The following is a 57,671-nucleotide window of genomic DNA, read 5'->3' as shown; positions in this document are numbered from 1 at the left end:
CTAAACTACAGTCACTACAGCAAGGGATATACCACTATTCAAATACACCGCTTAATGAAATGATTCCCATCCTTATCTATCTATGCTTTTGCCAACTAATAACCTGCATTGATTCGAATAAACTGCTTTCATCTACTAAAGTAAAATTAACGCAAACAAGAATAAAAATACATGAACCCTGTTTTTTATATATTAGTTACCCTATTTTTAACCAGTGTTATTTGGTCTGTCATATTTTTAATGTCGTGGTTTACGTTAGGTAAAAAGCAATATGCCATGCTTTGGACAATCGCATTCGCACTCTCTGCATGCCAATGGGCAACAATATTAGCAGAACCATTATTTGACTCTCATACACTATATTGGATGTTAGGAAGCAGCTTCTCAGTAGGCTCTGTGCTACTTGGTACATGGGGGCATTGCATTAGGGTAAATTCGAGTATAAAAATTCGCTATTTAATCATCTCGGCAATAGTAACTCTTGCTGCTGTTTATTATTTTACAGCCATAAATGTGCATGTTGGCTTATTTATGTCGTTGTATGTGTATTACGATGTGATCTTACTGATACTAAGTGCGGTTATTATTTTCAGGCATAAGCAAAAATCACTCCCTGCTGAAATAGGCGCTAGTATTACTTATACGCTATGTGGATTACTTTTATTTGTTGCAGCAAGCATAGCGTTACTACAAGGTAGCCAAGTAAATGAAGAATATATAGCGCTGTATACGTTAATTAATTTTATGACAGTCCCTGCTGCTCATGTAGGCATGGCCGTATTTATAATATTCATAATGGCGTCTGATTTAGCCGAAAAAATGAACCATCTTGCAATGACTGATGTACTTACGGGCTGCTTAAATAGGCGTGGGTTTTATAATAAAAGCCAAGAGCAACTAAAAGATAAACTTAATAATTATAAGTACGTAAGCTTAATTTATTGGGATATAGATAAATTTAAAAAAATAAACGATGAGTTTGGACATGCAGGAGGTGATGTGGTGTTAGTAGAAGCGGCGAAAATAATGCAAGACTGCATAAATCCAGATGATTTGTTTGGCCGAATTGGTGGCGAAGAATTTACCTTATTAATAGCACGTAACGACGAGCCTACAGCTAAAGCATTCCCCGAAAAACTAAGAAACGCACTCGCCAGTAATCCGATTCATTTTAATGATAAAGTAATTAATGTTACGGCAAGTTTTGGCGTAATAAATATTAAATGTAATAAAACCGCAATTGAAAGCGCAATAAATGAGGCAGATAAAGCACTCTATCATGCTAAAAGTGGAGGGCGTAATCAGGTAGTTCATATAAGCGAATTAAGTCAATAAAAGTTCATTATTACTAAGGCCTACCTATCTTTTTAGGTTGAATTTTCGGCAGCATCTTTAGGCAAATAGCATTAAAAAAACGAGGCGTATTGCTCCGTTTTAAGTTATTTTCATATGAATGTAAGCTAATAGAATAACACAAAAGAAGTTACCGCTCGCAGCGAGCAAGAAACACACGGCACGCTTAAATCGAACCTAGATAAAACAAACTTTGAGTCTAAAAAGTCAGCGTTCTAACTAATAAGTTTAAGCGCATCGGCAAATCTAACTGGTTTACTGAATATAAAGCCTTGGTATTTATCAATTTGTAAACTTTGTAATAACGTTAACTGAGCTGTGTTTTCTACGCCCTCCGCTATTACTTGGCAACCAATCATGTGCGACATGTTAGTTACCGCAGATACAATACTTTTATCTTTTGAGCATTCACAAATATTATCAATGTAAGATTTATCTATTTTAATATAATCAACTGATAGCTCTTTTAAAACTGATATAGAAGAAAAACCAGTACCAAAATCATCAATAGAGATACGTACACCGGTATTTTTTATGGCCGTAATCACTTTTGACAAATACGGTAAATTTTTAATCATCACTGTTTCTGTTATTTCTAAATGGACATTGTATGGTTTAACTGCGTATCTATTTAAAAGCCCAACCAAAAATTCTAAAAAGTTATGGTTTTCTAGTTGCAACACCGACACATTAATAGACAGTCCAATATTACTATTTACCGCATTTAACTTACTTAGGCTCGCAATAGCTTGCTCAAGTACAAACTCACCTAATATATTAATTTTTCCATATCGCTCAGCAATATCTATAAATTCTGAAGGCGGAATAAATTCATCATTAAATTGCCAACGAAGTAGTACTTCAAACGTTGTTATTTCATTTGTAGTTATATCAACAATAGGTTGATAACACAGATGAAAGTCACCTTTATCTACGCATTCTTTAATAGAGCTACGAAGTACTTCTTCTCTTTTAAGCGATTCGTGCATCCGCTCGTCAAATACCGATATTTCGTTACGGCTTTTCTTACCTTCATACATAGCCACATCAGCATATTTAATCGCGTCTTCAAGAACAAAATTTTCGCGCGTAAAATACAGCCCAACCTTAAAAGAGGGATTTACTTGATAGCTATCCATACTCACTGTTTTCGTTAAAGTTTTAACTAATCTAAAAACACAGTCAAAAAGCTCGTCTTCGGTGTTACTACGAGAATAAAAAATAAACTCATCCCCTCCCCACCTACACGCAATAAAGTCGCCTTGGGTTTGTGTTTCAACTAATCGTTTACCTGTTTGGGCTAATACAAAGTCACCAAAATCGTGACCGTATTTATCGTTGATGATTTTAAAGTCATCCATATCTAAAAATAAAACAGCTTTAATATCATCACTTTGATTGGCTAAATCAAGTTCAACATTAGAAACAAAACTTCCCCTGTTAAACAATTTAGTTAGATTGTCTTTTTGCTCTAAAAGGATTATTTGTTCAGTACGAACTTGCACTTCATTTTCTAAGTTTTCAATGAATTGATCTAACTTAAGTTCGTTATTAATAGATGACTTTACATCTTTTGCACTGCGTATAGCCGTTACAAAACACAATATAAACCATAAAACGAGTCCTAAAACACCTAATACATTTTCATCTTCTATTGGCTGTAAAAGTAATAAAATACTAAATGGAACCAACAAGCAGGTTATGTACGACAGTGATGAGCGAATATCAGAGGCTAAAACATTAACACCGCCACCAGCTAGGGAGCTAAAAACAACCAGAGAGACAAATTTCTCCTGTATTCCCATGTTTTCATAAAACAAAATCGGGAAAGCAGCCCACGTTAAAGCTGTTAATAATAAACCAATAAAATACAACTGATATTTAAAAGGGTGTGTTTTGTTAACAAATACATGACTAACTATTCGAAGTAACGAAATAAGCGTTAGCGTAAAAAACCAGTAAAGTTTTTCTTGAGAGGCACTGTGATTAATACTGCTAAAAATAAGAAAACAAGAAACAACCGTATTTATAGCGATTGCAGAAATAAAATAAGAGCTAACAAATGCTAACCGCTTATTGGCAAAATTATTTATGTGAGAAGTCATTAATGTTACTTGAATAGGCTGTTGCACAGTGTAAACAGTTTACTTAAGTTCAATAATAAACAACAGTGAACATTCATAAAAAAGTATTGTTTAAGCCTCTTAAGCGGTTTTATAAGCCATTAAACGAAAAAGGGTTAGCAATTTGCCAACCCTTTTTGTTAATACTGATTATATATTATACCAACTCGCTTAATTAAGAGATCTATTTTGAGAGAAGAAAATCGTGTCGATAACAAAGCAAAAATTTCGTTATTTAGTTGTTCAAAATCAGAAATTTTTAACGTAGTTAGTGTCAGTTAACCCCTCAAATTGATCAAGTATTATTGCGAATTGGTATTACTCACCATCAACAATAATGCGTAGCATACGACGAAGTGGCTCTGCCGCTCCCCATAAAAGCTGATCGCCTACTGTAAATGCACTAATGTACTTTGGCCCCATCGCTAATTTACGAATACGGCCAACAGGAATGCTTAAAGTGCCTGTTACTTTAACGGGTGTTAAATCAGTCGCACTAATATCGCGCTCGTTCGGAATAACTTTAACCCACTCGTTGTGAGACGCTAAAATTTCTTCAATTTTTTCTACGCTTATATCTTCACGTAATTTAATGGTCATTGCTTGAGAGTGACAACGCATAGCGCCAATACGCACACATAAACCGTCAATTGGCACTGGTTGCTTTGAAGAACCTAAAATTTTATTGGCTTCTACTTGCGCTTTCCATTCTTCTTTAGATTGACCACTTGGTATAGGCACGTCAATCCACGGGATCAAGCTACCGGCAAGTGGCACACCAAATTGGTCTTGTGGTAAATCTTTTGATGCCATTGTTTCGCTTACTATTTTATCAATTTCTAAAATAGCAGAGCTTGGGTTATCTAGTTTATCTGCAACACTTGCATGAATAGCACCCATTTGTGCAATAAGCTCTTTCATATTACGCGCACCGGCGCCCGATGCTGCTTGGTAAGTCATTGGGCTTACCCATTCAATTAGGTCTTGCTCAAATAAACCGCCTAATGCAAGTAGCATTAGCGATACTGTACAGTTACCGCCCACAAATGTTTTAACGCCTTGCGCTAAGCCTTGTTCAATTACATCTTTGTTTACAGGATCAAGCACTATTATGCTGTCCTCACTCATACGCAGTGCTGAAGCTGCATCAATCCAGTAACCATCCCAACCCGACTCTCGAAGTTTTGGATATACCGCATTGGTGTAGTCACCGCCTTGGCAAGTAACAATAATATCCATTTTAGCAAGTTCGCTAATGTCACTTGCATCTAGTAATGGTTTTGCGTCGCCTGCTATATCTGGGCCTAGTTGACCCGCTTGTGAGGTGGTGAAAAAGGTGGTGTCGATATGGGCAAAATCACTTTGCTGCTGCATACGTTCTAATAACACTGAGCCAACCATGCCTCGCCAACCGACTAATCCTACTTTTTTCATTGTTTGTTCCACTGTTTGATTCATAAAAGATGCCTTAATACATTAAAAATTAAAATTCATTGCGTGAGATTTAATTTTTATTAACGTCAAAATAACACCACCAGCGCGCTAAAACTAGTGAATAAAGTAGAACTCAAATTTTTTTCATAGTCATAAAAAAACCCTGTATTAAATACAGGGTTAGCGGTGGATTTATTCACCCCCTTACGAGGGGGATAACAATAAAATAAACGCTTAAAACTCGTAGCTGTAACTTAAGTCAAAGGTAATGCCCTGCTCTTTAGAGCGAACAATAATATCTGATTGGGTTACTTCTTGATCTTCATCGAGTAAGTTTTTAACTTTAAATTTAACTTTAGAATTAAAATCAGGGTAGTACGTGTAAACTAAATCAAGTGAATGAAATGGTTGCTCGTAAGCATCGTCACGATTAGCCACACCTGCTGCTAAAATACGCTCACCAAACACGTTATAAACAAGTGAGCTACTGTGCATACCATCAAGTGAATCGTAATTAAGTTGTAAGTTAACTACATATTGAGAGTGACCTGTCATACGCTTTTTAGGGTTAGTTAACGTACCAGCAAGTGCAGGATCGATAGACGCCTCAGAATCACTTATCGTAATGTTACCACTGGTAAATAAACCTTCTGCAGCAAACGTTAGGTCCTGAAGCCATTCAGCCTCAATACCGTAAACCTCGGCAGTTTCACCATTAATAAATGACGCAGAGTAATCTTCATCACCAATATTTAGCACAGTTTCGATAGGCGCAGTTATGTCTTTATAAAAGGCAGCTAAACTAAATGAATTACCTGCTTGCCCGTAATATTCATAACGCAGGTCATAGTTTTTAATGGGACTACTTTTTATACCTGTACGGCCAAATGTTCTGATATCAGTTAACGGGTCATAATAAGTTACCGGTACAACTTCACGAAAGTCAGGTCGAACAACCGTTTCGCCATAACCTAAACGAATTTGATAATCGTCACTGCCTACGTAAGTAACTGACAATGCAGGATACCAATCATCTGTGACGATAGAGCCCGCTTCAATTTTTTCAGGATCGTAAAAAGTATTTAAGTCTTGCTGATCAAAAATAAGGCTAGATGTACCAATGGATGTTTGCTTAAACTCTTCATAACGAATACCACCACTGACTCTTATCCATTGATCGTAAAAAACATCAAACGACGCATAGCCGGCATCAACTTTTTGAGCGGCAATGTAATCGTCGGCGTCAGGCGCTGTAGGCTCATTAAAATCAACTAAAATGGCGTTATTATTAATGAAGTCGTCAGTTAAAAAGCCACTGTTATTAAGTGGATCAGCACTTCCATCATTAATTGAAATACCCGAGCCACCACTGTTATTAATAGCAAAACTTGAGGTATTAAATAGTCGTGCCCTATCAGAGAAATCGTAACCAAACTTAAACTCAACTTCCATCGCGTCAAAAGACAGTGGTAATGTAAGGTTACCGCCGTAGGACTTAACGCGCTCTTGCATATTTGTGTACGACATAATTACGCGGTTATCATCGCCGGTTATAGTAGAACCCGCATAGCTGCCATCGTTATTATAACTATCACGAAATTCAAAATCCGCACTGGTAGGAATATCTGTCGTTGCTTTAGCTTCAGTGTATTGCCAATCAGCGCCTATTCCCATGTAATCTAAAAAGGTATGTTGACCAATAAATTGAGTAATATTTAACTGGCGCTCTTCGTAATTAAACGCATGGTTACGATTTGCAACGCCATCGCCTGCAATACTAAACGTAGAGCTACCTGCAGGGCTTTGCGAAATAGCAATTTCTGATTCGTCTTCATTATCGATAATATAAAGCTGTTGAGCTGAAATACTATGTGTACCAAGCCTATAAGAAAGGCTAAGCGATCCGTTATAACTTTGCGTCTCAGTGGTTACCTGTGAATTTTTGACTGTGTTGTAGCACGAGTTAGATACATCATCTGCTGTGGCAAGCGATGTTGTACAATCAATTGAACCATCCTGGTTTTTAAGATCTTGAGTGATTACAGAGCTAAAACGCTCTTCAAAATCCCACTCATTTTTATATGCACCAGCCAGTAAAAAGCCAAATTTCCCGCCAAAGTAAGACTCTTCAAAGCTATCGCCATAATGCGCTTTAACATTATAACGAGGGTCTAACGACTCATCTTTTAGCTCATACCCACGTGGCAGTGACTTTAACAATGTATTGTTAATCGCTGTCGCTTGCTCAGCGCGGGTTTGCTCAGCATCAACAAAACCTTCACGACTTACTATATTACCAATACCAAAGTTACCACGGTATTGTGAAATCGCATTGTTTAAAGCCTCTGGGATACCCTCTTCATTACGATTATACGTAAATCCATCGCCTGATGCCGTATCGTATCCTACGCCTACTTCAAATCCTGCTGTAAATTCACTAGGCGCTGTTTTAGTTCTTATATCAATATTACCGCCACCAAACGCAGCGGGCATATCTGGCGAATACGCTTTTTGAACAGCCATACTCTCAATAATACTGGCAGGAAATATATCTAATGGAATTACATTACGTGTTAAATCAGGGCTTGGAATATAAGCCCCATTTAATCGAGCACTTGAATAACGCTCGCCTAAACCGCGTACGTAAATAAACTTACCATCTACTAACGTCAAGCCTGTTACTCGCCTAAGTGCAGATGCAGCATCGCTATCGCCTGTACGTGCTAATTGTTCAGAACCTAAAATATCGGCAACAAACGCTTGGTTTTTACGCTCTTCAACAACAGCGGCTGCGCTGCCTTGTAAGCGCGTACCTACAGCAACAACTTCTTCTATTTCTTGTGAATTAGTAAACTGTTCATCCGATTGGGCGGCAATAAGACTTGTAGACTGTGCAGCTAAGCCTAAGCCAATTGCCCAAGTAATTTGATTGAGTCTATGTTTTTTAGACATGAGATAATCCTAATCAGGTTATACAAAAGAGGCGCCTTACGCTTAATATACAAGCCACAAAGCGCCTTTAATTAGAGGTTATAAATGCAATACTTAGTTAGTCAGCATTGGCTGCTGTAACAGCCGCTTGAACCCATTTATACCAGCTAGAATCTGTATCCTGATCCGATACTGCACCAATATAGTTAACGTTTTCAAAGAATGAATCTGTTGCACTTAAATCAGTGGCCGTAACCGTTACTTCGCTAGCTGCTGTGTTAGTTGCAAAACCATTATCAGCAAGAAGCACTACGTCATCAGTTAGAATTTGATTAGCAGCGCCATTTTCAAACCATGCTGTTTTGGTTTGACCTTCTAATGGTCCACTTGCAAAGGTATCTGTATCAGTAAAGTTTGCAGAGCACGCCATTACAGAACTTGTAAATGAAATTTTGTCAGCTTGCTTTTCGCCGTCACCAGAGAATTGAATACACTGTGTATTTGTCGCGTTTTTCTTAATAATAACGGCGTTGTAAATACTTGAATTGAACTGATCATCAAACTTGTATGCTTGTGAAGGGTCATCATCGCGCACAGAGTTGCCATCAGTCGTAATTACAGTAACGTTTGCAACCGTCGGGTTAGAGGGAGATACTTGCTCAGAAGATGCACCTTTAACGCCATCAGATTCAAAGCCATTGTTACCCATGTTTACAACTGTGCCGTCGTTTAACGTTACAGTACCGTGCTGGATAAATAAGTATTGAGCTTTACCCTGCCAACCAGCATCAAAGTCAAATGAATCATCTTGTGTATCTGTTACTGCAACATGTTTAAGCGTTGTAGCACCACCAAAAATTTCGATACCATCATCAAAACCTTGGTGAATATGTAAATAATCAAACTCAGAACCAGAACCTACAGCATTAAGTGTTAAAGAGTTTAAATCGTCGCCTTCACCACCAACACGTGGACCCGAACCCGCATACCAAATTTTAGCCCATTTAATATTGCCACTAGAATCTGCATTATTGTTACCACCAAAGTAACTTGTAATACCTTCTGAAGCGACGTTACATGTAGCGCCACCGCGTTCTGCATCGGTACATTGGTCAGTAATGCCGTTACCATTAATAATAATACCGCCCCAGTCAGCGTAACGTGCACCTTCGCCAGCGGTATCAAAGCGGTCAAACGCATTCGCTGATGTAAATACAACAGGCTTGTCTTGCGTACCTACAGCTTGAATTTTTGCACCGCGTGCAACGCGTAAAATAGCTTCACCTGAACCAAAAGCTAACACCGCACCAGGCTCAACGGTCATCGTTGGACCATTCGCTGGAATTTCAAAACCATCAACCGTGCTGCCGTCTTCGCCAATTTGTAGGGCATCATCAAAAACGTGAACACCGCCGCCTGGCAATTCTTTAAACGTAATGTTATTTGTAATCGAAATTGTTTTGCTAGCAAATGAGTCGTTATATAAACAGTCAATTCCGCTAACGACACCCGTTACCGTACCGGCATCTGATTCATAGCTTGCACATTCAGCGTCTTCATCAGCCGTTGAACCCGCTGTATTATTTGAATTATTAACACTGTTATCTGTTGTAGAGCTGTTATCGTTTACAGTTGGTGTAATTTCGATATCGCCGCCACAGCCAGCTAGAGTCATTGCAGTTGCTACTAGGCTGACCTTGAATAAATCAGATAATTTCATTGTTCACTCCGTTAAAGTATTTAATTATTTTGTTAGCGTATTAAGTAAAAACTTAAGTCACTTTAAAGCACGATACTCATGCATTAAGGTGACTTGAGTTATCGAATGCAGGTAAGATACTGTAGTGATATGACAAAGTAGTTACAGTTTGATAACCGTAAGATGACAATGTTAACTTTCATAAAATCAATTGGTTACTTTTTATAGCAACAAAAAAACCGCCATGAGGCGGTTTGGTATTGCGATTATGAAATGGCTTTATAATTCCTACTTATACGTGCGCAGGAATTATTGAAATTTACAGTAAGGCTGTTCTAAGTGTTTCTGCATGCACTTTCTCGCGCTTTACATATTTAATCCATTGTTGTGCTAAACGCTGTGATTTTTTATGTTTTTCGGCTTGTTCGAACGCTAAAATAGAGGCATCAAAATTTTGTAAGTTGTACTGAGCCATACCCAAGGCTACAAATGCATTTGATTCAAAATCAAGTGAGCCTTTATCAAGTGCTTTACGCGCTGCGTCGGCCGCTTCTTCATATTGCTCAGTATTAACATAGACTTCAGCTAAGCGTTGATCATACTTACCACTGGGTGATAAATCGGCTGCTTTTACAAAGTATTTTATTGATTTTTCGTCTTCTTTTGCTTGGATCATCGCCTCAGCTACAAAGGCATAGTTTTTAGCGTTTTGCTCTGCGATACCTTTTTCAATCGCATCGCTCATAACGTCTGCGGCTTTAAATGCTAAGCCGTTATATAAATACACTTGCGCTAATTGGCGCAAATCAGACTTTGAGGTTAAAAAACCTTGCTGATAAGCCGCTTCAATTACGGCTAACTGTTGCTTTTCTTGCCCTGTTTCACCATACATACCCGATAACTGCACCCAATACTCAGGCTTGTTATAAAGTTTTACTAAGCGCTCAAGTACAGCAACTACTTTACCTGTTTGATTAAGTGAGTAGTACATGGCACGTTGTAGCACTAACCAATTCTCTTTAGGCGCTTTACCTTCATTATCGCTCAGTGCAATAACCTGAGATATATACTCAAGCCCTTTCTCATAATCTTTTAACTGATAATAAGTTTGGGCTCTTAACAAATAATAAGCTTCTGTTTTAGGCTTAGTGTTAATAGTGTCCCAGTCATCTAAAAATGCGATAACTTTAGTGTAATCACTATTAGCCATAGCTAGTTGCGCTAAACTAAAGGTAGTACTTAAACGAAGCGACTCAGGAATGGCTTCCTCTGCTACGACCTTTTCAAACGAAGCTATCGCTTTTGGTAAATCGTTTTCGTTGTAATAAATAAACCCATAAAAATTATGCATCATCGCAATTTCGTACGAGTTCATGCTTGAAGCTCGCTCTTGAATGCTATCAAGCGCTTCAAGGCCTGTTTTAACATCGCCATCATCAGCGAGTTTTTGTGCACGTGCGAGTTGGCTGTAGACCTTTTCGCGAAGCGCTGGTACACGTTTTGTTTTTTGCTCTTGTTCTGCATATGCCGTAGCTACATTTAGCCCTGGTATCAGGCTTAGAGCACTTGGTGTAACAATACTTGTACTGATCGCAGCGGTACAAAATAGTGTTAATTTTAAAAATTTAGCTGTAGGGCTTAATTTCATAACAGATTTAATAAATAGTTTCATAATCGCCTCGCATTACTGTCCGTATACTCGTGGTTAATTACTAAATTAACCGCTGATTTGGAAAGATATTTTGTTCTGAACACCCGCCACTTCAACGGCTTCACCGTTTACTACGCGGGGTTTATATTTAAATTTAAGGGCTGCATCCATCGCGGCTCTATCAAAGAGTGACTCAGGCTCTGCTTTTATTACTTGTGGGTCGCGTACAGTGCCTTGTTTAGTTACTATAAATTCAACAATAACGTAGCCTTCGATACCTCGCGATAATGCGCGACGAGGATAAACAGGCGCCACTTTAACAATGGGTAAATACTCACCATCACTTGTTTCAAGTGCTAACCCGCCGGCTAAATTTACATCCGCATCAACGTTTGCACCAAAGTCAAAGTTGTTAGCATTAGCTGTAGCATCACTATTTTGCATTTGCGGTGATTCCATTGGTGGTGGCGGCTCTTTTGGTGTTGGTGGCTTTTGTGGCTTACGCTCTTTTTTTTGTACGGTTTCTTCTTTTTTCAAGCGAACAAAATCAAGTACGTTACCCTTTACCGGATCCGTCATAGCGCCTTCACCGCCAGTGATCAGTGCCTGCATGCCTAAAAACAACATAAAGGTCACTACACCGGCTATCACTAATGCAACTAAATATCGCAACATAACTAGCCCTTAAGACGCATCTTGTGCGGCAATTGATACATCAAATGCGCCCGCCGCGCGCGAGGCATCCATCACCTTTATTAACATTTCGGTAGTGGCTTTTTTATCCGCTTGAATCACAACGCTACCTTGTGGATTTTCTGCTTTTAAACGCTCGATATTGGCTTGTACTGCGCGTACATCAATTTGACGTTTATTAATCCAAATTTCACCTGTACCTGAAATCGCGACAAGGATATTTGCACGCTCTTTTTTCACAGCAGTTGCGGCTTCTGGGCGGTTAACATCAATACCGGCTTCTTTAACAAAAGAGGCAGTTACAATAAAGAAAATAAGCATGATAAATACAACGTCTAGCATTGGGGTCATGTTTATTTCTTCAGCTTCATCTTCTTGAAATAGGTTTCCTAACGGGGCTCTCATTTTTATTCTCCTAGAATGAGCGACTTTATAGAAGCCGCTTATCAAAATTTTGCTTAATGGTCTAAAACCATGCTGTCTTGTAGTAGTTCTACTTCGCGCTTAGCTTTTCGTTGTAAATACGTTGAGGCAAATACCCCAGATAACGCACCTACCATGCCTGCCATTGTCGGGATAGTTGCTTTAGATACCCCTGATGCCATTGAACGGGCACTCCCTGTGCCGGTAATTGCCATTACATCAAACACTTCTATCATGCCCGTTACAGTGCCTAACAAACCAAGTAGTGGGCACAAGGCAACCATCACATTAATCAAAGAAAGATTGGTGTTTAAGCGCATACCTGCTCGCGATATCATCGCTTCGCGTATTTGCTCTGCGTTCCAACTATTACGTTCTGCACGGTTAATCCAATCGGTTTTCACACCCTGTTTATAGCTTCGAAAACCGTTGAAAAAGTAAATAAATCGCTCGAGTATCAATAACCACATCGCGAAGATTAACACCCCGATGACCAAGAGAACCTGGCCACCAGTGTCGAGAAAATCACGGATAGCATTGATTGAGTCAATCAATAGCACCATGGTTTATGCTCCCTTCTCGCTACGCTCTGCGATAATACCGGCGCTCTGCTCTTGAATAGTTAGCAAGATATTTTTAGCGCGCGTATTAAGTAAGGTGTATAAAAATACCGTCGGAATTGCCACAACTAAGCCAAGTACCGTTGTTACGAGTGCTTGAGAAATACCACCCGCCATAAGCTTAGGATCCCCAGTACCAAACAAGGTGATTGCTTGAAATGTATTGATCATGCCTGTTACCGTACCTAATAAACCTAACAGCGGTGCAACAACAGAGATAATTTTGATAAGTGTTAGGTTACGTGTCACTTTTGGCATTTCACGTAAAATAGCTTCACTTAATTTAAGCTCAAGTGTGTCGTGTGAAACACTCGGAAATTGATCTTTTACTTTCATTACACGTCCAAGCGGATTGTCATCACGTGCAACAGTATCTTTAAGTTGACGGCGAATTTTACCGCCCATAATCAATAATGAGAAAAAACGCTCTAGTGATATAAGTAGTGCAATAACACCCACACCTAAAATCACATAACCAACAGTGCCACCTTGATGAACACGCTCTTGGGTATCGGGTGCTTGTACTAATAAACCAAGAATAGAGCCGCCTGTTGGGTCAAGTGCGAATTGCACCACACCGCTTTTAGTACTTTGAAGATCGTCTGCCGTTGCGGTAAAGCGCGATACGGGTTGGCGAGTTAATTCACTCAATGAATTAGTCGAGGAATTAAACTCTAAGTACTTACCGTTTGATATAAGGTTAAATGCACCCACTCGCACAACTTCTTGCTGTGCTTTAGTACCGCCTTCAACAATGACACTTGCGTTAAAACGACTTACTTTGCCTTGCTCGGTCATTTCGCGCTGTAGTTCAAACCATACTTTTTCAATATCTTCTATTGAAGCAAGTTTTGAAGTTGAACCCATTTTTTGAGCAAGGTCATCCATAAACGTACTACGCCCAGCAATCTGGGAAGATATAATTGATGTCGCAAACTTATTACTAGAATCACCTGCTACTTGCTGTAACACGCCAAACAATTCTTTAAGGGAACCCATTCGTTTAGAAAGCGTGTCTGTTAAGTTAGCAAGTTTAACTTCGTTTTCTTCAAACTGCGTTTCTAAGCGCTCAGATTCCACCAGCATTTGATTACGCTTTGTTTGGGTATTTTTAAGCGTTTGTACTTGCTCGTTTTGACGAGCAGTAAACTCTTGTTCGCGCTGCTTATTTTGCTCGCTTTGAGCTGATTGACCATTTTCGAGCGTTTTAAGTAATGAATCTAGGTTCATTGGCTCTGCCGCTATACTTGCACCAGTAATGCTTAGGCTTGCAGCAAAAAGAGCTATTTTTGTCATTTGAGTAAACAATTTCATTTTTAACCTCTTATTCTGCTGCATGTACTGGCAGAGTTAACATATCTGGGGCAAGTTGCTTACGCGCAATACGTAAGCCTTTATTAATTTGGCTTATTGTAGAGTCTGGTAATGCTTCAAATGATTTTGTATCTGCATTCCAACTACCTGCTTTTTTACCATCGCGTGTTAAGTAAATAAGCTCTAAACGGCCAATGCGTAAAAAATCGACTTCACGCTCTTTGTCATCCACGTTTAAAAGTGCGGTATAGGCTTCAATAGTGCGCCCGTAGTCTACTTCTACTTGATAGGCTTCGAGTACACGGCGAAATTTTTCACTTGAATTGATATCTGCACGATTCATCATTTCATTTAAAGATGTAACACGCTTAGTGCGCTCATCAGCTAAAAATGGAATATCTAAAGATACAAACTGCTCAAGGCCTTCAATCATTCTAAGCATTAGCGGCGTAATTTGACGTTCAATAATAGAAACCTGATCCATAGACAGGTTTAAAGATTCCATCTCTTCTACTTGATTATTTAACTGTTTAGTTAGCTGAGCGTTGTAAACAGCTAAACCATCAATTTCTTTATTGAGGGTTTTAAATTGCTGTAAACGTCCTTGCATTGAATCTGCAATCTTGTCTATTTTTGTTTGTGATTGCGCAGCTGATTTATTAATTTCACTGCTTTTATCAATAACCTTATCTAAATCGTTTGCGTGTACTGCTGCACTTGCGGCCACAATACCAGCTAAGATTAATGGTTTAACGCCTTTCATCGCATACACCTTTACTCGTTAGTTAGCGGATTTGCTAGTTTGTTTTTTTAGGTCATAAACTTTGTTATATAAATAATTTATGACTTAATAATTTCAATGAGCAGGAGTTTATAGATGAAACATGACAAGGATGTTGCGCAAAAAAGTCGATTTTATGACAGTGGTAATAATTAAGACTTACGAGGGGGTTTTTAAGATGATAAGAGCATTTGTTAGCCAAATGCCCTATAAACAGGCTGGATTATTTTAAAATTGAATTAATTTGATTAAGGGAATAATGCCAATCGGTGTAATTTATTTCAATTGGGTATGCTTTATTACCTTTAATAAGCACTAGTGAGGGAAAACCTTGGATTGGTAGTGTACGAACAAAGGATAACTCAGCTTTAAATTCATCATTAAGCTCGCTTGACGTTAGCTGCACGGTAAACTCATTTTTATCTAAGCCAATCTTTTCAGCCAAACTAATTAATGTACTTTCATCTGACGGGTTTTGCGCATTTAGGTAATAAGCATTTTGAATTGCAGCCACCATTTGAGCTTCTTTATCCGCTTTACGCGCTATAAGTGCGGCTCTACATGCGGGATACGTTGAACGCCTTGGCTGGCAATTGCGCCAAAAATCATAATTAAATTGAGTGCCTAGCTGCGCTGAAATTTTATGCCAAGTCCCCTCAAGCATCTCTTTCATATTTTGTGGCATTGGGTCTTGGCTATCGGGTGCTAGGCCACCTACTCTATATTCTATTGCCACTTTACCAGCAAGCTCTGATTTTAGCTTAAGCCAGGTTGGTGAGTAACCCCAACACCAACTACACATTGGGTCATGAACATATATTAATTTACTTTGAGACATATTAATCCTTCAACTAGTTCGAGACGACACTATTACGACCAGCAGCCTTTGCACTATAAAGAGCTTCATCAGCTTGTTTTAACGAATCATCATAATCAGTTACTTTATTTACTTGGGAAATACCAATGCTACAGGTGATTGAAATACGCTGCTTGTCATCAGTAAATATAACGTGCCCTGCAACAGCCTCTCGAAATTTGTTTGCTATTACAGTGGCTGTAGCAACAGTAACCTGCGGTAAAATAACAACAAACTCCTCACCGCCATAACGGGCCTTTAACGCAGTTGCCAAAAACTGAGATTCAAGGAGCTTGGTAAATTCAATCAATACCGTATCACCAAAATCGTGACCATGCGTATCATTTAAAGATTTGAAGTTATCTAAATCAATTAACAAAATTGAAAAAGGTAAGTACTGCTCTCGGCGTGCTTGGGCAAGCTTTAAAAAATGAGAGGTAATAAAACGTCTGTTTGCTATACCAGTAAGGGGGTCGGTATAAGCATCTTGTTTTTGCTCTAGCGTAATATCGGCAATAGCCATGTGGCTTTTATACCTAAAATACTCACCAATAAATGAGAATAAAAACACCATAGAAAAGGACGCTATAAATCGTGTTTTTTCTACGTCGCCATAGCTAACTTGACCAAGATCAGGGCCGTATAAAATAACAATACAAGAAAACAGTAAAGTAAAACCTAACCAAGCACCTAATCTGACCCCTAAAGATGCAAACGTCACTACAGGATAAAACATAAGCCAATATAGCGCGGTGTTATCTTTACCACCGGTATAAACAAGTGCAACAAACATCATGCACACAATGCTCATACTTATTAATGCCACTACTTGAAGATTACCCGTTCTTATAAAGTAGATAGAACAGCTTATATTTGTAATGTTAACGATAATTAATGAAGCAGTGAGTATCGGTGAGTAAATCTTATAATTCAAAAACACTAATACAGCAATCACCACAATTGATATCCCAATCATGGTAAATAAAGAAAACGCTTTGCGTTGCATGTCTGAGCTATAAACACTGTCGATATTTATTAGACTGAGCCAGTTTGGTTTATTTACATTTTTTTTAGTCATTAATTTTATACTTTAAACTTTTGAACTATATTTTCTAAAGCACTAAACTGCTGTTTTAGTTTGGTACATTCGTTAAGTGTGTCATTTAAGTTAGCCTTGCCTTGTATAGAAAGCGCACTAATTGTTTGAATATCAGTATCTAATAACTTAACAACTTGGTTTTGCTCATCGGTTGCACTGGCTACAGAATGATTTGCATCGTTAATTTGCTTAATAGCTTGTATAACATGACTCATTAAATTGCCGACGGCATCTGCTTGTTGTACGCTTTTTTCACTGTCTTGAAGGCTTGTTTTCATAAGCTCTACAGCAAGGTTTGAGCCTTTTTGTAACTGGCTCACCGTATCTTCAATTTCTTGCGTTGATTGTTGAGTGCGGTGTGCTAATTGGCGTACTTCATCTGCTACAACGGCAAAACCGCGTCCTGCCTCTCCTGCTCTAGCGGCTTCTATTGCTGCATTTAGTGCCAATAGATTAGTTTGCTCGCTTACACCTTTAATAACTTCAAGCACTTGCCCAATACTGGCTGTGTGCGTATTTAAACTATTTATAGTTTGCTGAGCTTTCTCCATATTAGCTGAAAGCTGGTGGATGGTTGTAACACTGTGACTTAATGCTTCTTGGTTTTGTGTTGAGTGCTCATCTGCATTTTTAGCAAGCTGAGATGCACTCTCTGCATTATTTGAAATATCCATTGATGTAGCTGAAAACTGGTTAATAGCCGCTGCAACACTATCGGTTCGTTTACTTTGATCATCATACATAGACAGCGATGAATGTGTTTGTGATACCAAGCTCTCAATTGCTGTATCTAATTGCTCTGTGGACTCTTTTACTTGCTCTATTGAATGCTGAATTTTTTCGATAAAAATATTAAATGAATGGCTTAAGTCGCCAAACTCATCATCATTTTCAACGGTTAAGCGCCTTGTTAAATCGCCTTCGCCTTGTGCTATATCTTTAATGGCATCGTTTAAACGGTTCATAGGCTGCATTAAATAGCGTAATAAAAGCTGCATCATAATAATGATAGTAATGATCCCTATCACCATAAAAACGGCCGCAGTTTGGCCAAAGGTCGATACACTCATATATGCTCTATCTTTATCGATAACAACACCTAGGTACCAATCTACGTTTTCAATACCACTAATTTTTGTAAACGAAATAAGCTTAGACTCACCGTTTATCTCGTATTGGGTAAACTCACTTTGCAAGGGCGTATTAGTACCAAAAATGTCTGATGTATTTTTTAAGTTTAACTTAGCATTAGGATGGCTTAACACTTGACCTTTGTTATCGAGTAAAAAACCATAACCGAGACCTAAAAAATCAATATCGTTAATAATTTTAGTAACTGTTTGCATATCAATATCGGCACCTGCAACGCCGCTAAACTGGCCATTTTGTAGCATGGGTACTACCGCTGAAATTGTAAGCTCGTTAGTTGTTACATCAATATAGGGAGTTGTAAAAGCGGTATTTGATTTGTTTTCGACTAATTTATACCAAGGGCGAGAGGTCGCATCAAAATCAGCAGGTAAAACAACTGATTGATCGTTTAATATAAACGTGCCGCTGGATTTACCTATATACGTATTTTTAAAGCTTCCGGCAAGCTCTGCAGTATTTAATTGTGAAAGGGTGAGTACTTTAGAATCATTAGCTTTATGGGTTTTAGCAATTGATATAACAATCGCCAACTTTGCATTTAACCAACTCGCTATATTTTGTGAAACAGATTCGGAATTTTGTTGTAATACTAGGCTTAACTGCTGCTCGGTTTGCTTGCGCATCGCAATGTAGTTATTAAAAGTAAATAACCCTAGCACCAAAACCAAAATTAAAGAGGCTGCAATAGTCACTTTGGAAGTAAATTTCAACGAGTTAAGCATATACATCCTTTTTATTATTTATCTTTATTATCCATACAGTTTTAGCAAAAATTTAGCTAAATGTCCTAATAAATAAGGCTTGTGACTAGGTTATTAGATAAAAATAAGGATAAAGGATTAAAAAACAAATGGCTGTAGGGGGTAACTGACTAATATTGAAATAAATTGTGACTCGTATTAATTACTTATGGAACGTTCCTATTAAATGTGGCTTTATAAGTGACTGAATACGTATTCAGTCACTCTTGTATAGTCTGTTATTTCCACTTATTTGCTAAGCGAACAACATTTAATCCGTACCATGCAATAAATACATAACATAGCATTGGAACAAAAAAGCTTTGCTGTATATTTACTGTGTCAGCTATAAACCCTTGCAGTAATGGTACAAGTGCACCACCTACAATAGCTAAGCACAACCAACCAGAACCCTTACTGGTCAATGATCCTAGTCGCTCGATTGCAACTGAAAATATAGTCGGGAACATAATTGAGTTAAATAAACCAATTGCCAATACTGAATATAAAGCGACGTCACCTTGAGTAAAAATGGTGATCAGCAATAGCGAAATAATACTAAATGCATTAAATGCGATCGCCTTAGAAGGCGCTATTTTTTGTAATAATACAGAGCCAATAAAACGCCCTACCATTGCCCCGCCCCAGTAATAACTAATAAGTGCAGCCGCAGTATGCTCTTCAAGTCCTGCTATGTGCGCCTCACCAAAGTAGTTAACTAAAAAGCTGCCAATGGCAACCTCCCCACCTACATAACAAAATATAGCAAGTACACCCATAGTTAAGTGCGGTGCTTGAGTTAATGAACGAGATTCTACTGCAGCATTATTTTCCTCTTTATGGGCTTCAATTTCTGGAAGCTTTATAAAGGCAAATATAATAGCGATAAGTAATAAGGCACCAGCAAGCATTAAATAAGGCACTTTTACAGACTCAGCAGTTGCTGCAGAAGCAGCAAGACTACCTGCTGTACCAAAAAATAATAAACCACCTACATAAGGCCCAACGGTAGTACCAAGCGCATTAAGTGCTTGTGCCAAATTTAAACGAGAAGAAGCTGTTTTTTCGCTCCCAAGAGCTGCAACATAAGGATTGGCAGAAACCTGAAGCACCGTTACACCAGCGGCAAGTACAAATAAAGCGCTCAAAAATAGCCAGTACTCATGTACTACAACAGCAGGATAAAACAACATACAGCCAATTGAAGCCACAATTAAACCAGTTAAAATCCCTTTTTTATAACCAAACTGCTTAACTAAAATCCCCGCAGGGATAGAAACAATAAAATAAGCACCAAAAAAGCAAAACTGTACTAGCATCGCTTCAAAAAAGCTTAAATCAAATACGCCTTTTAATCGTGGTATTAGTACATCGTTTAAAACAGTAATAAAACCCCATAAAAAAAATAGGGTCGTCATTGCAGTCAGTGGAAACAGATAATTTTTATTAGGCTGTTCGTTGACCGCGAATGATTGATTTGTATTTATTTCACTCACGTCGTTTTCACTCCATTAACAAGTTGAAAACGATTCTACATGTTTATATATAAATTAGTCAGTGCAACAAAGGAACGTTCCAATTTTATGGTTTGCATTGAGTATTTGTCGTATTGATAATACGGTCTATCTCGCCACTATTATGAAACTGATAAAGCCCTTCGTTTATATCCTCTAATACTAAAAGCCAGTTAGGTGTAAGCTTACTAATGGCAAAATATAAAGGGTTGTATTGCAAAGGGGTGTTTTCTTTTTCAATGGATGAAAGCAAGGTGTTTTTTTCAGATTTACTCAAAGAGGAGTAATAAACTGAGAACTTTAAAACGTCGGGATCGCCTATAATCAAATCAACACGCTTAGCAACCAGTAGCTGAACAAGCTGTAAATCATCAACAGAGGTAATAATTTCAAACTCATTATTATCCATCATGGCATCAAACTCAGGTGTGTTTTGATACCCACGAACAACCCCAATTTTTTGCCCTTTAAGCGATTTTAAGTTTCCAGTGAAACGATCCTTATCACCTTTTCGTTTTAAAAATGCAATTTCGCCACCTTTAAACGAATTAGATAAACCAAGTAATTCTCGACGTGTTTTACCATTAACATAATCGGAGGGGGCTGTATCTTCTATAAAGTATTCAGGCATTAATATATCAGCTTTGCCTAGTTCTACATTTCGTACAGCTCTTGCCCAAGGCAAAAATTCAATATATACGCTGTAGCCCTTACTATTTAATAAGGCAATAGAAAACTGATAAACCCATCCTTTATTACATAAATTACTACCAATATAAGGAGGCCAGTCGAGAGTAGCTAGATGAAGTATTTGCTTGGGAGTTTTCGCTTCATAGAGCACTCCTGATTTGTGATGATGCCCATTTAAAACATGTTGAATACCATTTTGATAATATTCAACTGACGTTTCTGCAAAACAATTACTACTTGTCAGTAATAATATAAAATAAAACCAGCGCATGTAAAAATCTATTTATGATTAATCATGTTTTTAAGTTTAGTTACAACTAAACCTTTTGCACTGATAAACCTTAATCAGATGCTTTTTCCCATTTCATTTTATTATTTGTATCGCGCGAGCTTATAATTGTTGTATCGCTGCTCTCAACGCCGCCTAATTTAGCTAAGCGGTCGTACAAAACCACATTACAAGTAGCCGCTAAGTTCATGCAGCCAATAGTGGGAATATAAACAACCTCATCGCACCACTTTAAAACATCTTTTGGGATTGAGCCGTCTTCAGGACCAAATATATAAAATGCGTTTTCAGGGTGTTTAAACTCAGGTAAAGGCGTTGCACCTTCAATAAGTTCAATAACAACAACGGTTGCACCCTCTGGCTTTACTACTTCTAAACTATCAGTTTCGGTAAGCGGGATACGCTCAAGTACATTTTTTGTGTCGGTATGAAATTTCTTGGCGTTTAAATAACGATTACCAGTAAAAAAAACCTGTTTAGCGTCGTAACACCCTGCAGCACGCAATACGCCACCAACATTAGTCGGGCTTTTAGGATTAATTAAACCAATTACCGCTTGTTGTTTGCTCATTAATCAGCGTCCTTTGTTGGCCACTCTGCAATGTATAAATCAAAGTCGTCTAGTTTCACATCACAATCTTTTACTGTTTTATCTTTTACAGAAATCCCTAACTCGTGCATTTTTGTTTTATCGCCATTATTTAATAACGGATGCCAAGAAGCCAAGCCACGCCCTTCGTGTAAACGGCGGTAACTGCAACTTTGCGGCATAAAAAAGATGTCTTTGAGGTTTTCTTTTGTGAGTTTTACACAAGAAGGAACAAGCGTTTGGCGGTTTTCGTACTCGCTACAACCACAGGTGTTGTTATCAAGATACTGACACACAATATTAGTAAATATTAACTGCTCACCTTCACGTAACTGATCGGTGGCGGTAAATTCGTCTTCATCTTCGCTATCAATAAACGTATTTAAACAACATTTTCCGCATCCATCACAAATGGCTTCCCATTCGTTTTGACTCATGTCGCTTAAGCTTTTTTTAAGCCAAAATTGTGTATTTGCTAATTGTTGATCAAACATAGTTTACTCGTGCCCCCTAAAGAGCGCGCATTCTACCGTATTGCTGCAAATGGCGCAAAGCCAATACCCTTTCAAAGTACTGGCTTTGCGCTAAAAATTAGCTTTGAGATTTAACCCAACGCTTAATTTTTTCCTCTAGTATTGGCATTGGTAATGCGCCATCAATTAATATTTGCGTGTGAAACGCTTTAATATCAAATTTATCGCCGAGTTCTTTTTTAGAAAAATCACGTAATTCTTGAATTTTAAATTGCCCTAACTTGTAAGAAAGCGCTTGGCCTGGCCATGCTATATAGCGCTCTACTTCAGCAATTACATCACTTTTAGCCATAGACGAATTTGCAAGCATGTAGTCTATACCTTGTTGACGCGTCCACCCTTTTGCATGAAAACCAGTATCAAGCACTAAACGCATTGCACGTAATTGCTCGTCTGATAAACGTCCGTACCACATATAAGGGTCGGTAAATAAGCCTAGCTCTTTGCCTAAACTTTCTGCGTAAAGTGCCCAACCTTCGGCAAATACGGTGTAACCACCAAATTTGCGAAAGTCAGGTAAGCCGTCTATTTCTTGTTGCAAAGCTATTTGAAAGTGATGTCCTGGCGCTGCTTCATGAATCGATAAGGTTTCGAGTAAAAATTTCGGCTGTGCTTTTAAGTTATACGTATTGATATAAAAAATGCCTGGGCGAGAGCCATCAGGTGCAGGAGATGCATACGACGCACCTGCAGCCGACTGCGCTCTGTAAGCTTCAACCGCTTTTACAACGTAAAGTGCTTTTGGTGCTATGTTAAAAAGCAGAGGCAAACGCGCATCTATTTTTTTCTTAACGTTTTCATATGCCGCAATTAGCTCCTCAGGCGTATTATAGTAAAACTCGTCTGAATTACGTAAGTGGTCAAAAAATTCAGATAACTCGCCTTTAAAGCCTACGGTTTCCTTTACTTTTTTCATTTCGCTTAAAATGCGCGACACTTCACTTAAACCAATCTCATGAATTTCGTCTGCAGATAAGCTAAGCGTCGTGTTTTTCTTAATTTGGTATTCGTACCATGCTTTACCGTTTGGTAAATCACTATAACCAACGCTCTCACGGCTATTAGGAATATACTGATTAGCTAAAAAGTCACTCATGCTTTTATAAGCCGGTAGTAAGTGCTGCATAATCAGTTCGCGATACTGCGCTGTAATTTTTTGCTTTTGCTGTGCGCTAAACGAGTCTGGTAATTTTTTAATTGGTCCCCAAAATAGTGAGTCTTCAGCATTTTTAACTACATGAGCTGCAAATTGTGGCTGCAGTTTTTCAGCAAGTGGTTTTGGTAACGTAATACCTAGTTTAATGCCTTGTGCCATTGAGCGCTCTACACTAGCTAGCCACTTTACAAAACCTTCGCTGCGCGACATAAAAGCAGTGTAATCTTCAACTGTATTAAACGGCTGAGCACTTTGACCTGAACCAAAACCTGCAAAGGTGTTATGCGCACCCGCCATTTGGTTAATTGGTAGTAAATAATCAGGAAACTGCATGCCCTCTAATTTTAGTGCAAGGTCACGCTCTAATATTTCAAAGCTTAAAAGCGACTGCCCTGTTAACTGTGCTTTATCTATAAAGTTTAATCGCTGTTGATATTTTTTATAAAAAGCCGCTTTTTTTGCTCTATTTTCTTTTGAGATTTCTGGCGTAAATTGATCGTTAAACTCGTTACGGCCACTATACGTTGCGCTTATAGGGCTATATGTAAGCGATTCATCGTAATACTGTGCAACAAGTACATCGAGCTGTTGCTCTGCCGAAAGCTCTGAAACAATACCTGCCGATGCGTTAACGGTGTTTAGCTGCGCACTGGTGTTAGTGTGTGTACTAAGCTCAGTATTCATACAGCCACTTAAAGCAAACATAACGCCACTGGCAACTAATGCTAATTTAATTGATTTCATGATAATCCTTTTTAATATCGTTGTTCAATTATGCGCATTAAACCGTGCTTAATAAAGAAATTACGATAGATTGCATTCATCGTATTAAATTTGCACTTTTATCTGGGCTTGTTACATTTCTATTAATTCAAATATGATTTAAAAGAAAAATAAAATGAAAAAACGACTACTCAGTACCTCTATTGCCTTACTTTGCTTAACCACTTTTAATGCCCATGCCGTTACTTACTTATCGGCTAAAGCCATGGTTGATGTTGAAGATGGCAAGCTCATTAAATCCCCCTTAATTACTATTAATGATGGCGTAATTACAAACATTGAACAAAATAAAAAACCAACGCTGACTAAAGATGATAAATATATTCAACTACCTGATTTAACCCTTATGCCAGGTTTGATGGATATGCATGTGCATTTAACAAGCGATCCGACAGTGCCGCGCAGTGAACGTTTAGGCCAATCGGTACCGCGTATGGCGATTAAAGCGGCTCATTTTGCTAAAAGAACCTTAGAAGCCGGATTTACAACTGTACGTAATGTTGGCGCAGAAGGTTACAGCGTTATAGCGGTGCGTGACGGCATAAATGCGGGTGACATAGTTGGCCCTCGTATTTGGGCTGCGGGGCCATCACTCGGAATTACCGGCGGGCACTGTGATAACAACCGATTACCTCCTGAGCTTAAATATACTTCAAGTGGCGTCGCAGACGGTCCATGGGCTGCGCGTATAAAAGTACGCGAAAATATTAAATACGGGGCAAACGCTATTAAGTTTTGCGCCACAGGTGGAGTATTTTCAAAAGGGACTAAAGTAGGTGCACAGCAGTATTCTTTTGAAGAAATGAAAGCCATTGTTGATGAAGCCCATATGCGAGATTTACCTGTTGCAGCTCATGCACACGGTACAAGCGGGATTAAAACAGCCATTAAAGCAGGTGTTGATAGCGTAGAGCACGCCAGCTTTTTAGATGACGAAGCCATAGCCCTTGCCAAAGAGCATGGAACTTGGCTTTCTATGGATATTTATAACACCGAATACACGCTAACTTATGGCGAGCAAAATGGCGTAGACGAAGAAAATCTAAATAAAGAACGCCAAGTATCAAAAAGGCAACGTGATAGCTTTAGCCGTGCTGTAAAAGCGGGTGTGAAAATGGTCTTTGGAACGGATGCAGCAATTTACCCGCACGGAGATAATGCAAAACAGTTTAGCCGCATGGTTGAATTTGGCATGACAGAACTACAAGCCATTCAAGCATCCACTATTAATAGCGCTAAGTTATTAAAAATGGATACTCAGTTAGGACAAATTAAAACCGGATTTGCTGCTGATATAATTGCTGTAAAAGCAAACCCTCTTAAAAACATTAAAACCTTAGAGTCAGTACCCTTCTTAATGAAAGCAGGTGTTGTTTATAAAAACCAATTGTAAATACACGCTATTAAGGCTGAGCTTACTTAGTCTTAATAAACCCCTCACCCATCTCAAACATCCTAATAAAGGTACAACGTACCTTTATTATGCTTGGTTTTGTTTATTAATTATCCGAACAGTTTTATTTAATCAAATAAAATGAACTTTCTATTCACTTTAAAAACAATAACCATTATCATTCGCGCAAATTCAATAACGCGAATAGTTATCACTCTATGAAAACGTTTAAGTACTCTCTTATTACTCTTGCTTGTTTAAATGCAAATATGGCATTTGCCCAAAATACACAAGTTGATGCTGATATTGAACGCATCAGCGTATACGAAAAACAAAACCGCGTGGTGATGAGCTCAGGTCTTGCTACTAAATCAGACATGTCTTTAATGGAAACACCTGCACCGGTTGTGATTATTGACCGTGAACTTATTGAATCTCAAGGTGTAGATAGCCTACAAGATTTAGTTAGAAACGTAAGTGGTTTAACACAAGCAGGTAATAACTACGGTATTGGTGATAACTTAGTAATTCGTGGTTTAGATGCAAACTACACCTACGATGGTATGTATGGTGGTGCAGGCCTGGGTAATACATTTAACCCAACTCGTTCACTTACAAATGTTGAATCTGTTGAGGTTTTAAAAGGCCCAGCAACAGGTTTATATGGCATTGGTAGTGCGGGTGGCGTAATTAACCTAATAGAGAAAAAGCCAGAGTTTGAAGAAAAACACAAAGTATCGGCTGAGCTTGGCCAGTGGGATAGCTATTCATTATCGTTTGATAGCACTAACGCTATAACAGATGACTTGGCCTATCGTGTAATGGCTAAAACAGCGTCAAGTGACGGCTTTCGCGATTTAAAAGAAGATCGCGACGAAATTTATACCTCGCTTAAATACGTACTAAACGACAGACAAAACATCATGCTTTCTGCAGCATATATAAAAGATGAAATAGCGGTTGATTCTATTGGCCACCCTATTCGTATTTACAATGCAGAAACTGCAAATGGTTTAAGCGCGGGTGAAGTAACCGGTGCCGATTTAGTAAACGATCCGACAGGAAGCGGCGTACAGTTAAGTGATGCACAACGCGACCAACTTGCTAATTCGCTATCTGCATCTGATGGATTAACACCTTATAGCTTTGGCACAAATGGTATTATTTCACCAATGGCTGATGCTAACGAAGGTGAAGAACTGCGTTTTAAATTAACGCATAACTATTACATTACTGACGATTTGTTTTTAAACCAGCAACTACAGTACCGTAACTACACATCAAGTTTTGCGCGCCAAACAGGTGCTTATAACTACGTTTACTCTACTCGTGATGGAATTATAAATAATGACCCACGTGCTCCGTTAGTTGAAGACGGTGTACTTTACCCGTATGCAGCACGCCGCCAAGAATACCGCCAAGTAGAAGCAGATGAAAAATCATGGCAGTACTTTTTAGATTTACGTTATGACTTTATGTTAGGCGACGTAGATAACGAATTACTTATTAACGCAAACTACGAAGATAGAGATATTCGTTTTAAACAATTCTCAATATGGGATCAAGATTACGTACTCACAAACGATGCTGGTGATGTAACGTACCAAGGTTCATTGCCGTATATTTACGATATAAGAGAACCAAATTGGCCATCTGGCAACTTTGATGACTTCGATCCACTTAAAACCAGCGACTACAATAAAAAAGTACAAGCATGGGGCTTAGGCATTCAACATGTTGGTTATCTTACTGAAGAGCTTACAACGCGTATTGGTGTAGCATATAACCGCATTGAGCAAACTTACGAGCACTTTGGTGTAGATGAGCGCTATAGCTCAAGCCGCGCAGAGCCAACACCTGAAGCGAGTACATCAGATTCTGGCTTAACGTATAACCTGGGTGCAACGTATCAGCCATCTGAAGATTTATCTGTATTTGTAAATCATTCAAAAGGTCGTACAGCGTATAGTGTATTGGGATCTGTTGCGGGTAATGAAGCAGACAGAGAAGATTCTGAATCAATGAGTAACGATTTAGGTTTTAGATTTAAAGCGTTTGATGATCAACTACTGGCTTCTGTTGTTATATTCGAAAGCTCTCGTACTAATTTAGAATACGCAAATCCGCTTTATGACGCTTTAACATCAGGCTCAAATGTACCTGAAAGCTATTATGATGGTAAAGAAGAAACAACAGGTATTGAACTTGATTTAAACGCTTACTTAAATGATAAATGGAAAGTAAACGTAAACGGTATTTATCAAGATGCACGTGACAAAAGTAATCCTAACAGCAGCAGTTACGACACACGCCAAAAAGGTGTGCCTTACGTAACAGCAAGTACGTGGGTGACCTACTACGCGGATATGTTTAACTTACCTGAAGCTGTAAATATAAGTGGTGGTATTACGTTTGTAGATAACAGAAGTACTAATTCAAGTTCGTTCTCGATTCCTGATGGTTACGTACCAAGTTACACGATTTACGATACAGCGGTATCGTATACAACTGATAAATGGCATATGCAGTTAAACTTAAATAATTTGTTTAATAAAAAATATTACTCAAAAGCAATGTTTTTAGGTGGTATGCCAGGCGAAGAGCGTAATGCAAAACTAAGTTTTAGTTACACACTTTAACTAGCTAACCTGAACTCTGGATAATAAATCTATCTCAAGCAGAGCTCAGGTTAGTTAAATACTTAAAAAGCACGGTGTTCTAATTTAGAAGCCGTGCTTTTTTGTGTTTTTAAACGATTGATTTAGATTAAATAGTAACCACTATGCGACCGTTAATTTCACCTTTGAGCATATCATCAAAAATCTCGTTAATGTCCTCTAAGCGTTTTTCTTCAATAATCGCTTTTACTTTACCTTGCGCTGCAAATTCCAAGCATTCTTGCAAATCTTTACGTGTACCAACAATAGAGCCCACTACTGACACGCCATTAAGCACAGTATCAAAAATAGGAAGCGGCATATCCTCTGGAGGTAATCCCACTAATACACATTTACCGCCACGGCGTACACTCTTATAAGCTTGTTCAAACCCAGCTTTAGATACCGCAGTACACACAACGCCATGCGCGCCACCTACTTGTTCAAAAATAGCTTCGCTAGGAACAACTTCTTTAAAGTCGAGTGTTATATCTGCGCCAAGCTCTTTAGCAAGCGCGAGTTTTTCTTTACCTGTATCAACAGCTATTACACTAAAACCCATTGCTTTAGCGTACTGTACTGCTAAATGACCAAGCCCGCCTACACCAACAATAGCAACCCACTGCCCTGGTTTAGCACCGGATACCTTTAATGCTTTATAGGTTGTAACACCTGCACAAAATAATGGAGCAGCTTCAGAAAAGCCTAATCCCTCAGGTATTTTTACAACATAATCACCATGCGCTAAACAATATTCAGCATAACTACCATCAATAGAATAACCCGTATTATGCTGCGATAAACACAGTGTTTCTTTGCCATCTAGGCAAAACTCACAGTGCCCACATGCACTATAGAGCCAAGGAATACCCACTCTATCGCCAACTTCTAAGTGCTTAATGTTGCTTCCAACTTTATCAATAACACCAACTCCTTCATGCCCTGGAACTAATGGCATTTTTGGCTTTACCGGCCAATCACCATGACAAGCATGTAAATCGGTGTGGCAAACGCCACAAGCGGCTATTTTTACTAAAACGTCGTTTATTCCAACCTCAGGAATTGGCAGATCTGTTATTTGTAATTTACCTTTGTATTCATTATTAATTGCAGCTTTCATAGTCATTCCATCGTATGTGAAAAAATTAAAAAAAAGGATTTATTTACGTATTGTTGTGTACAACATATCCCAATATAAATGTATAAATATTAATCTAAATCATACTTTAGTCGTTAAAATCAATTTATAAAATGGCTAAGAACTTGCTATCCAAAATGAGCGTGCTAGCATTTACTTTCTGAAATTACTGAAAGTTACTAAGCTATGAGTTTATCCGAAAAGAATTTTGCCTTTGTAATGCATTGTGGTGAGATGGGCAGCCGCTGGGGATTCAATCGTACGATTGGGCAAATGTGTGGTTTGCTGATTATTACTAAAAATCCAATGACAGCCAATGAGATTGCAGATGCGCTTAGTATTTCTCGCGGTAATGTAAGCATGGGTATTAAAGAGTTGCAATCGTGGCAATTAATTAAAGTGCAGCATATTCCTGGCGATCGAAAAGAGTACTACGCCCCTGCTGGCGATATTTGGGATATGGCAAATCGCGTATTTGAAGAACGTAAAAAGCGCGAAATTGAGCCCACCTTAACATTACTACGCGATAACTTATTAGATGAAGCCAGTAACGACGATGAGCTTTATGCACAAAAACAAATGGGGGAAATTCACAACCTACTTGAAACTGTCACTAAATGGTCATCAGAGCTGCAACGTTTAACGCCAGAGCAACTTAATAAGCTGATGAAGCTAGGTTCTGGAATTGGTAAAGTTATTGACTTAAAAGATAAGATATTCAAAAAAGAATAAAGCCGCAATTGCGGCTTTATTTATATGTATATTTTAATAATTAGATTTTTGGATAACCAATTCTATCCGACAAGTAACCTACGCTAGTAGCAAAGTAATACGAACGATTCCAATGCATAAATACTTTGTAGTTGTCGTACGCTAAATACATACGGCCATTTATATCATCAGGCATAACCAGCGCAGCACGTACGTCCACATTAGGTAAATCAGAGCCATCAGCTTTACGTACACCCAGTGCTTGCCAATCAGCTAATGAGCGCTCTGAGTCGTTCCAATATTCTAACCACTGCTTGCGCGTTTTTGTACCACGCACCAAAACGTATTTACTATCAAAGTTTTCAGGTAACTGTACTTGGCGACCCCACGTAAGAGAGTCGTTCCAGCCTTCTTGCTTTAAATAGTTAGCAATTGAAGCAAAAGCATCTTCCTTTGTGGTCCAAATATCTTTACGGCCATCATTATTGTAATCAACCGCGTAAGCATTAAATGAAGTTGGCATAAATTGCGTTTGCCCCATTGCGCCTGCCCATGAGCCTTTAAATTTATCAAGCGTGATATGGCCCGATTTTAAAATGTCGAGTGCAGCCCAAAGTTGGCGTTTATAAAGCGCTTCTCGGCGTCCATCAAAAGCAAGTGTAACAAGTGACGAAATAACATTATGGCCACCTTGAATAGCGCCAAAGTTACTTTCAAGTCCCCACAATGCCACTATAAAGCGTGCTTGTACGCCAAACTCTTTCGCTACTTTTTCAAGTACATCTTTGTTTTCTGCATAAAGCTTGCGTGCGCGGTCTATTTTCCACTGTGGTACGCGTTTTGGTAAATACGTTTCAAGGGTTTCTTTTACTTCTGGTTGGTTTTTATCAGCCGAAACCACTTTTTCTTTATATGTTGCTGTTGCAAAAGCATCATCAATAAGTTTTGCTTCATAGCCTTTTGAGATGGCTTCTTGCTTTAAATTTGCTAAATAATCTTGAAATTCGGCCTGTGTTTTTGCCATCACAGATGAGCTTAAACATACACCACATAATATAACGATAAGTTTTTTAATCACTATCAACTCCATTTTCTTTTCGTAACTGACTTAGCAAATTTTGTTCCGGTGGAGGAAGTTGTAAATAATAACCCTGATCACTTAGTGCACCTTTTACAGCTTCTAAATCAGACCCACCTAAATGCTCACGTTTTGCTAAGTTGATGATCATCACATAAAGAGGTTGACCAAACATAGCCATTAAAGGTTCCGGAACTTTGTCAAAATCATCTCTTTTTTCAACAAATAAGAACGTATCCGCTTTTTTCTTACTTTTATATACTGCAGTGAGCATTATGACCCTATAAATTCTTGCTTAACAATGCCGCACACTATAACATGAGAGTAATAATAAGTTAGAAAAATTAGATTAGAAATTTCAATAAAGGCCCTATTCAGCCTACGTTTATCTAAAATTAATTTCTAATCAGACAATTCAATTGAGCGTGTATGTCGGACCAAATTTTTGAGTTAAAAGGGAATCTTTTTACGTTATCAGTTTTGCATCTTTATAGTACTGATATAAACCTTTTAGCAGAACAACTATATATAAAAATAGCCCAGGCCCCTAAGTTTTTTGAGGGTGCTCCTATTGTTGTTAATTTAATTGAAATTAAAAACAGTTCACTTGATTTTGTACACTTAAAGTCATTAATCGAGCGTATGAGCTTTAACGCTGTTGGTGTATGTAATGGCTCTGATGAGCAACATGCCCAAGCTAAAGCGGCTGGCTTATCTGTTTTAAATTATTCACAAGACGTTAAGAGCGAACCTGTTAAACAAGAGGCTAATACGTCTATTGTAGAAAAAACAGTGCATTTGCCGGCGCAAATTATTAGCGGTACCGTTCGCTCTGGCCAGCAAGTTTACGCAAAAGACCGCGATTTAATCGTGCTTGGTGCAGTAAGTCACGGCGCTGAAGTTATTGCCGATGGTAATGTACATATATATGGCACGTTACGCGGCCGCGCTATTGCAGGCGCAAAAGGTTTTAAAGAAGCACACATTTTTTGCCAAAAACTTGAAGCCGAACTAGTTTCAATAGATGGTAACTACTGGATCAGTGATTCGCTACAAGGTGAACATTGGGGAAATGCAGTGCAAATACAACAAAAAGACGAATCATTAGAAATTTCAGCTTTGGTTAAAGGATAAATCTCATGGCAAAAGTAATTGTCGTTACCTCTGGTAAAGGCGGTGTTGGCAAAACAACATCAAGTGCTGCAATTGGCACAGGCTTAGCGTTAAAAGGCTATAAAACAGTTATTATCGACTTTGATATTGGTTTACGTAACTTAGATTTAATTATGGGTTGTGAACGCCGTGTTGTTTATGACTTTGTAAACGTAATAAATGGTGAGGCAAAACTTAACCAGGCGCTTATTAAAGATAAACGTGTAGATAAATTATTTTTACTACCCGCTTCACAAACTCGTGATAAAGATGCATTAACCCGTGAAGGTGTTGAGCGCGTGCTAAACGAATTAAAAGAAGACTTTGATTACATCGTATGTGATTCACCAGCAGGTATTGAAGCTGGCGCTATGATGGCAATGTACTTTGCTGACGAAGCAATTGTGACAACAAACCCAGAAGTGTCGTCAGTTCGAGATTCGGATCGTATTTTAGGTATTCTACACAGCAAATCAAAACGAGCTGAAGAAGGCCTAGAAAACATTAAAGAACACTTACTATTAACACGCTATAACCCTAGTCGTGTTGAAAAAGGTGAAATGCTATCGGTAGAAGACGTACAAGATATTCTATCAATTCCACTGCTAGGTGTGATCCCTGAATCGCAAGCGGTGTTAAGTGCTTCAAACTCAGGCCAACCTGTTATATTAGATACAGAATCTGATGCAGGCCAAGCTTACTCTGATGCAATTAATCGCTTACTAGGTGAAACCGTCGATTTTCGCTTCTTAGACGTTGAGAAAAAAGGCTTATTTAAACGGATTTTTGGAGGTTAACGTGTCTTTACTTGACTACTTCCGCTCAGAAAAGAAAAACAGTGCGTCACTAGCAAAAGAGCGATTGCAGATCATTGTCGCGCACGAGCGTTCTCAACGAGGAACGCCGGATTACTTACCACAATTAAAACAAGACATTTTAGATGTGATCCGTAAATACGTGAACGTAAGTACCGATGCAGTTCAGGTTCAGTTTGATCAGAACGAAGACGATTTAGCCGTACTTGAGCTAAACGTTACACTACCTGATGAAGAAAAGAAGTAATTGAAGAAAGGGCGCTTTATAAGCGCCCTCTTTATTTTCGCAATAACTTTCTAAATACCTACGTTTTAATCCCCTTCGTGCAACTAAAACTTTTAACTATGTAACACAAAAACTATAGATAAGTATTACACAGTTAAAGAAAATATTTATTCTTAAGTATCCCATTCTTTTAAAGCGTCTTTAACGTAGGTATATCGCCAAGAGCTCAGTAAGTCAGGCTTTATATGACTCTGTTTTTGATCAGGCGTTAACTTCCAATTCCAACTAATCAATTGATTGATTTGCTTTTTAGAGGCCATAACGTCTTCTGGTATATTGTGCTCTTTAGCTACTTTAGTGATTTTTTGTTTTATATCTTTCGCTACTTTTTTATAGGTAGGAAAATCAATTAAGCGCTTAAGCACATCTGGATGCTCAGCATCTGGGACTTCTTTAGCAACTTCAATACACTTTATTATATCTACACCAGAGCGATTAACTTCAATAGCCTCAACACCTGGAATTTGCCTAAGAGCGTTTAAACTTGAAGGGCCGCGCTTAGCAATTTCAGTCATGTTATGTTCTTTTAACACGAAATTAAGTGCCAAATTTTTCTTAATGGCTTTGTTTCTTCGCCATACAGCAAGCTCTTTTAACACCGCTAATTCGTGCGGTTTAAGTTGCCATGCATTTTTAATATCTTTATATAAAAGCTCGTCTGGGGTCTGAAATGCACGTTTTTTAGCAATCAGCTCACTCTCGTTTATTACAATATCAAAAAAGCCAGCGGCATTAATGCGATCGATAATCAGCTCAAAACATGGTAATAAATGAAATGTATCAGCGGCAGCGTAATCTAGTTGTTTTTTAGTTAACGGGCGTTGTAGCCAATTAGTACGTGACTCACTTTTATCTATTTCAATACCTTGCAGCTCTTTTACCATAAGGGCAAAACCCATACAGTTGCCTTCACCAAGTAATTGTAATGCAAATTGTGTATCAAATAACGGGGCTGGAACAAAGCCTGCGTACTTTTGAAAAACTTCAATATCTTCTGAAGGAGAATGCAGTACTTTTAAAACTGCGGGATCTTTTAGTATTTCCCAAAAATCAAATAGTGAAAGCTCAGCTAATGGATCTATAAGTGCTAAGTGTTCACCATCAAAAACTTGGATAAGTGCAACTTCAGGATACAAAGTACGACGACGCATAAACTCAGTATCGATAGCTAAAATAGGTTTGTTTTTTATTTGTTCAACAAAAGTGTTCAGTTGATTTTGGGTTTCGATCAATTGGTATTGCACTTAATCTCCTACAATAAAAAAGCCGACATATGTCGGCTTTTTTATAGGTTGCTAATCTTTCAAGGCTCTTCGGAGTATCTTACCTACGTTAGTTTTAGGTAACTCATCCCTAAACTCTACCAGTTTGGGGACCTTGTAATTAGTTAAATTTTCACGACAGTGACTTATTATATCTTTTTCAGTTAAAGAAGGGTCTTTTTTCACAACAAAAACTTTAACTTGTTCACCACTTACATCATGAGGAATACCAATAGCAGCAACTTCAAGTACACCTTCGTGCATAGCCACTACTTCTTCAATCTCATTAGGAAAAACATTAAAGCCAGATACAATGATCATGTCTTTTTTACGATCTACAATAAAGAAGAAACCTTCATCATCATAAGTCGCAATATCACCTGTAGCAAACCAGCCGTCTTTTAAACATTCAGCGGTTGCATCTGGTCGTTTGTAATAACCAACCATTACTTGCGGGCCTTTAACCCAAAGCTCACCTGGCTCGCCTTTTGCGGCTTCTTCACCATTATCAAGCATTAACTTAATATCGGTATTAGGCGCAGGTAAACCAATAGAGCCATTGTATGCTTTTAAATCAAAAGGACTAATAGTAACTAAAGGAGCACATTCAGTAAGTCCGTAGCCTTCCATTAGTTTTGAACCAGTCACTTTTTGCCATTTTTCGGCAACAGGACGTTGAACCGCCATACCACCGCCTAACGACATTTTTAAGTGGCTAAAATCTAGATCAGCAAAACCTGGAGTATTTAATAAACCATTAAATAGTGTGTTTACGCCAGTAATAGCGGTGAAGTTATGTTGGCCAAGCTCTTTAACAAACCCAGGCATATCACGTGGATTAGTAATAAGTACGTTTAAGCCACCGTATTTCATAAACGTTAAGCAATTAGCTGTTAAAGCAAAGATATGATAAAGCGGTAAAGCAGTAATAACGACTTCTGTACCACGATTTAACACTTTATCTAAACAACCTGAAACTTGCTCAAGGTTACCGACCATATTACCGTGGCTAAGCATTGCACCTTTAGATACACCTGTTGTGCCACCGGTGTACTGTAAAAAAGCAAGATCAGACAAGCTCATTTCAGGACGCGTGTATTTAGCTTCATCCGCAGCTAAAACGTCTGAAAAGTTAATTGTGTTCGGTAAGTTGAATTTTGGCACCATTTTTTTAATGTGCTTCACAACAAAGTTAACTATATGCTTTTTAAGCCCGCCAACCATATCGCCTACTTGCGTTACTACAATGTGTTTAACATCGGTATGAGCAAGTGACTTTTCGAGCGTGTCAGCAAAGTTTGCTAGAATGAAAATAGCGGTAGTGTCGGAATCTTTTAACTGATGCTCTAATTCGCGCACAGTATAAAGTGGGTTAACATTTACAACCACACAACCTGCACGCAAAACACCTAAAATTGTGACTGGTGTTTGCAGTAAGTTAGGCATCATTACGGCAACTTTGTCACCTTTTTTAAGACCCAAATCATTTTGAATATAGGAAGCAACTTTTTTGGTTGCGGTGTCAATTTCGTCATACGATAACGTTTTACCCATATTAGTAAATGCAGGTAGATCTTTGTAATCAGAAAAACTTTTTTCGAACACTTCGAGTAACGAGTTGTAATGCTCAGGATCGATTGTTTCAGGCATACCCTCTGGGTAGCGCTTAAGCCAGATTTTTTCCACTCTTAGCCCCTGTTTATAATTATATTTTTATTAACCTTAATCTAAGTAAGGCGCTTTAACAATTGAGCAAATACTCTAATGCAGGAATAATCCCACATTTCACGTAAACTTACAATTAACATGCACCATTTTGCAGCATAAAGTCTTGAATATGCTCAAAACATAACTCACTACTTTGCATATGGCAATGATGCCCACCCTCTACTTCAATTACCTTCAAGTTATTGTAATAACTAATATACTTTGCCAAATTTTGTTTTACAAACGAATAACCTTCGTTACCTAAAATTAATTGACATGGTGCAGCTAAATCTTTTATTGCACCAATACATTGCGCTTCATCAAACCTAAAACCTGAGTGATTTTTAAGCTTTGGATCTGTTGTTAACGTAAAACCATCTGAAGTCTGTTTTATATTTCGCTGCATTAAGAGCGTAATAAGCTCACTATTTAAATCGGTTGTTTGAGCACGTGCTTCATAAATAAGTTCTTTCGATTTATAAGTTCTCGACTTTTTATTTTTTAAACGCGCTCTATTTAATACCGCACTTTTTAGCTGTTCGCATACACCTTCACTTGGCGTTGTAACACAACCAATACCCTCTATAAAGGTAACAGACTTAACATAATCGCCAAAACAACTAGCCAAAAGTCCTGCAACCATAGCCCCCATTGAATGACCCACTAAATGTACTTTTTTAACACCAAGCGCATTTATAAGTTGGTACACATCATCAATATAATCAATAAAATAATAGTGTGCGTCATCACTTCGCCAACTCGATAAACCGTGCCCAACAAAGTCAATGCAGTACCAAGTGTGCTTTGGGTTAACGTTGTTTAACATTGGCATAAAGCTATGGCAGTTGTCTAACCACCCATGTAGCGCTATTACTATTTCGTTCCCTGAACCTACTTTTAAGCCATGAATATTTAAATTATTGGTTTCAATATTAAACGGCTGCATGGTAAGTCCTTTATTAATTTAGAGCATCATTATTTATAGCATACAAGTTGTCAGACCACTAACTTAGGAAATGGTGCGAAATTCACGATTTAATTATCTTCCTGGTATCAAATATAGCACTGAGTAGAAAACCAAACTCAATATTTTCAACAACTTAAAAATGGTGTGATAAGCAAAGGTTTTTTAACATATTAATATTGAGTACCTTTTAAACAAATAAAAGGTGAGAGCACCATATATAGATAGCTTATAACTAGTATAATTTAAATAAATAGAACTAACAGCGTTAACTACAATTCTATGTATATAAAATCAAAGTATAAATTATAAATATCTCAGATATTCATTTATTTATCATCCTATCTGTATACAATATCAGCGGCTATTAAATAAGGTACACTCATAAGGTACAACCATGAAAAAACAGATCAGCTTATTGGCACTTTTATGCACCGCTTCTGGTGCTTACGCAGAATCAGCACCTAAAAATGTAATTTATATGATTGGTGACGGTATGGGTCCGGCTTACACCACGGCTTATCGCTATTTTAAAGATGACCCTGCAACAAAAGAAGTCGAAGGTACGGTTTTTGACACTATTTTAAAAGGCATGGCGCATACCTACCCTGACGACCATACTTATGTAACTGACAGTGCAGCAGGTGCTACAGCGCTTAGTAGCGGTCATAAAAGTTATAATGGCGCGGTTGCTGTAGATACAGATAAAAAGCCAGTTAAAACCATGCTCGAAATAGCAAAAGAGCGCGGTATGACAACAGCGCTTGTTGTAACGTCACAAATAAATCATGCAACACCAGCGAGTTTTACAGCTCACAATGAATCTCGTTACAACTACGATGATATTGCCAACGATTATATTGATAATAAGATTGCTGGTAAATTACCCGTTGATTTAATGCTTGGTGGCGGTACTAAATATTTTATTCGAGATGACCGTAATTTAGTTGAAGAATTTAAAGCCGCAGGTTACCAATATGGCGACGATATTAATAATCTGGGCCAAATTACACAAATACCTGCCATAGGTTTGTATGCAAGCAAAGGCCTGCCATTTGCACTTGATATAAACCCAACTCGCCTGACTCAGTTAACATCTAAAGCACTTGGTTTACTAGATAACCAAAACGAAGAAGGCTTTTTTGTAATGATTGAGGGCAGCCAAATTGATTGGTGTGGTCACTCTAACGATATAGCCTGTGCGATGGCTGAAATGGACGACTTTGCTAAATCAATCGAAAAAGCAAAAGCATACGTTGATAAAAATAAAGACACTATACTTGTGGTTACAGCCGATCACTCAACGGGCGGCCTAACTATTGGTTCGCACGGCCAATTTAAATGGGAAACAGACGTAATTAAAGGTGTTAAGGCAACGGCTAGTAAGTTAACAGACAAACTTATGGAGTCTAAAGACTTAAAACCAGTATGGACTGCTAACACCAATATTGAATTTACAACTGAAAACCAAATCAAACTTGAGCAAGCTAAAAAAATGGGCGAAAAAGCGCTTAATTTAGCTGTTAAAAGTATTATTAGTGATGCGAGCTTTACTGGCTGGACAACCGGCGGACACACCGCTGTAGACGTTCAAGTATTTGCTTATGGCAAAGGCAGTGATCAATTTATTGGTTCACAAAATAATACTGATATTGCAGATAAGCTAATCGGCTTTATTGAACAGTAATACCAATCCACAATAATACTTAATCAATTTGAGGGGTTAAATCTGACGTTAACTACGTTAAAAATTTCTGATATAGAACAACTAAATAACGAAATTTTTGCCTTGTTATCGACACGATTTTTTTCCCTCAAAATAGATCACTTAATTAAGCGAATTGGTATAATTTCACCTCGTTTTGAACACAAAAAGCCCGAACACATGTTCGGGCTTTTTATTAAATTTTATAGCTGTATTTATCTAAAACGTTTGAATGAGCTTTAAGCGTATATATCAACGCCTATTAAATTTTGTACTTCTGCCCTGCGTTCTAAATTAGCAAATTCAGTATAAGTAGAAATCGCTTTGCTTACTTGAGCAGTCGGTTGGTCGTAAATTGTTTGGCTGTATTCATTGCTTTTAGCACTGCTTTTAAACAGTTGATTAGCCAGTTCGACGCCCTCAACACTGCTTTTTACATAATCGGTATTCGTTTTTTGAGCAGCCGGCTGGTCTAATAAACTCTGTGGTTTATTAGTAACAACTTTGGTAGAGCTAACCCTACCCGGAATATCTCCGGTAAAAAAACCTGAACCAATAGGCAGCGTCATTACGCGTCTCCAACCTTAATAATGCATAAAATTATGATTTAAAAACAACCAATTTGCAAATAATACTTGAATTCAAGATATAATTACTCACGACCTGGTAGCTTTTTCCACGTTACCGTATCGCGCACATATTTAGGTTGAGCGTCACTCGCTTTTACAACATCACCCGCTAAAAACGCGGCTTCAACATGCGCTAACATATAACGCGCATCAGGCAATGTAATATCAGTATTAATTGTCACGTTTTCAAAGTCATTAAGCGCATCAGGATAGGTTTTAAAGCCCGTACCCACCGCTACAGATGGCTCACTGGTCGCTATATAGTCATTGTTTAGTAAATCAGGTTTTATAACGCACTCTTGGTTAACTAAAAGCATTAGACTATTTTGCGCTTGGTAATGTGCAAAGTATATCTCACCCATGCGTGCATCTATGCTTGGATAAACACTAAGACTACCGTTTTGTTCAAACGCTTGTTGCGCCATAATAGCCAAAGTAGACACACCTACAAGCGGCAAATTAGTTGAATACGCTAAACCTTGTGCTATTGCTACACTAATACGCACACCAGTAAAACTACCCGGGCCTTGCCCAAAACCAATGACATCTAAGTCTTTTAATTTACAGTTTGCTTTAGTTAATAGCTCATCCACAAGTGGAAGTATTTTTTGGCTATGTTGCTGCGGACATTCTTCAAAATGATGAAATGTTTGGCCCTGAAAATGTAAAACAATTGAAAGTGCTTCAGTTGAAGCATCAAGGGCAAGAATATTACTTTTGATCATTTTATTACTCTAATTAATTTGTTTTAAAAATGTATTGGCATCTTCTAAGCTTCGCGTGCGGCGCATCGGCGGTAAGCTTTTTAAAAATACTTGGCCATATTGGCGTGTAACTAAGCGATTATCGCATATTACAAGTACGCCTTTGTCTTTACTATCTCGAATTAAACGCCCTACACCTTGTTTTAGCGCAATAACAGCCTGCGGTAATTGTATGTGTGAAAAAGGGTCTTTTCCCTGCATTTGGCAATCTTGCATTTTAGCTTGAAGCAATGGATCGTCAGGGGCTGCAAATGGCAATTTGTCTATAATAACACAGCTTAGTGTACTGCCGCGTACATCAACACCTTCCCAAAAAGAAGCCGTGCCGAGTAATACCGCATTTCCATGGCGCGTAAATTTCTCTAAAATAATACGCTTAGACATTTGCCCTTGCATATAAACTGGGTAGTCTATTTGCGTGGTGAGTCCTTCGGCAACTAAGTGCATCATTCGATAGCTCGTAAATAACACAAAACAACGCCCTTGTGCTGATTTTATAAGCTCAAGTGTTAATTTTACTATTGCGTGGGGCATATTATCCGCGTGCGATTCGGGTAAGTAACGCGGTAAACACAGCAGCGCCTGATTAGGGTAATCAAACGGGCTATCTACCATCATACTTTGCTTTGGTTTTAAACCGAGGCTTGCATTAAAGTGCTCTAGTTTGTTGTCGACCGAAAGTGTTGCTGATGTAAATACAAAGCCTGCGCCCGTGTCTTGCATCATTTGAGCAAACTTAGCTGAAACATTTAATGGCGTTATATTTATTGTTAAATAACGGCGCGTTGTTTCATACCAGTAACTAAAACCGGTTTGAGCAGTATCAAAAACGCGTTCTAACTGCCCTTTAAATGCAAGAGCACGCTCAAACGGGTGCTCTATTTTATCGCTTCTATCTAGGCAAAGTTTAAGAACTTGATAAACAAAATCTAAATCACTAATGACGCGATGAAGTGCCGCACATATTTGTTTATCGCTTAGCTTTTCTCGCCAATCCCCCCTACTGCCATCAACACCAAACTGTAATCGTAAATCAGCAACGCTTGTTTCAAGCTTATTTAAGCTTTTACCTAGCTGCAGCATATCGGGAATTTCGGCTCTATATATAGCACGTAAATCATTAATTAAATCCACCAGCTTTTTAGTGCTAATGCTCTCACCAAAATAATCACTGGCAATTTCACTTAACTGATGGGCTTCATCAAATATATACGCATCGGCTTTTGGCATAAGTTCAGCAAAGCCACTTTCTTTTACGGCCATGTCGGCAAAAAACAAATGGTGGTTAATAACAACCACATCAGCATCGGCCGCAGTTAAACGTGCTTTACGTATATAGCAGCTTTGAAAGTCTGGGCATTCTTTGCCTAAACAATTATCGGCTGTTGAGTTTACATAAGGCAGCACTTTGGCATCATCTTCTATACCAATACAATCGGCTAAATCGCCTGACTGCGTTTCACTGGCAAACTTAGCCACCATGGCTAGTTGGTGCATTACATCAGAGTCGTCAGTAGGTACATGCGCAACATGCTGGTTTAGTCGGTAGGTGCATAAGTAATTGGCACGCCCTTTTAATAAGGCGGTTTTTTTAGAAGCACTAAGCGCTTTTACTAATTGAGGTAAATCGCGGTGGTATAACTGCTCTTGTAAGGCTTTAGAGCCAGTCGATATTATCGTTCGGCCTTTTGATTTGAGTGCAGGCGCTAAATAGGCAAATGTTTTACCAGTACCCGTGCCTGCTTCAACAACTAATTGCGAACTGTTTTTTAATGCATCAGCAACGGCTACAGCCATATCAATTTGTGGTTGGCGAGGCGTATATCCATCTAACGATGACGCCAAAGGTCCGGTTGCACTAAACAGCTGTTTGATAATACCAATCACTTTAAAATAAATAATAGCGGGATTTTACGTAAGCAAAGCATTTAGGGCAAGTAATTACAAAACGCACTTTTATTTTATGGGTTAACGTGCGTTTTATTATTCGAGCTTAGGGAGTGATTCATTATTCGATTTTACAATACACTCTGTATTTATAACGTACATTTAATTTATTGATGACAATATTTACAAAGCCTAATTTGTTATTAACTCTTACTAAAAATAATCCTTATTAAAAGCGATATAAAGGTATAAATACTGTGACTCTCAAATATTACAGGAGTACCATACGCGGGTTTATAATCCTCCTTTTTGTGTGTCGTTTAAAAAATAGTTAAGGTTAATCAATGAATGCTTGGTACCTCATTTGCTTTCTCTCTGCAATTGCAATATTTATAGCCTTTGCAAACCAGTACATCCTCAAAATGCAAACTACTATTGCCATTACAACGGGCTCTGTGGTTATTTCTTTATTGCTGATCATTGCAGTTAAATTATTAGGCGATCAAAATGCATTAGCAATGACCCAAATTGTTTCCAGTATTAACTTTAACGAGTTATTACTTAAAGGCATGTTGGGGTTTTTACTCTACGCGGGTGCGCTCGAAATAAACCTACTTGCCCTACGTAAGCAGCGATGGGAAATTACTGCTCTGGTATTATTTTCAACCATTGCTTCCACATTTATAGTGGGCTATTTAAGCTTTTATTTATTCCCCGTTTTTGGTTTTGATGTTCCTTTTATTTATTGTTTATTGTTTGGCGCGCTTATTAGTCCAACCGACCCTATTGCTGTACTTGCTATTATTAAACAAATGAGAGCACCAGAAGGTATTTCAGTTCAAGTAGAAGGTGAGTCGCTATTTAACGATGGTATCGGTTTAGTTATATTTACCACTATATTCTCAGTTGCTTTTTATGGTACCGATGCACAATTTGGCGACATAGCAGAGCTATTCTTTGTTGATGCCATAGGGGGTATTGCATTTGGTTTAGTCATTGCATTAGTTGGCCACTTTTTAATTATTAATAGCCGCGATGTAAACATTCGCTTATTAATTACCTTAACGATTCCTACCGCAGGTTTTGCTGCTGCAAATATTTGGGAAATATCTGGCGCACTTGCTATGGTAACGAGCGGCATATTAATGGGTAATATCACCCGCACTAAAGCAACTGAGCGCACAGGCCCTGAAGACACACGCTACGTAAAAGACTTTTGGCATGCAACCGACAGCTTTTTAAATGCCCTACTGTTTTTAATAATAGGTATGTTGATAGTTACTATGCCAATCACTATTGGCGAAATAGGTTTAGGCTTATTAATGGTACCTGCGGTATTACTTGCACGCTTTATAAGTGTAGGCGCACCATTTGTAATTTTTAAACGCTTTAGGACTTACGATAAACACAGTGTTAAAATTTTAACCTGGGGTGGACTACGTGGTGGCCTTGCACTGGCAATGGCCGCAGCTATACCACGCGAGCAAGTTTTCGTAGGCGGTTCAGACCTACATAACTTAATCGTTATTGTTACTTACGTTGTGGTTATATTTTCTATTATTGTACAAGGCTTAACTATTTCGCCGCTTATTCAAAGCAGCATTAAGTCAGCTGAGCAAGCCAAGTAATAAATGCTTTGTCTGCAACACATTCAGTAACCAAGTTATTATAAAAATCACTTGGTTACTGTTACTCATGTGTTACAAAAACACTTTAAAGTTCTATAAATTGTTATCCTTTTTATTTATCTGCTTTGTTTAAATTAATCCGCTTGAAATGCAAATGAAAACAATTATAATTTTGACTTTTCCTCTACAGGGCTTTTCGATGTCCATAAATAATTCTCACATGTTTTTAAATTTGGTGTCTCTGAGCAAACGACAATTTCAATGTTTTTTTATGCTTTTTATAATGGTCATGGCAAGCTTTAGTGTTTCAGCCTCGCCTAATGAGCAAACAAAAATAAAACAAATTGCACAGCTTGCAGAGTATGTAGGTGTTGATTACGTGGCAGCTGTTGGGAATGGTGAAATACTTGATCCTGACGAATATCAAGAAATGACTGAATTTTCGCACGTTATTATTGAGCAAGCTGGACAGCTATCAAGCCAAACAAATGAGTTTGATACAGTAAAGGCACAAGCTAAAGACCTGCATACAGCGATTGCCAATAAAGCGAGTGTTGCCGATGTACGTGCAGCAAGCTCAGCGCTTCGTGAGTCGCTACTTACCTTTATGCCGCAACTATCGTTACCTACATCACTACTTCCTGTTGAGCAAACCAAAGCGCTTTTTGCTGCTAACTGTTCAATGTGTCACGGCCCTAGTGGTCAAGGCGACGGCCCGCTTGCAAGAAACTTATCACCAGAGCCTACCAATTTTACCGATGAAGAACGCGCAACTAACCGCTCATTAATGGGGTTATTTGACGCTGTCAGTAACGGTATTAACGACACGCCAATGATTGCTTTTACTCAATTTAATGAACAACAACGTTGGTCTTTAGCTTTTTATGTAGGTAGCTTGGCATTTAAAGATGTTCAAAAACCGCAAAATGTAGAGCAAAATGTTACCGCTTCGCAAATTGTAAACCTAAACCCTGCACAATTATCGGCAGGTCAAAGTGAAGCGCAAGCACACTACGTTAAATGGTTACGTGGTAATCCAGAGCAATTATTTACCGGTAAAAAAAATCCGATAACGGTTACTCGAACGCAGTTACTTGCAGCGCAAGCAGCGCATGCTAAAGGTAATTACTCTCAGGCGAGTGACTTAGCAATTAGCGCATACTTAGATGGCTTTGAACTTGTTGAAAATAACTTAAATGCTTACGACGAAGCTTTGCGTAAAAACATCGAAGTACAACTGATGAACCTGCGTCAAACCTTCAAAAACGAGAAAGATACTGCCATCGTTGGCGAAAAAGTAAGTGCGGCGCTAGCTCAACTCGCGAAAGCAGATAGCATGCTAAACGAAACCAAACTAACTGATGGTGCACTCCTCTCAGCAAGTTTAGTTATATTGCTACGCGAAGGCTTAGAAGCACTCCTCGTTATTATTGCCCTTATGACCGTACTTATTAAAACTAAACGTCAAGATGCGCTTAAATATGTACATGTTGGCTGGATAACCGCACTTATTGCAGGTGGCTTAACATGGGCTGCTGCGCAAACATTAATAGAAATAAGTGGTGCAAGTCGTGAAGTAATGGAAGGTGCAGGTGCATTATTTGCCGCTGTTATTTTACTGTATGTTGGCGTATGGATGCACAGCAAAACAAGTGCGCAACAATGGCAAAAATACATAAAAGACAATATAGATAAGCGTCTTGAGTCGGGTACATTATGGGGGTTAGCAGGGCTTTCTTTTATTGCCGTATACCGTGAAGTATTTGAAACCGTACTATTTTACCAGTCATTATTAACACAAAGCTCGCCTGCTCAATATTCATCTATTGCATCGGGTTTTGCCATCGGCGTAGCAATACTGGCTATTATTACGTGGGTATTAATTAAATACTCAATTAAATTACCGGTTGCTAAGTTTTTTGCAATTACCACTTACCTATTATTTGCACTTTCATTTGTGCTTATGGGCAAAGCCGTTATTGCACTACAAGAGGCCGATATAATAGGTATTGCGCCGCTACCAATTAGCTTTGATATTGCATGGCTTGGTATAAAATCGACATGGCAAGGTATTGTGGCTCAAGTGTGTGTATTCGCTATATTTAGCTTTTATATATTTAAAAGCAAAAACCAAGAGTAATGCCAATCTGCTTAAAAGTTTAAGCTAATTGGCATAAGCAAAATACATAGTAAAAAGGCCCGCAAGGGCCTTTTTGAGTTAATTGCTTATGTATTTAGTAAAGTTGGTATTATCAAGCCCATGTATCTAAATGGGGATTTTCGTCATCATCTGAGTTAGACTTTTTTTTATTATTTTGATCATCAAGCATATTGAGATTTTTCTTTTTTTGTAACTCACGCCTTTTTTTATTCTCTAGTTCAACTTTTTCAGCCGCAGCGCCACTTTGCACACCCGCAATATGAAAAGCACTTTTTGATTCAACTTCTAGCCTAGTTATTCTTCCTAAATAAGGAATCATAATATCCATACGTACTTCCTTATTTTAACTGTTTGATTGTCAAAATGCTTAATTTGAATAATAAACAAACAACTATTCGCTAAAATTGCGCTTATTACCTTAATATTATCGACAGTTATAACATATGCTTTAATTAAGCTAAAAAAAACTTGCCATAATATAGCTGTTTATGTTTTTATGAATGCGAAATTTATTTAAACAGATAACAACTGCACGTTAACAAAACAACGGGCAGTTACATAGGATAAAAAATGCGCTTAAACCTGACAACAGTACATCATCACCACCATTCACCGGAATAACCTGTCAGGTCTTTCGCTGAGAGGTTATTCCTAAAAGGAACCTCTGGCGATTCAAATAACATTGATTCATTTTCGCCCTGAGGTTCCCCTCGGGGTTTTTAGTTTTTAAATTAAAGGAAAATGAATAATGAACAACAGTAATCGTCTACGTATCGCCATCCAAAAAGGTGGCCGCCTATCTAAAGATTGTCAAGATCTGCTAAAACAGTTAGGTGTTAAACTTAACCTTCGTGAACAACGCTTAATTGCACACTCAACTAATATGCCAATTGACGTACTACGTGTGCGCGATGACGATATTCCGGGTTTAGTAATGGACGGTGTATGTGACTTAGGCATAGTTGGCGAAAACGTACTAGTAGAAGTTCAAGCAGAACGTGAACGACAAGGTGTTCCAAGTGAAGTAACCAAACTTTCAAAACTAGACTTTGGTTACTGTCGTCTTGCACTTGCATGGCCACAAGAGCTTGGCGCTCGCGATAAGAGCTGGTTTGAAGGCAAACGTATTGCGACTACCTACCCAGAAATCTTAACTCAGTGGTTAAAGCGCGAAGGTATTAACGCAAGTACAGTAATGCTTACGGGTTCTGTTGAAGTAGCACCGCGTGCGGGTTTATCTGATGCAATTTGTGATTTAGTATCTACTGGCGCAACACTTGAAGCTAACGGCTTAATTCAAGGCGAAACAATTTTAGAATCAAACGCGTGTTTAATTCAAAATAAAGATCTTCAAGATGCTGACAAACTAGCACTAATCAATAAACTTATGCCGCGCCTACGTGGTGTTAGACAAGCTAAAGAAAGCAAATACATCATGCTACACGCACCAAAAAACAAACTTGATGAAATTTGTGAAATTTTACCAGGTTCTGGTCAACCTACTCTACTTGCCCTTGCTGGTAACGATGAATACGTAGCACTTCACATGGTAAGCAGCGAAACATTATTTTGGGAAACAATGGAGCAGTTAAAAGCCCTAGGCGCTAACTCTATTTTAGTTATGCCAATTGAAAAAATGATGGAGTAAGTGCCATGCTTCGTTGGAATGAGGAATCTTCACAAGTACAAGCAGCGGCGCTAATGCGCCCTGCAGTTTCTGCCAGCGCCAAGGTTGAAGCTATATGCAAAACTATTTTAGCTAACGTAAAAGAGCAAGGCGATGAAGCCTTACTTAGCATGGCTAAAGAGTTTGATAATAGATCTAACCCTCGCTTATGTGTTCCGCTTGATGAAATTAACGCATCAGAGCAAGCACTAAGTGCAGAGCTTAAATACGCAATTGATACCGCTTATGCAAACGTTAAACGTTTTCACGAAGCGCAATTGCCAAAAGATATTAAATTATCGACCCAACCAGGCGTTGTATGTGAACTGAAATATCAAGCCATCGAAGCAGTCGGTATTTATGTACCCGGTGGCAGTGCTCCACTGCCATCGTCGGTTATTATGCAGGGTGTATTGGCGCAATTAAGCGGCGCAAAAACCGTTGTACTTGCTACACCAGTACAAGGTGATAAAGCCATTAACCCTGCTATTTTATATGCAGCTAAGTTATGCGGTATTACTACTTTAATAGAAAGTGGTGGCGCAGGCGCAATTGCAGCAATGGCGTATGGCACCGAATCGGTTCCTAAAGTGAACAAAATATTTGGCCCAGGTAATAGCTTTGTAACAATGGCTAAACAGCTTGTTGCGCAAACTATTCCGGGTATGGCAATTGATATGCCAGCAGGTCCGTCTGAAGTACTTGTTATTGCAGATGAACGTGCGAACCCAGAATTTATAGCCGCCGATTTACTCTCACAAGCAGAGCACGGTGCAGACTCGCAAGTTATTTTATTATGTAACAGCGAGAATATTATAGAACAAACACAGCAGGCGCTTACACGGCAACTAGCTAACTTAAGCCGAAAAGACACGGCCGAAAAAGCGCTCGCTAATTCATCGCTTATTTTAGTTGATTCAATTGAGCAAGCATTTGACGTATCGGCGCAATACGGACCAGAGCACTTAATTTTACAACTAGGCGATGCAACACCATACCTAGATAAAGTTAAAAACGCAGGCTCAGTATTTGTAGGTGACTACACGCCAGAATCAGCGGGCGATTACGCATCGGGAACTAACCACGTGTTACCAACCTATGGTTACAGTGCAACATATTCTAGCTTAAACTTACTTGATTTTTTTCGTACATACACAGTGCAAACAATTACTAAAAGTGGTTTAACGCAGCTTTCAAAAGCTATTTTACCACTTGCAGAAGCAGAAGGCCTTGATGCCCACGCTAATGCGGTTTCAATTCGTTTAGAGGCAATTAAAAATGAGCAATGAGAGCGCACAAGCGTCTAGCTTATTACCTAAGAATATTGCAGCCCTTGCTGCATACAGCTCTGCAAAAAGTGAAAAGCTAACCGGTACTACGTGGCTAAATGCTAACGAAAGCCCGTATGCTAAAAACCTTGAACTGAGTATTGAAGATTTAAATCGCTACCCCGATCCACAACCGCAACTGGTTATTGACCGTTACGCCGCTTATACAGAGCTTGAAAGCGAAAATGTATTAATGACGCGCGGCGCAGATGAAGGCATTGAGCTTTTAGTGCGCACATACTGTGAGCCAGCTAAAGATAGTATTGCGCTATTTTTACCCACCTACGGTATGTACAAAGTTACCGCCGATACACACAACGTTGGTATTAACGCGCTTACACAAGAATTATTATTAAGTGGCAGTGCTGACGAAATAGTTGCAGCTGTTGGCAGCTCAAAACTGGTATTTATTTGTAACCCAAATAATCCAACTGGCAGCTTAACGCCACTTGATAAAGTAAAAGCGATTGCAACAGCACTTGCAGGTAAAGCATTAGTTATTGTTGATGAAGCCTATATAGAGTTTTGCCCAGAGCAAAGCGCGACTAAACTTATTAATGAGTTTAGTAATGTAGTGGTTTTGCGTACGCTTTCTAAAGCCTTTGCGTTGGCAGGCCTTAGAACAGGCTTTACCCTTGCACAAGCAGCAACTCTTGCGCCAATTCGTAAAGTCATTGCGCCGTATCCGGTATCTGGCGTAGTAGCAAGCATTGCAGCGCAAGCAATTGCACCCGATGCAATTACATCAATGCGCCGCCAAGTCACTATTTTAAATAGCTTAAAAGCTAAATTGGTAGATTGGCTAAACGCATCCCCTGCTGCATTAAAAATTCTCACTGGTGAAGGTAACTTTGTTACTTTAAAATTAGCCGATAAAAACTACTTTAAAATTGCACTTGAGCAAGGTTTGGTTATGCGCGCTTTTACGCTATACGGTGAAGACGACTGGCTACGAATTTCAATTGGCAGTGAACAAGAACTCGAACAAGTAAAAATTTGGTTAGATGGCTTACAAACGCCAGCTTCCACAGCATCTTTAGCAGGAAACGAAGTATCATGAGTAACCCCTATTTATTTATCGACCGCGACGGCACTATCATTGAAGAGCCAATTACCGACAAACAGGTAGATAGCCTTAAAAAGCTAGCATTTTTACCTGGTGTTATTCCTGCGTTGTTACAATTACAAGCTGCAGGTTACCGTTTAGTTATGGTATCTAACCAAGATGGTTTGGGCACAGATAGCTTCCCTACTGCTGATTTTGACATAGCACAAGACAAAATGATGGACATAATGCAAAGCCAAGGCATTAGCTTTGACGAAGTATTAATTTGCCCTCACTTTAACGAGCAAAACTGCGATTGCCGTAAACCTAAAACAGGATTACTTACCGAGCTTATGCGCTCAGGCAAAGTAGATTTAGCACGCTCTTTTGTTATTGGCGACCGCGAAACTGATATTGGCCTTGCTCAAAATCTATGTTGTGAAGGTATTTTATACGACGGCGATTGGAGTGCGATAGTGACTAAATTGACCACCGCAAACCGCGAAGGTCGTGTTACACGAAACACTAAAGAAACCCAAATTGATGTAGCCATAAACTTAGATCAAACTAAAAATGGCAGCATAGACACCGGTCTTGGCTTTTTTGATCACATGCTTGATCAAATTCGCACGCACGCAAACATTGGTTTAAACATTAAAGCCAAAGGCGATTTACACATAGACGAGCACCACCTTGTTGAAGACATTGGTATTGCTCTTGGTGTCGCACTTAAACAAGCGCTTGGCACTAAATCACAAATTGCACGCTATGGTTTTGCTCTTCCTATGGATGAATGTAAAGCTGAAGCACAAATTGATTTATCGGGTCGTGCATCATTTGTATTAAACGCTAACTTTAGCCGCGAAAAAGCAGGCGACTTAGACGTACAAATGGTTGAGCACTTTTTCAAAAGCTTAAGTGATAACGCCGCCATTAGCCTTATTTTATCGGTAAGCGACGGGAACTGTCATCACCAAGTAGAAGGCTTATTTAAAGCGTTTTCGCGCGCCCTTCGTATGGCAGTAGCACAAGACACGACCCAACAAACAGCCAGCTCTAAGGGATGTTTATGATTGCCATAATTAATACCGGTTGTGCCAATATAAATTCAGTACGCTTTGCGTTTGAACGCTTAGGGCAAACGCCAACAGTAATTACTTCACCAGAGCAATTAGCGGGTTTTGAGCGCGCTATATTGCCAGGTGTTGGCCATGCATCGGTTGCTATGAAACGCCTAGTCGATAACGGCTGGCAACAAGCTATAAACGAATACCAGCGCCCGCTTATGGGTATTTGTTTAGGTATGCAGTTACTGTGCGAAAGCACCGAAGAAGGTAACGTACAGTGCCTAGGTAAAATACCAGGGCAAGTAAAAGCGCTTGATGTAGGCAATTTAACGTCGCCGCATATGGGTTGGAATAACTTAAGCGTTAACAAAGAGCATGCGTTAACTAAAGGGCTAACGCTTGATGAGCAAGTGTATTTTGTTCACAGCTTTGCGCACACCGTAAACGACGCCACACTAGTTAGCGGCCAGTACGGTCAAACCTTTTCAGCCATTGTTGCTAAAGACAATTACGCGGGCATGCAATTTCACCCAGAGCGCAGCGCAAAAGTTGGCGCACGTTTATTACAAAATTTTGTTGATTGGCAGTTGTAAGCTGCCCATTAACTAACAAAAAAGAGATTAGTTGTGATTATTCCAGCATTAGACGTATTACAAAATCAAATTGTGCGCTTGTACCAAGGTAAATACGACACAGCACAGTTTTACCCTTTCGAGCTTGGCGCGCGTTTAAAAGAATATGCAGACAGCGGCGCAGGTAAACTGCACCTTGTTGATTTAGAAGGTGCACGCGATCCAAGTAAAAAACAGTGGAAACATATTCAAGCTGCAACCAAAGCACTTAACGTACCGTACCAAGTGGGCGGCGGTATTCGCTCAGAGCAAGATGTAAGTGATTGGCTAAAAGCCGGTGCAAACCAAGTTGTTATTGGTTCAATGGCAGTAGAAAAACGCGAACAAGTAAAAGCCTGGATTGAACAATTTGGCGCAGAGCACTTTGTTATTGCTCTTGATGTAAATAAAACAGCCACTGGCTGGGCACCTGCTACGCACGGTTGGTTAAGTGAATCTGAGTTTGGTTTACTTGAACTGGTTGATTTTTATGTGGGCTTAGGTGTTATTGACTTTTTATGCACGGACATCAGTAAGGATGGCACCATGACGGGTCCATCATTTGAGCTTTACGAAGATCTAACTCGCCACAACAGCACAATTAAAGTGCAAGCCTCAGGGGGGGTAAGCTCACTTGACGACATTAAAAAACTTAAAGAGCTCGGTGTTGGCGGCGTTATTTTAGGTAAATCATTGCTTGATGGCGCATTTAGCGTTGAGGAGGCATTGGCATGTTATCAAAACGCATAATTCCGTGTTTAGACGTTAAAGACGGCCAAGTAGTTAAAGGCGTTAAGTTTAAAGGCCATGAAGTTGTTGGCGACATTTTAACAATGGCTAAAGCCTACAGTGAAGCCGGTGCAGATGAACTGGTTTTTTACGAGATCAGTGCAAGCGTTGAAAAACGCCTTCTTGATGTAAATTGGGTAGAGAACATTGCACGTAATATCGATATTCCATTTTGTGTAGCCGGCGGTATTAAATCGGTTGCTGATGCAGCGCGTGTTTTAGAGCACGGCGCAGACAAAATAAGTATTAACAGCCCTGCTATTGCACGCCCTGAACTTATTAAAGAATTACACGATGAGTTTGGTAAGCAATGTGTAGTAGTCGGCATAGACAGCTTTTTTGATGAAACTACTGGCGAGTATTTAGTTTATCAGCTTACTGGCGATCCTAATGCATCAAGCCGTACGCGTTATAAAACCGAGGAATGGGTTAAACGCGTACAAGACTTGGGTGCAGGCGAAATTGTATTAAACTGCATGAACCAAGATGGCGTTCGTAACGGTTACGACAACGAGCAACTCAGTAAAATTCGCGAGCTATGTAACATTCCTTTAATCGCCTCAGGCGGTGCGGGCTCTATGCAAGATTTTGTTGATGTATTTAAACAAAGTAAAGTAGATGGTGCATTAGCCGCCAGCGTTTTTCATAAAAATGTGATTAACATTGGCGAACTTAAACAATTTTTAACAGATAACCAAGTGGCAGCAAGATTATGCAAGTAACACAACAAAACCAAGCTCAAGTCGATTTCGCTAAAAGTGAAATGATCCCTGCTATTATTCAAGATGCCCGCTCTGGTGTTATTTTAATGCAAGGCTTTATGAACAGCGAAGCACTAAATGTAACGCTTGAGAGCAATAAAGTGACGTTTTACTCGCGTTCAAAATCACGATTATGGACTAAAGGCGAGTCATCAGAAAACTACTTAAACGTAGTATCTGTTCATACAGATTGTGACTACGATTCAATTTTAGTACTTGCCAACCCAGAAGGCCCAACGTGCCACTTAGGCACACAAAGCTGTTTTGGTGATGATGCAAAACCAAGTTTAAGCTTTTTAGCACAATTAGAAGATGTGATTGTAGCGCGTAAAAACGACGACCCTGAAAAAAGCTACACAGCCTCATTATTTGCAAAAGACTTAAGCCGTAGTTGTCAAAAAGTAGGTGAAGAAGGCGTAGAAGTTGCCCTTGCCGCTATGAAACACGATAATGATGAGCTAACAAACGAATCTGCTGATTTAATTTATCACCTTACTGTATTGCTACAACGCCAAGGCTTAGCCCTTGAAGATGTAGTTAAATGCTTGCAAGGTCGCCATAAATAGCACCTGTTACAGAAAATTACAAAAGGCTCATATTTTATGGGCCTTTTTGTTTTTCGCTTTTAATTGAGTAAATTATGTATGGTATAGTGCGTGGCTAAATTAATCGGTTACTGTGAACTATGAAAAACTATATTATTCCTTCTATTGTCGTATTTATTTTAGTTATCGCGTTTATTTTAGCGGGCTGTACCAGCAAAACTAATCAGACTAAAACTACAGCAACCACTACTACAACGAACGAGTCTGTAAAAACCACAGTAACACTCGATGAATGCAGCACCATAAATAACCTAATAAATGGTTATGAATCTGGTTTTAATTCAATAAAAACAGATAAAGTAAATAACCAGTTTACTAACCAATGGCGTACTAATACTCATATTATTGATGCAACCTGTACGGTTACTTTAAATAAGTCAGAGCAAGCAAGCTACCAATGCCAAACGCCTGTTAATACACAAACGCAAACAATAAAATCTCATCAAAAACTAGCTCTACAACTGCGCCAATGTTTAACCAAAACAGGTTGGTTTGAAAGCCAAAAAGAAACAGCAAATTCAATTTACAGCACCTTTGTACTTGATACTAAAACCCCAGTAATTACACTTTCTACTAATCAAGAAGGTAATGGGTTCACTACCCGCTTTGAAATTGCACCACCGTTAGGACTTTAATAATGCGCCAATTAAATCAAAACAAAAAAACATCTAAATTTAAAACCGATTGCTTAGGAATATGCGAAAGGCGCAGCGGTTACTGCACCGGGTGTGGGCGTACCAACGAAGAAATTTTTGATTGGATAATATTATCTGAAGATGAAAAAAAAGCGATTTTAGAAACGCCACGAGCAGATGCTAACTCATAACAAATAAAGCCCCTAAATGTTAAAAGTAACAGTTAACTGATTAACTAAAAACTTTTTACTTGTTGTGCTTATTCATTTTAGTTGCGCTAATACAACTTTTGACTACTTGCTCAAATGAGTTATTAATATCTATATTTATAACATTGGGCTCATCTTCTTTTGGTACTTCTAGCGTTTCAAATTGGCTTTTGAGTAAATCAACAGGCATAAAATGCCCTTTTCTGTCCTGCATACGGCTTTTAACCAGCTCAAAATCACCATAAAGATGTAAAAAGGTAATACCTATATTTCCGTCACATATTTGTTCTCGGTATTTCTTTTTTAATGCAGAGCAGACTATTACCGCAATCTCACTTTTCTTTTCAATGCTAAATGCAGCATCACGTATTCTTTCTAGCCAAGGCACACGATCAGAATCGTTTAAAGGCTGCCCAGATGACATTTTTAATATATTAGCCTTGGGATGTAAGTCGTCTCCGTCGATAAATTTAGCGCCAATGCGCTTTGCTAATGCATCACCCACACTTGACTTTCCTGTGCTTGAAACCCCCATTACAATATAAACACGACCTACATTTGTGTTACTCATGTATTTACCCTCGCCTTAATTTAATAATTAATTATTTTCAATGTATATATTATATTGAGTTACGGGTAACATGTTACCCGTAACAAATGCGAAAGTGAAGTTAAACACACACTAAACATCATAATTCACACTGAATATAAGTAGGGAAAAATGTCAGATTTATCATTAATACTAACCGCGGCAGGCTCCATATTTTTATTGCTTTTCTTAGTAATGAAAGTGCGACTACATGCTGTCGTCTCTTTAATCCTTGTTTCTATGATTGCAGGATTATTCTCAGGAATGAGCCCTGAAATAATTGCCGCTACAATTCAAAAGGGAATGGCCGGAACACTAGGCTTTGTAGCGGTTGTGGTCGCTTTAGGTGCCATGTTTGGCAAAGTAATGGAAGAAACCGGCGCGCTGGATCGTATTGCCCACACACTTTTACACCGTTTTGGAGAAAAAAACGCTAATTGGGCGCTTACCTTTACGGGCTTTATTTGTGCCCTCCCCCTGTTTTTTGATGTAGCCGTTGTACTTTTAATCGGTATTGTTTTTGCTGTGGTACGAAAAGGCGGTGGCAGCGTTGTTAAAATTGGTATTGGGCTACTTGCTGGGATAGCGTCTTGTCAGGCGTTTCTTATTCCTGCGCCAGGGCCGATTTTGGTTGCCTCTCAATTAGGCGCTGACTATGGTTATATGATTTTATTTGGCCTTATTGCTGCCATACCGGCAATGATTATAGGAGGTCCAATTTGGGGCTCTATTATTTCTAAATCTATTCATGTAGAACTCCCACAGCACGAACAAATCGACGATAACCAAAGAGTTGGTAAAGGCACACCTAGTTTTGGATTAGCATTAGGTTTGATTGCTTTGCCATTAATTATGATTAGTTTAAATACTATTGGTAGTCGCTTTGTTGAAAAAGACTCTGATTTATATAATTGGTTAGCCTTTATAGGTCATCCATTTACTGCAATTTTAGTTGCCTGCCTAATGGCATTTTATTTGCTCGGCGCAAGGCGCGGTGTCCCTAATGCTAGAATCATGGAAATTTGTGGTAGTGCCTTACAACCTGCGGGAATTATTATTCTTGTCACTGGTGCCGGTGGGGTATTTAAACAAGTATTAGTTGATTCAGGAGTAGGTACGGCACTGGGTAATTACTTAGCTGGCTCAGGCTTACCGATTGTAATACTCGCTTTTGTATTATCAGCCGCTGTGCGGGTCATTCAAGGCTCTGCGACAGTAGCTATGCTTACAGCGTGTGGCTTAATTATTCCAATGCTTCAGCCTTTAGGCCTTGATGGAGCGCAGCTTGCCGCTGTCACTATCGCTATTGGTGGGGGCTCTATTGTGCTCTCCCATGTAAACGACTCAGGATTTTGGTTAGCAAGTCGCTATCTCGGTTTGAGCGAAATGCAAACTCTTAAAACATGGACAGTAATGGAAACCATTATTGGTACTGTTGGCGCACTTGTCGCTATGATTATTTCTCTGTTTTTGTAAATTTACAGTTGTAGAGTTATCAACGTACACATAAAAATCACCTGAGCCTTTTGTTATTTAGGCTCAGGTAATTAAGCTCATGTAATTAGAGTATTTAAACACTTTCACCTAGATGAACTATATAACCAGTATCAATTACTTGCTCATAATTAATGCTAGCATCCAAATCGGAATTAATTCGGCTCAGCAATTCTCTTCCCGCAACATTACCTATCTGATAACGAGGGGTGATCACACTTGCTAATTGAGGCACCATTGCTTGGCCAATATCATGACCATGAAAACCCACAACCCCCATTTGGCTAGGCACTAAAATATTGTTTCGCTGGCACTCAAAAATAGCCCCAATTGCTAAATCATCATTAGTACAAAACAGACATTCAGTATTTGGGTAGTCAGTACGCGCTTTTTGTAAAAGTTCAGCGCCTAAACTGTAAGATGAAGCTTGATCAGTCATCACACTATTAGGCGTAAAGCCTTTAGCTAACATAGCATCTGAATAACCTTGAAATTTTAGCCGTGTTCGCACA

The 57,671-nt window shown here is 38.8% G+C and carries 51 protein-coding genes (1 of these 51 running past the window's edge); 21 read left to right on the top strand and 30 right to left on the bottom strand.

Features of this window, described 5'->3' with window-relative positions:
• Positions 1-171: 171 nt before the first annotated feature.
• Positions 172-1,335, top strand: a complete 1,164-nt coding sequence (locus I6F54_RS01525) for a GGDEF domain-containing protein (RefSeq protein WP_165727962.1) — start codon at positions 172-174, stop codon at positions 1,333-1,335.
• 233 nt (positions 1,336-1,568) lie between these two features.
• Here I6F54_RS01525 and I6F54_RS01520 read toward each other — a convergent pair whose 3' ends face one another.
• The 18 genes from I6F54_RS01520 to I6F54_RS01435 all read right to left on the bottom strand — a co-directional run bounded on the left by I6F54_RS01520 (position 1,569) and on the right by I6F54_RS01435 (position 24,384).
• The gene (locus I6F54_RS01520) at positions 1,569-3,458 is read right to left on the bottom strand and encodes a putative bifunctional diguanylate cyclase/phosphodiesterase (protein WP_231616970.1); all 1,890 of its coding nucleotides are present in this window, start codon (positions 3,456-3,458) and stop codon (positions 1,569-1,571) included.
• A gap of 336 nt (positions 3,459-3,794) precedes the next feature.
• Positions 3,795-4,934, bottom strand: coding sequence for an aspartate-semialdehyde dehydrogenase (gene asd / locus I6F54_RS01515; protein ID WP_197139421.1), 1,140 nt, complete (start codon positions 4,932-4,934; stop codon positions 3,795-3,797).
• Between the two features lie 210 nt (positions 4,935-5,144).
• Positions 5,145-7,862, bottom strand: a complete 2,718-nt coding sequence (locus I6F54_RS01510) for a TonB-dependent receptor plug domain-containing protein (protein WP_197139420.1) — start codon at positions 7,860-7,862, stop codon at positions 5,145-5,147.
• A 97-nt stretch (positions 7,863-7,959) separates the two neighbouring features.
• On the bottom strand, positions 7,960-9,561 hold the full coding sequence (locus I6F54_RS01505; protein WP_166420855.1) for a hypothetical protein: 1,602 nt from the start codon (positions 9,559-9,561) through the stop codon (positions 7,960-7,962).
• A 298-nt stretch (positions 9,562-9,859) separates the two neighbouring features.
• On the bottom strand, positions 9,860-11,188 hold the full coding sequence (locus tag I6F54_RS01500) for a tetratricopeptide repeat protein (protein ID WP_197139464.1): 1,329 nt from the start codon (positions 11,186-11,188) through the stop codon (positions 9,860-9,862).
• A 69-nt stretch (positions 11,189-11,257) separates the two neighbouring features.
• A complete protein-coding gene (locus I6F54_RS01495; RefSeq protein ID WP_197139463.1) occupies positions 11,258-11,863 on the bottom strand; it encodes an energy transducer TonB in 606 nt (201 codons plus the stop codon).
• A gap of 12 nt (positions 11,864-11,875) precedes the next feature.
• Entirely contained in the window at positions 11,876-12,289 is a 414-nt protein-coding gene (locus I6F54_RS01490; protein WP_197139419.1) for an ExbD/TolR family protein, read from the bottom strand.
• Between the two features lie 53 nt (positions 12,290-12,342).
• The gene (locus I6F54_RS01485) at positions 12,343-12,870 is read right to left on the bottom strand and encodes a MotA/TolQ/ExbB proton channel family protein (protein ID WP_024593980.1); all 528 of its coding nucleotides are present in this window, start codon (positions 12,868-12,870) and stop codon (positions 12,343-12,345) included.
• Positions 12,871-12,873: 3 nt separating this feature from the next.
• Positions 12,874-14,241, bottom strand: a complete 1,368-nt coding sequence (locus I6F54_RS01480; protein ID WP_165741237.1) for a MotA/TolQ/ExbB proton channel family protein — start codon at positions 14,239-14,241, stop codon at positions 12,874-12,876.
• A gap of 10 nt (positions 14,242-14,251) precedes the next feature.
• Positions 14,252-15,004, bottom strand: a complete 753-nt coding sequence (locus I6F54_RS01475) for a DUF3450 domain-containing protein (protein WP_008169959.1) — start codon at positions 15,002-15,004, stop codon at positions 14,252-14,254.
• A gap of 241 nt (positions 15,005-15,245) precedes the next feature.
• A complete protein-coding gene (locus I6F54_RS01470) occupies positions 15,246-15,860 on the bottom strand; it encodes a DsbA family protein (RefSeq protein WP_165741236.1) in 615 nt (204 codons plus the stop codon).
• A 13-nt stretch (positions 15,861-15,873) separates the two neighbouring features.
• Positions 15,874-16,956, bottom strand: coding sequence for a GGDEF domain-containing protein (locus I6F54_RS01465; protein ID WP_197139418.1), 1,083 nt, complete (start codon positions 16,954-16,956; stop codon positions 15,874-15,876).
• Positions 16,957-16,961: 5 nt separating this feature from the next.
• Positions 16,962-18,851 carry a methyl-accepting chemotaxis protein gene (locus tag I6F54_RS01460; protein ID WP_197139417.1) on the bottom strand — a complete coding sequence of 630 codons (1,890 nt, stop codon included), beginning with the start codon at positions 18,849-18,851 and terminating at the stop codon, positions 16,962-16,964.
• Positions 18,852-19,108: 257 nt separating this feature from the next.
• Positions 19,109-20,365: a sugar MFS transporter gene (locus I6F54_RS01455; RefSeq protein ID WP_197139416.1), complete on the bottom strand. Its 1,257-nt coding sequence runs from the start codon at positions 20,363-20,365 to the stop codon at positions 19,109-19,111.
• An 85-nt stretch (positions 20,366-20,450) separates the two neighbouring features.
• Entirely contained in the window at positions 20,451-21,344 is an 894-nt protein-coding gene (locus tag I6F54_RS01450; RefSeq protein WP_197139415.1) for a substrate-binding periplasmic protein, read from the bottom strand.
• 70 nt (positions 21,345-21,414) lie between these two features.
• The gene (locus tag I6F54_RS01445) at positions 21,415-21,933 is read right to left on the bottom strand and encodes an RNA methyltransferase (RefSeq protein WP_165727973.1); all 519 of its coding nucleotides are present in this window, start codon (positions 21,931-21,933) and stop codon (positions 21,415-21,417) included.
• Positions 21,933-22,445 (bottom strand): YcgN family cysteine cluster protein, encoded by a 513-nt coding sequence (locus I6F54_RS01440; RefSeq protein ID WP_165727974.1) that lies wholly within the window; start codon positions 22,443-22,445, stop codon positions 21,933-21,935. The genes I6F54_RS01445 and I6F54_RS01440 overlap by 1 nt, the downstream gene beginning before the upstream one ends.
• 97 nt (positions 22,446-22,542) lie before the next feature.
• The gene (locus tag I6F54_RS01435; RefSeq protein WP_197139414.1) at positions 22,543-24,384 is read right to left on the bottom strand and encodes a DUF885 domain-containing protein; all 1,842 of its coding nucleotides are present in this window, start codon (positions 24,382-24,384) and stop codon (positions 22,543-22,545) included.
• Positions 24,385-24,538: 154 nt separating this feature from the next.
• Here I6F54_RS01435 and I6F54_RS01430 point away from each other — a divergent pair, with 154 nt between their 5' ends.
• Positions 24,539-25,816, top strand: coding sequence for a Xaa-Pro dipeptidase (locus I6F54_RS01430; protein ID WP_197139413.1), 1,278 nt, complete (start codon positions 24,539-24,541; stop codon positions 25,814-25,816).
• Between the two features lie 218 nt (positions 25,817-26,034).
• The gene (locus I6F54_RS01425; RefSeq protein WP_197139412.1) at positions 26,035-28,455 is read left to right on the top strand and encodes a TonB-dependent receptor; all 2,421 of its coding nucleotides are present in this window, start codon (positions 26,035-26,037) and stop codon (positions 28,453-28,455) included.
• A 127-nt stretch (positions 28,456-28,582) separates the two neighbouring features.
• Here the strand turns inward: I6F54_RS01425 and adhP are convergent, their stop codons facing one another.
• The gene (gene adhP / locus I6F54_RS01420) at positions 28,583-29,593 is read right to left on the bottom strand and encodes an alcohol dehydrogenase AdhP (RefSeq protein ID WP_197139411.1); all 1,011 of its coding nucleotides are present in this window, start codon (positions 29,591-29,593) and stop codon (positions 28,583-28,585) included.
• Between the two features lie 204 nt (positions 29,594-29,797).
• Here adhP and I6F54_RS01415 point away from each other — a divergent pair, with 204 nt between their 5' ends.
• Positions 29,798-30,343 carry a GbsR/MarR family transcriptional regulator gene (locus tag I6F54_RS01415; protein ID WP_010552940.1) on the top strand — a complete coding sequence of 182 codons (546 nt, stop codon included), beginning with the start codon at positions 29,798-29,800 and terminating at the stop codon, positions 30,341-30,343.
• 40 nt (positions 30,344-30,383) lie between these two features.
• Here I6F54_RS01415 and I6F54_RS01410 read toward each other — a convergent pair whose 3' ends face one another.
• Both I6F54_RS01410 and I6F54_RS01405 read right to left on the bottom strand, forming a co-directional pair.
• Positions 30,384-31,400: a lytic murein transglycosylase gene (locus I6F54_RS01410; protein WP_007583269.1), complete on the bottom strand. Its 1,017-nt coding sequence runs from the start codon at positions 31,398-31,400 to the stop codon at positions 30,384-30,386.
• Positions 31,393-31,674 carry a YcgL domain-containing protein gene (locus tag I6F54_RS01405; RefSeq protein WP_007583270.1) on the bottom strand — a complete coding sequence of 94 codons (282 nt, stop codon included), beginning with the start codon at positions 31,672-31,674 and terminating at the stop codon, positions 31,393-31,395. The genes I6F54_RS01410 and I6F54_RS01405 overlap by 8 nt, the downstream gene beginning before the upstream one ends.
• 155 nt (positions 31,675-31,829) lie before the next feature.
• On the opposite strand from I6F54_RS01405, the gene minC reads away from it, so the two are divergent.
• From minC to minE, 3 genes are read left to right on the top strand one after another with little or no spacing between them, the layout of a single operon-like run.
• A complete protein-coding gene (gene minC / locus I6F54_RS01400; protein ID WP_197139410.1) occupies positions 31,830-32,534 on the top strand; it encodes a septum site-determining protein MinC in 705 nt (234 codons plus the stop codon).
• Positions 32,535-32,539: 5 nt separating this feature from the next.
• Positions 32,540-33,349 (top strand): septum site-determining protein MinD, encoded by an 810-nt coding sequence (minD, locus tag I6F54_RS01395; RefSeq protein WP_165727982.1) that lies wholly within the window; start codon positions 32,540-32,542, stop codon positions 33,347-33,349.
• Between the two features lies 1 nt (position 33,350).
• A complete protein-coding gene (minE, locus tag I6F54_RS01390) occupies positions 33,351-33,614 on the top strand; it encodes a cell division topological specificity factor MinE (protein WP_004334706.1) in 264 nt (87 codons plus the stop codon).
• Positions 33,615-33,766: 152 nt separating this feature from the next.
• Here minE and rnd read toward each other — a convergent pair whose 3' ends face one another.
• The 3 genes from rnd to I6F54_RS01375 all read right to left on the bottom strand — a co-directional run bounded on the left by rnd (position 33,767) and on the right by I6F54_RS01375 (position 37,568).
• Positions 33,767-34,897 (bottom strand): ribonuclease D, encoded by a 1,131-nt coding sequence (gene rnd, locus I6F54_RS01385; protein ID WP_165727983.1) that lies wholly within the window; start codon positions 34,895-34,897, stop codon positions 33,767-33,769.
• 51 nt (positions 34,898-34,948) lie between these two features.
• Positions 34,949-36,601, bottom strand: coding sequence for a long-chain-fatty-acid--CoA ligase FadD (fadD, locus tag I6F54_RS01380; RefSeq protein ID WP_165727984.1), 1,653 nt, complete (start codon positions 36,599-36,601; stop codon positions 34,949-34,951).
• 115 nt (positions 36,602-36,716) lie between these two features.
• Positions 36,717-37,568 (bottom strand): alpha/beta hydrolase, encoded by an 852-nt coding sequence (locus I6F54_RS01375; protein WP_165727985.1) that lies wholly within the window; start codon positions 37,566-37,568, stop codon positions 36,717-36,719.
• Between the two features lie 415 nt (positions 37,569-37,983).
• On the opposite strand from I6F54_RS01375, the gene I6F54_RS01370 reads away from it, so the two are divergent.
• Entirely contained in the window at positions 37,984-39,273 is a 1,290-nt protein-coding gene (locus tag I6F54_RS01370; RefSeq protein ID WP_166420523.1) for an alkaline phosphatase, read from the top strand.
• 257 nt (positions 39,274-39,530) lie between these two features.
• On the opposite strand, the gene I6F54_RS01365 is transcribed toward I6F54_RS01370, so the two are convergent.
• The 3 genes from I6F54_RS01365 to I6F54_RS01355 form a co-directional block, all read right to left on the bottom strand.
• Positions 39,531-39,860: a hypothetical protein gene (locus I6F54_RS01365; protein WP_138490076.1), complete on the bottom strand. Its 330-nt coding sequence runs from the start codon at positions 39,858-39,860 to the stop codon at positions 39,531-39,533.
• Positions 39,861-39,943: 83 nt separating this feature from the next.
• Positions 39,944-40,645, bottom strand: a complete 702-nt coding sequence (gene tsaB, locus I6F54_RS01360) for a tRNA (adenosine(37)-N6)-threonylcarbamoyltransferase complex dimerization subunit type 1 TsaB (RefSeq protein WP_197139409.1) — start codon at positions 40,643-40,645, stop codon at positions 39,944-39,946.
• A 9-nt stretch (positions 40,646-40,654) separates the two neighbouring features.
• Entirely contained in the window at positions 40,655-42,571 is a 1,917-nt protein-coding gene (locus I6F54_RS01355) for an ATP-dependent DNA helicase (RefSeq protein WP_197118971.1), read from the bottom strand.
• A gap of 344 nt (positions 42,572-42,915) precedes the next feature.
• Between I6F54_RS01355 and I6F54_RS01350 the strand changes: the two genes are divergently transcribed.
• Positions 42,916-44,199, top strand: a complete 1,284-nt coding sequence (locus I6F54_RS01350; RefSeq protein ID WP_197118970.1) for a cation:proton antiporter — start codon at positions 42,916-42,918, stop codon at positions 44,197-44,199.
• 283 nt (positions 44,200-44,482) lie between these two features.
• Entirely contained in the window at positions 44,483-46,339 is a 1,857-nt protein-coding gene (locus I6F54_RS01345) for a cytochrome c/FTR1 family iron permease (RefSeq protein ID WP_197139462.1), read from the top strand.
• A gap of 112 nt (positions 46,340-46,451) precedes the next feature.
• On the opposite strand, the gene I6F54_RS01340 is transcribed toward I6F54_RS01345, so the two are convergent.
• The gene (locus tag I6F54_RS01340) at positions 46,452-46,688 is read right to left on the bottom strand and encodes a hypothetical protein (protein WP_197139408.1); all 237 of its coding nucleotides are present in this window, start codon (positions 46,686-46,688) and stop codon (positions 46,452-46,454) included.
• Between the two features lie 420 nt (positions 46,689-47,108).
• Between I6F54_RS01340 and hisG the strand changes: the two genes are divergently transcribed.
• The 10 genes from hisG (at position 47,109) to I6F54_RS01290 (ending at position 55,058) form a co-directional block, all read left to right on the top strand.
• Entirely contained in the window at positions 47,109-48,008 is a 900-nt protein-coding gene (gene hisG, locus I6F54_RS01335; protein ID WP_007580644.1) for an ATP phosphoribosyltransferase, read from the top strand.
• Positions 48,009-48,013: 5 nt separating this feature from the next.
• Positions 48,014-49,315 (top strand): histidinol dehydrogenase, encoded by a 1,302-nt coding sequence (hisD, locus tag I6F54_RS01330; protein ID WP_197139407.1) that lies wholly within the window; start codon positions 48,014-48,016, stop codon positions 49,313-49,315.
• Complete coding sequence (hisC, locus tag I6F54_RS01325) at positions 49,305-50,414, top strand: histidinol-phosphate transaminase (protein ID WP_197139406.1); 1,110 nt, start codon at positions 49,305-49,307, stop codon at positions 50,412-50,414. Before hisD ends, hisC begins: the two co-directional genes overlap by 11 nt.
• Positions 50,411-51,472: a bifunctional histidinol-phosphatase/imidazoleglycerol-phosphate dehydratase HisB gene (gene hisB, locus I6F54_RS01320; protein WP_197139405.1), complete on the top strand. Its 1,062-nt coding sequence runs from the start codon at positions 50,411-50,413 to the stop codon at positions 51,470-51,472. Before hisC ends, hisB begins: the two co-directional genes overlap by 4 nt.
• Positions 51,469-52,059, top strand: a complete 591-nt coding sequence (hisH, locus tag I6F54_RS01315) for an imidazole glycerol phosphate synthase subunit HisH (RefSeq protein ID WP_197139404.1) — start codon at positions 51,469-51,471, stop codon at positions 52,057-52,059. Before hisB ends, hisH begins: the two co-directional genes overlap by 4 nt.
• A gap of 33 nt (positions 52,060-52,092) precedes the next feature.
• The gene (locus I6F54_RS01310; protein WP_010552951.1) at positions 52,093-52,827 is read left to right on the top strand and encodes a 1-(5-phosphoribosyl)-5-[(5-phosphoribosylamino)methylideneamino] imidazole-4-carboxamide isomerase; all 735 of its coding nucleotides are present in this window, start codon (positions 52,093-52,095) and stop codon (positions 52,825-52,827) included.
• Positions 52,809-53,588: an imidazole glycerol phosphate synthase subunit HisF gene (gene hisF, locus I6F54_RS01305; protein ID WP_165727991.1), complete on the top strand. Its 780-nt coding sequence runs from the start codon at positions 52,809-52,811 to the stop codon at positions 53,586-53,588. Before I6F54_RS01310 ends, hisF begins: the two co-directional genes overlap by 19 nt.
• Entirely contained in the window at positions 53,579-54,193 is a 615-nt protein-coding gene (gene hisIE, locus I6F54_RS01300; protein ID WP_165727992.1) for a bifunctional phosphoribosyl-AMP cyclohydrolase/phosphoribosyl-ATP diphosphatase HisIE, read from the top strand. The genes hisF and hisIE overlap by 10 nt, the downstream gene beginning before the upstream one ends.
• 119 nt (positions 54,194-54,312) lie before the next feature.
• Complete coding sequence (locus I6F54_RS01295; RefSeq protein ID WP_197139403.1) at positions 54,313-54,867, top strand: hypothetical protein; 555 nt, start codon at positions 54,313-54,315, stop codon at positions 54,865-54,867.
• Between the two features lie 2 nt (positions 54,868-54,869).
• Positions 54,870-55,058, top strand: a complete 189-nt coding sequence (locus tag I6F54_RS01290; RefSeq protein WP_182716642.1) for a DUF1289 domain-containing protein — start codon at positions 54,870-54,872, stop codon at positions 55,056-55,058.
• 55 nt (positions 55,059-55,113) lie between these two features.
• Here I6F54_RS01290 and I6F54_RS01285 read toward each other — a convergent pair whose 3' ends face one another.
• On the bottom strand, positions 55,114-55,647 hold the full coding sequence (locus I6F54_RS01285) for a gluconokinase (protein WP_197139402.1): 534 nt from the start codon (positions 55,645-55,647) through the stop codon (positions 55,114-55,116).
• Positions 55,648-55,797: 150 nt separating this feature from the next.
• Here I6F54_RS01285 and gntU point away from each other — a divergent pair, with 150 nt between their 5' ends.
• Entirely contained in the window at positions 55,798-57,141 is a 1,344-nt protein-coding gene (gene gntU / locus I6F54_RS01280; RefSeq protein WP_010552956.1) for a gluconate transporter, read from the top strand.
• A 94-nt stretch (positions 57,142-57,235) separates the two neighbouring features.
• Here gntU and gntR read toward each other — a convergent pair whose 3' ends face one another.
• Positions 57,236-57,671 carry the end of a gluconate operon transcriptional repressor GntR gene (gene gntR / locus I6F54_RS01275; protein ID WP_197139401.1) on the bottom strand. 575 nt of this gene lie beyond the right edge of the window, so only the last 436 of its 1,011 coding nucleotides appear in the window; its start codon lies off the right edge, out of view; the stop codon is at positions 57,236-57,238.

The organism is Pseudoalteromonas sp. SWXJZ10B, from assembly GCF_015864475.1.
Taxonomy (GTDB): domain Bacteria; phylum Pseudomonadota; class Gammaproteobacteria; order Enterobacterales; family Alteromonadaceae; genus Pseudoalteromonas; species Pseudoalteromonas arctica.
The sequence above is the reverse complement of the archived record's forward strand: the minus strand, read 5'-3'. Positions and strand labels throughout refer to the sequence as shown.

What these genes read in the sequence shown, in the direction of transcription:
- I6F54_RS01345 (WP_197139462.1), top strand. Translation starts at nt 44,483, where the DNA reads ATGGTCATGGCAAGCTTTAGTGTTTCAGCCTCGCCTAATGAGCAAACA.
- I6F54_RS01415 (WP_010552940.1), top strand. Translation starts at nt 29,798, where the DNA reads ATGAGTTTATCCGAAAAGAATTTTGCCTTTGTAATGCATTGTGGTGAG.
- adhP (WP_197139411.1), bottom strand. Translation starts at nt 29,593, where the DNA reads ATGAAAGCTGCAATTAATAATGAATACAAAGGTAAATTACAAATAACA.
- hisF (WP_165727991.1), top strand. Translation starts at nt 52,809, where the DNA reads ATGTTATCAAAACGCATAATTCCGTGTTTAGACGTTAAAGACGGCCAA.
- hisC (WP_197139406.1), top strand. Translation starts at nt 49,305, where the DNA reads ATGAGCAATGAGAGCGCACAAGCGTCTAGCTTATTACCTAAGAATATT.
- I6F54_RS01365 (WP_138490076.1), bottom strand. Translation starts at nt 39,860, where the DNA reads ATGACGCTGCCTATTGGTTCAGGTTTTTTTACCGGAGATATTCCGGGT.
- I6F54_RS01290 (WP_182716642.1), top strand. Translation starts at nt 54,870, where the DNA reads ATGCGCCAATTAAATCAAAACAAAAAAACATCTAAATTTAAAACCGAT.
- hisG (WP_007580644.1), top strand. Translation starts at nt 47,109, where the DNA reads ATGAACAACAGTAATCGTCTACGTATCGCCATCCAAAAAGGTGGCCGC.
- I6F54_RS01485 (WP_024593980.1), bottom strand. Translation starts at nt 12,870, where the DNA reads ATGGTGCTATTGATTGACTCAATCAATGCTATCCGTGATTTTCTCGAC.
- I6F54_RS01525 (WP_165727962.1), top strand. Translation starts at nt 172, where the DNA reads ATGAACCCTGTTTTTTATATATTAGTTACCCTATTTTTAACCAGTGTT.
- I6F54_RS01450 (WP_197139415.1), bottom strand. Translation starts at nt 21,344, where the DNA reads ATGCGCTGGTTTTATTTTATATTATTACTGACAAGTAGTAATTGTTTT.
- I6F54_RS01510 (WP_197139420.1), bottom strand. Translation starts at nt 7,862, where the DNA reads ATGTCTAAAAAACATAGACTCAATCAAATTACTTGGGCAATTGGCTTA.
- hisB (WP_197139405.1), top strand. Translation starts at nt 50,411, where the DNA reads ATGAGTAACCCCTATTTATTTATCGACCGCGACGGCACTATCATTGAA.
- I6F54_RS01295 (WP_197139403.1), top strand. Translation starts at nt 54,313, where the DNA reads ATGAAAAACTATATTATTCCTTCTATTGTCGTATTTATTTTAGTTATC.
- I6F54_RS01440 (WP_165727974.1), bottom strand. Translation starts at nt 22,445, where the DNA reads ATGTTTGATCAACAATTAGCAAATACACAATTTTGGCTTAAAAAAAGC.
- I6F54_RS01285 (WP_197139402.1), bottom strand. Translation starts at nt 55,647, where the DNA reads ATGAGTAACACAAATGTAGGTCGTGTTTATATTGTAATGGGGGTTTCA.
- I6F54_RS01520 (WP_231616970.1), bottom strand. Translation starts at nt 3,458, where the DNA reads ATGACTTCTCACATAAATAATTTTGCCAATAAGCGGTTAGCATTTGTT.
- I6F54_RS01370 (WP_166420523.1), top strand. Translation starts at nt 37,984, where the DNA reads ATGAAAAAACAGATCAGCTTATTGGCACTTTTATGCACCGCTTCTGGT.
- I6F54_RS01375 (WP_165727985.1), bottom strand. Translation starts at nt 37,568, where the DNA reads ATGCAGCCGTTTAATATTGAAACCAATAATTTAAATATTCATGGCTTA.
- hisIE (WP_165727992.1), top strand. Translation starts at nt 53,579, where the DNA reads ATGCAAGTAACACAACAAAACCAAGCTCAAGTCGATTTCGCTAAAAGT.
- minD (WP_165727982.1), top strand. Translation starts at nt 32,540, where the DNA reads ATGGCAAAAGTAATTGTCGTTACCTCTGGTAAAGGCGGTGTTGGCAAA.
- I6F54_RS01480 (WP_165741237.1), bottom strand. Translation starts at nt 14,241, where the DNA reads ATGAAATTGTTTACTCAAATGACAAAAATAGCTCTTTTTGCTGCAAGC.
- I6F54_RS01470 (WP_165741236.1), bottom strand. Translation starts at nt 15,860, where the DNA reads ATGTCTCAAAGTAAATTAATATATGTTCATGACCCAATGTGTAGTTGG.
- I6F54_RS01475 (WP_008169959.1), bottom strand. Translation starts at nt 15,004, where the DNA reads ATGAAAGGCGTTAAACCATTAATCTTAGCTGGTATTGTGGCCGCAAGT.
- I6F54_RS01445 (WP_165727973.1), bottom strand. Translation starts at nt 21,933, where the DNA reads ATGAGCAAACAACAAGCGGTAATTGGTTTAATTAATCCTAAAAGCCCG.
- minC (WP_197139410.1), top strand. Translation starts at nt 31,830, where the DNA reads ATGTCGGACCAAATTTTTGAGTTAAAAGGGAATCTTTTTACGTTATCA.
- tsaB (WP_197139409.1), bottom strand. Translation starts at nt 40,645, where the DNA reads ATGATCAAAAGTAATATTCTTGCCCTTGATGCTTCAACTGAAGCACTT.
- asd (WP_197139421.1), bottom strand. Translation starts at nt 4,934, where the DNA reads ATGAATCAAACAGTGGAACAAACAATGAAAAAAGTAGGATTAGTCGGT.
- gntU (WP_010552956.1), top strand. Translation starts at nt 55,798, where the DNA reads ATGTCAGATTTATCATTAATACTAACCGCGGCAGGCTCCATATTTTTA.
- I6F54_RS01350 (WP_197118970.1), top strand. Translation starts at nt 42,916, where the DNA reads ATGAATGCTTGGTACCTCATTTGCTTTCTCTCTGCAATTGCAATATTT.
- I6F54_RS01505 (WP_166420855.1), bottom strand. Translation starts at nt 9,561, where the DNA reads ATGAAATTATCTGATTTATTCAAGGTCAGCCTAGTAGCAACTGCAATG.
- I6F54_RS01435 (WP_197139414.1), bottom strand. Translation starts at nt 24,384, where the DNA reads ATGAAATCAATTAAATTAGCATTAGTTGCCAGTGGCGTTATGTTTGCT.
- I6F54_RS01425 (WP_197139412.1), top strand. Translation starts at nt 26,035, where the DNA reads ATGAAAACGTTTAAGTACTCTCTTATTACTCTTGCTTGTTTAAATGCA.
- hisH (WP_197139404.1), top strand. Translation starts at nt 51,469, where the DNA reads ATGATTGCCATAATTAATACCGGTTGTGCCAATATAAATTCAGTACGC.
- hisD (WP_197139407.1), top strand. Translation starts at nt 48,014, where the DNA reads ATGCTTCGTTGGAATGAGGAATCTTCACAAGTACAAGCAGCGGCGCTA.
- I6F54_RS01465 (WP_197139418.1), bottom strand. Translation starts at nt 16,956, where the DNA reads ATGACTAAAAAAAATGTAAATAAACCAAACTGGCTCAGTCTAATAAAT.
- I6F54_RS01460 (WP_197139417.1), bottom strand. Translation starts at nt 18,851, where the DNA reads ATGCTTAACTCGTTGAAATTTACTTCCAAAGTGACTATTGCAGCCTCT.
- I6F54_RS01490 (WP_197139419.1), bottom strand. Translation starts at nt 12,289, where the DNA reads ATGAGAGCCCCGTTAGGAAACCTATTTCAAGAAGATGAAGCTGAAGAA.
- I6F54_RS01430 (WP_197139413.1), top strand. Translation starts at nt 24,539, where the DNA reads ATGAAAAAACGACTACTCAGTACCTCTATTGCCTTACTTTGCTTAACC.
- I6F54_RS01340 (WP_197139408.1), bottom strand. Translation starts at nt 46,688, where the DNA reads ATGGATATTATGATTCCTTATTTAGGAAGAATAACTAGGCTAGAAGTT.
- I6F54_RS01500 (WP_197139464.1), bottom strand. Translation starts at nt 11,188, where the DNA reads ATGAAATTAAGCCCTACAGCTAAATTTTTAAAATTAACACTATTTTGT.
- I6F54_RS01405 (WP_007583270.1), bottom strand. Translation starts at nt 31,674, where the DNA reads ATGCTCACTGCAGTATATAAAAGTAAGAAAAAAGCGGATACGTTCTTA.